The sequence below is a fragment of the Atlantibacter hermannii genome, assembly GCF_009907385.1.
GTDB classification, from domain to species: Bacteria; Pseudomonadota; Gammaproteobacteria; order Enterobacterales; family Enterobacteriaceae; genus Atlantibacter; species Atlantibacter hermannii_A.
The window spans coordinates 57,672-114,017 of the sequence record NZ_JAAATR010000024.1 but is presented as its reverse complement, the minus strand read 5'-3'; the positions used below and the strand labels follow the sequence as shown (position 1 = coordinate 114,017).

The following is a 56,346-nucleotide window of genomic DNA, read 5'->3' as shown; positions in this document are numbered from 1 at the left end:
CAGCGTACCCCGCCGCGCGTCGAACAACCGTACCAGCAAACCCAGCCGGTGCGCGCCGCCACAGTCCAGGAGCAGCCGGTACGCAGCACGCAAACGCAGAAGCCTGCCGCGCCGCAGACCAACCGGACAACGGCCAGCCAGCAGCCTTACCAGGATCTACTGCAAACGCCGCCGCACACCGCGCAGCGTGAGCCCGCGCAGCCGAAGGCCACCGCCCAGGCCGCGCCGGTCACCCGCGACACCACGCCGGAAAAACCGGCCGCCGAGAAAAAAGATGAACGCCGCTGGATGGTGCAGTGCGGTTCATTTAAAGGCGCCGAGCAGGCGGAAACCGTGCGGGCGCAGCTGGCATTTGAGGGCTTTGATTCACGCATTACCGCCAATAATGGCTGGAACCGCGTGGTGATCGGCCCGGTGAAAGGCAAAGACAACGCCGACGGCACCCTTACCCGCCTGAAGCTCGCCGGTCACACTAACTGCATTCGTCTCGCCGCTGGGGGTTGAAACCCCCAAAACACCCCCCATCTATAATTGCATTCTGCCCCGCGCCTGGCGCGGGGCCTGTATTCAGCTATCGAAAAGGGGTCTGTCAGTGACAACAATAGTAAGCGTACGCCGCAACGGACAGGTGGTGATTGGTGGCGATGGACAGGCCACACTGGGCAATACCGTCATGAAAGGCAACGTCAAAAAAGTGCGTCGTCTTTACAATGATAAAGTCATCGCAGGTTTCGCGGGCGGTACGGCGGACGCCTTCACGCTGTTTGAACTCTTCGAACGCAAACTGGAAATGCATCAGGGCCATCTGGTGAAAGCGGCGGTTGAGCTTGCCAAAGACTGGCGTACCGACCGTATGCTGCGCCGTCTGGAAGCGCTGCTGGCGGTGGCGGATGAAACCGCATCCCTGATCATCACCGGTAACGGCGATGTGATCCAGCCGGAAAACGACCTGATCGCGATTGGTTCCGGCGGCCCGTATGCCCAGGCCGCAGCGCGCGCGCTGCTGGAAAACACCGAACTGAACGCCCGTGAAATTGTTGAGAAGTCGCTGGGGATTGCAGGTGATATTTGCATCTACACCAACCACTTCCTGACCATCGAAGAACTCTCCTCTAAAGCGTAAGGATTTCCCATGTCTGAAATGACCCCACGCGAAATTGTCAGCGAACTCGACAAACACATTATCGGCCAGGACGCGGCGAAGCGTTCTGTCGCCATCGCGCTGCGTAACCGCTGGCGCCGTATGCAGCTTGATGAAGAGCTGCGTCATGAAGTCACGCCGAAAAACATTCTGATGATCGGCCCGACCGGCGTGGGTAAAACCGAAATCGCCCGTCGTCTGGCTAAACTGGCCCATGCGCCGTTCATCAAAGTCGAAGCCACGAAATTCACCGAAGTGGGTTATGTGGGTAAAGAAGTGGATTCCATTATCCGCGATCTGACCGATGCCGCGATTAAAATGGTGCGCATGCAGTCCATCGAAAAGAACCGCTATCGCGCCGAAGAGATGGCGGAAGAGCGCATTCTGGACGTGCTGATCCCGCCGGCTAAAAACAACTGGGGCCAGGCGGAGCAGGCGCAGGAGCCTTCCGCGGCGCGTCAGTCCTTCCGCAAGAAGCTGCGCGAAGGCCAGCTGGATGATAAAGAGATCGAAATCAATCTCGCCGCTGCGCCGATGGGCGTAGAAATCATGGCGCCTCCGGGTATGGAAGAGATGACTAACCAGTTGCAGTCCATGTTCCAGAACCTGGGCGGGCAAAAGCAGAAGCCGCGTAAGCTGAAAATCAAAGACGCGATGAAGCTGCTGGTGGAAGAAGAAGCCGCCAAGCTGGTGAACCCGGAAGAACTGAAGCAAGACGCGATTGACGCGGTTGAACAGCACGGCATCGTGTTTATCGATGAGATCGATAAAATCTGTAAGCGCGGTAACGTGTCGGGTCCGGACGTATCCCGTGAAGGCGTACAGCGCGACCTGCTGCCGCTGGTGGAAGGCTGTACGGTATCCACCAAACACGGCATGGTCAAAACTGACCATATCCTGTTTATCGCCTCCGGCGCGTTCCAGGTGGCCAGCCCGTCTGACCTGATCCCGGAATTGCAGGGCCGTCTGCCGATCCGCGTTGAGCTTCAGGCGCTGACGGCAGAGGACTTTGAACGTATCCTGACCGAGCCGAACGCGTCTGTCACCGTTCAGTACAAAGCGCTGATGGCGACCGAAGGCGTGAATATCGACTTCACTGACGATGGCATCAAACGCATCGCTCAGGCGGCGTGGCAGGTTAACGAAAGCACTGAAAACATCGGCGCGCGTCGTCTGCATACCGTGCTGGAACGTCTGATGGAAGAGATCTCCTACGACGCCAGCGATCTCAACGGCCAGACCATCATCATTGATGCGGAATACGTTGGTAAGCATCTGGATGAGCTGGTTGCGGATGAAGATTTGAGCCGCTTCATTCTGTAATTGCCTGTTTGTTGGCGTTATACCCAAAAAGAGGTGGCTCACACGTCTCGCTTAACAGAGTTCGGCGACACCTCTGCAACTTAGCGGTTGTTGTGGTTATAATCGCGCTCAGTGCAATTTCATCATTTACGATGGGGGCAATTCGCCCCCATTTTTTATTGGTTCGCTTACTATGACTGACTCACAATCACTGAGCCGTACGCAAGCCTGGCTGGAAAGCCTGCGCCCACGTACCCTTCCCCTCGCGTTCGCCTCCATTGTGGTCGGTAGCGCGCTCGCCTGGTGGCAGGGCGTCTTCGATCCGGTCGTCGCTTTCCTTGCGTTACTCACGGCGGGCCTGCTGCAAATCCTGTCCAATCTCGCCAATGACTATGGCGATGCGGTAAAAGGCAGCGATAAGCCGGACCGTATCGGGCCGCTGCGCGGGATGCAAAAGGGCGTAATTACCCAGGCTCAGATGAAACGTGCGTTAATCATCACCGTGGCGCTGATCTGCCTGTCCGGCCTGGCGCTGGTATGGGTCGCCTGCCGCACCTTCAGCGACTTTTTAGGATTTTTGCTGCTGGGGTTACTGTCGATTATCGCCGCCATCACCTATACGGTGGGCACCCGCCCTTACGGCTATCTCGGCCTTGGGGATATTTCGGTACTGATTTTCTTTGGCTGGCTGAGCGTGATGGGCACCTGGTATCTGCAGGCGCATACCCTGATCCCGGCGATTTTCCTGCCCGCCACCGCCTGTGGCCTGCTGGCGACCGCCGTGTTGAACATCAACAACCTGCGCGATATCGACAGCGACCGTATCAACGGTAAAAACACCCTGGCGGTACGGCTTGGCCCGGCGCGCGCCCGGCGCTATCACGCATTTTTGCTGATCGGCACGCTGGTGTGCCTGGCGCTGTTTAACCTGTTTTCACTGCAAAGCCCGTGGGGCTGGCTGTTTATTCTGGCGGCGCCGATGCTGGTCAGACAGGCGCAATACGTGGTACGGGAGCGCGATCCGCTGGCGATGCGTCCGATGCTGGAACGTACCGTCAAGGGCGCGCTACTCACTAACCTGTTGTTTGCAATAGGTGTTATTTTGAGTCAGGCTCATTTTTAACTGACAAATATCAATTAACAATTGATGATTTTGCCAACAATCGCCTGAAAGCGATATACTGAAAATTCTCGCAGCAACGAAACCTTAAGCCTATGAAATACGATACTTCTGAGCTTTGTGACATTTATCATGAAGAAGTCAATGTGGTGGAGCCGCTGTTCTCCAACTTCGGCGGGCGCTCATCTTTTGGCGGACAGATCATTACCGTGAAATGTTTCGAGGACAACGGGTTGCTGTACGAGCTACTCGAGCAAAATGGCCGCGGACGCATTTTACTGGTGGACGGCGGCGGTTCCGTTCGTCGCGCGTTGCTTGACGCCGAACTGGCGCGTCTGGCGGTGCAAAACGAATGGGAAGGCATAGTCATCTACGGTGCGGTGCGCCAGGTGGACGATCTGGAAGAGCTGGACCTCGGCATTCAGGCCCTGGCCGCCATTCCGGTTGGCGCGTCCGGCGAAGGCATTGGTGAAAGCGATGTGCGCGTCAATTTCGGCGGTGTGACCTTCTTCTCCGGCGACCATTTGTATGCCGATAACACCGGTATGATCCTTTCCGAAGACCCGCTCGATATCGAATAATCCTCGTTCAGGCCATCCCGTAACGGATGGCCTGATTGTTTTCAGTTACCAGCCCGGCACCGCCCCGCCGTTAAAGATTTTCTCCGCCGCCTGCGCCACTTCCGGCGACTGATACGACTGAATAAATTTCTTCACGTTTTCCGCGTCTTTATTGTCTTCACGCGTCACGATGATGTTTACATACGGCGAGTTTTTGTCTTCGATAAACACGCTGTCATGCACCGGCGACAGGTTCAGCTGCTGGATGTAGGTGGTGCTGATGATCGCCACGTCGACTTTCGGATCGTCCAGCACGCGCGGCAGCTGCGCGCCTTCCAGCTCCATGATTTTCAGATGGCGCGGGTTATCGGTAATATCCAGCGCCGTCGGCAGCAGGCCGGTATCCGGCTTGAGGGTAATCAACTTCTCTTTCTGTAACAGCAGCAGCGCGCGGCCCAGGTTAGTCGGGTCGTTAGGGATCGCAACGGTTGCGCCATCTTTTAATTCATCAACCGATTTAATCTGGCGGGAATAACCGGCCATCGGGAAGACAAAGGTATTGCCGACCGCCACCAGTTTATAGTTGTGCGCGTTGTTGTCCTGTTCGAGGAAGGGACGATGCTGAAACACGTTAGCATCCAGTTCGCCCTGGTTGGTGGCATCGTTCGGCAGCAGCGACCCGCTGAAGCCCACCAGCTCCACATCCAGATCGTATTTCTCTTTCGCGACCTTTTTAGCCACTTCCGCCACATCCTGTTCCGCGCCGTTAATGACGCCCACTTTGATGTGTTTAGCGCTATCGCTTTGTTGGTCGCATCCCGCCAGCAGCAGGCCGGTCAGCAGTACCGTAGCGGCCATCCGGCCACGAGACATCCCCAGTTTCATTTTTGTTATCCTTGTTTACGCATCAATTCCGCCAGAAAACGACTATAGCGAGATTAGCGAAGCGGGATAAAAAACGAAAAGGAATGGGCAAGAAGAAAAAAGCATAAGCGGGATGACGCCACAAAAAAGGCACCGAAACGGTGCCTTTTATGCGGGAGAGGTAATTACACTTCTTCCATGCGGCCCAGCAACGCCTGCAAACGTTCCTGCCACACGTGCTGTTGTTCTTTAAGCTGGTGGTTTTCGCGCTCCAGCTCTTCACGGCTGCCCTGCGCGTGTTGCACTTCCTGCGCCAGGCTGTTGTTCTTTTCTTTCAGCTCTTCGATTTCCATCTGTAACAGGGTGATGGTATCAACAGCCTGCTGTACTTTCGCTTCCAGTTTCTCAAACACTTCAAATGACATCGTCATACCTCTCCAGAATTGCAAGGCGTTGATAGAATGCTATCCCTACCGTCTCCGGTGACGCCTTATTAATACGTGCGCACCACATGAGTCCGATTGTATGGAGCGTTGCCGCCAGTGTCCAGCAGCACACCATGCTGTTTGCGAAATGCAACACTTTTCAGTCTATGCCGAACGGGTTCTGACGCTCTCTCCGGCAAATGTTAACAAATGACACCAAATCGCGATGCAGAATTTCGTGCGCGCCCCCAGCAAAATTCGCGCGAAAACGCGCGTTTTATTGACGCGCTACACACATTTTAATTTCGATATTTCTCGTTTTTGCTCGTTAACGATAAATTAACACCATGTCTACAGGACATAACGGGTGATATCGCACCCGAAATAACAATAATCATCACTTTTACCTTCAGGACCCGATTATGAGTCAAACATCAACCTTAAAAGGCCAGTGCATCGCCGAGTTCCTCGGTACCGGGTTGTTGATTTTCTTTGGTGTGGGCTGCGTCGCCGCGTTAAAAGTGGCGGGTGCCAGCTTCGGCCAGTGGGAAATCAGCGTGATTTGGGGATTAGGGGTAGCCATGGCTATCTACCTGACCGCGGGCGTATCCGGCGCTCACCTCAACCCAGCCGTCACGCTTGCGCTGTGGCTATTTGCTTGCTTTGATAAACGTAAAGTCGTCCCCTACATTGTGTCTCAATTTGCAGGCGCCTTTTGCGCCGCCGCGTTGGTTTACGGGCTTTATTACAATCTTTTCTACGATTACGAACAGACTCACAATATGGTGCGCGGCAGCGTTGAAAGCCTTGACCTGGCAGGCGTGTTCTCAACCTATCCTAACCCGCACATCAACTTCTTCCAGGCCTTTGCCGTCGAAATGGTGATCACGGCGATTCTGATGGGACTGATCCTGGCGCTCACGGATGACGGTAACGGCATTCCGCGCGGCCCGCTCGGCCCGTTGTTGATCGGCCTGCTAATCGCCGTGATCGGTGCGTCCATGGGCCCGCTGACCGGCTTCGCGATGAACCCGGCGCGTGATATCGGTCCGAAAGCCTTCGCCTGGCTCGCCGGCTGGGGCAACGTCGCCTTTACCGGCGCGAAAGATATTCCTTACTTCCTGGTGCCGCTGCTCGGCCCGGTGGCAGGTGCAGCATTAGGGGCCTTCGGTTATCGTAAACTGATTGGCCGCCACTTACCTTGCGATGTCTGCGCTGTGGAAGATGATAAAGAATCGGCAACCTCCAGCGCGCAACAAAAAGCTACGCTGTAATAAGACTGAAGGGACAAGAAACATGACTGAGAAAAAATATATCGTTGCGCTCGACCAGGGCACCACCAGCTCTCGCGCCGTGGTAATGGATCACAGCGCGAACATCGTGAGCGTGTCACAGCGTGAATTTCAGCAGATCTACCCGAAAGCTGGCTGGGTTGAACATGACCCGATGGAAATTTGGGCTACCCAAAGCTCGGTGTTAGTCGAAGTGCTGGCGAAAGCCGATATCAGCTCTGATGAAATCGCCGGCATTGGTATTACCAACCAGCGTGAAACCGCCATTGTCTGGGAGCGCGAAACCGGCAAGCCGATTTATAACGCCATCGTCTGGCAGTGCCGTCGTACTGCGGACATCTGCGAGCAGCTCAAGCGCGACGGCATGGAAGACTACATCCGTAAAAACACCGGCCTGGTGGTGGACCCGTACTTCTCCGGCACCAAAGTGAAGTGGATCCTCGATCACGTTGAAGGCTCCCGCGAACGCGCCCGCCGCGGCGAGTTGCTGTTCGGCACCGTGGATACCTGGCTTATCTGGAAAATGACCCAGGGACGCGTTCACGTCACCGATTACACCAACGCCTCCCGTACCATGCTGTTCAACATTCACAGCCTGGACTGGGACGACCGCATGCTGGAAGTGCTGGATATCCCGCGCGCCATGCTGCCGGAAGTGCGTAAATCTTCCGAAGTTTACGGCCAGACCAATATCGGCGGTAAAGGCGGCACCCGTATTCCTATCGCCGGTATCGCGGGCGACCAGCAGGCAGCGCTGTTCGGCCAGCTGTGCGTTAAAGAAGGCATGGCGAAAAACACCTACGGCACCGGCTGCTTTATGCTGATGAATACCGGCGAAAAAGCCGTGGCATCGGAAAACGGCCTGCTGACCACTATCGCCTGCGGTCCGAGCGGCGAAGTGAACTATGCGCTGGAAGGCGCGGTGTTTATGGCGGGAGCATCCATCCAGTGGCTGCGCGACGAGATGAAACTGATCAACGACGCGTTCGACTCTGAATACTTCGCCAACAAAGTGAAGGACACCAATGGCGTCTACGTGGTTCCGGCATTCACCGGGCTTGGCGCGCCGTACTGGGACCCGTATGCCCGTGGCGCGATCTTCGGCCTGACGCGCGGCGTCAATTCCTGCCATATCATCCGCGCAACCCTGGAATCTATCGCCTTCCAGACCCGCGACGTACTGGAAGCGATGCAGGCGGACTCCGGCATTCGTCTGCACGCCCTGCGCGTGGACGGCGGCGCGGTCGCCAACAACTTCCTGATGCAGTTCCAGTCCGACATTCTGGGCACCCGCGTTGAGCGCCCGGAAGTGCGTGAAGTCACCGCGCTGGGCGCGGCGTACCTCGCCGGTCTGGCGGTCGGTTTCTGGCAGAATCTGGACGAATTGCAGGAAAAAGCGGTCATTGAACGCGAATTCCGTCCGGGCATCGAAACCACCGAGCGTAACTACCGTTATGCAGGCTGGAAGAAAGCCGTCAAACGCGCGCTGGCGTGGGAAGAGCACGACTAATCAACACCTCAGGGACGCCGCTGGCGTCCCTTTTTCTTTCCCTTCCGCGTGCAAATTTCAGCCTTATCCCCCCTGTGCTACACTCCGCAACAATTTCTTTTGTGAATGAGTGAGCTATGAGACGAGAACTTGCCATCGAATTTTCCCGCGTCACCGAAGCCGCCGCCCTGGCGGGTTACAAATGGTTAGGCCGTGGAGATAAAAACACCGCTGACGGCGCGGCGGTCCACGCCATGCGCATTATGCTCAACCAGGTCAATATCGACGGGCAGATTGTTATCGGCGAAGGAGAAATCGACGAAGCGCCAATGCTGTATATCGGCGAGCGCGTGGGCACCGGCCAGGGCGACGCGGTGGACATCGCAGTCGACCCGATTGAAGGCACGCGCATGACGGCAATGGGCCAGGCCAACGCGCTGGCGGTACTGGCGGTGGGCGATAAAGGCACGTTCCTCAACGCCCCGGATATGTACATGGAAAAGCTGATTGTCGGCCCGGGCGCGAAAGGCGTTATCGACCTCAACCTGCCACTCGCCGCTAACCTGCAAAACATCGCCCAGGCGCTGAATAAGCCGCTCAGCGAGCTCACCGTCACCATTCTGGCGAAGCCGCGTCACGATGAAACAATCGCTGAAATGCAGCAGCTTGGCGTGCGCGTTTTCGCTATCCCGGACGGCGACGTAGCGGCCTCGATTTTAACCTGTATGCCCGATAGCGAAGTGGACGCGCTGTACGGCATCGGCGGCGCGCCGGAAGGCGTGGTTTCCGCAGCGGTGATCCGCGCGCTGGATGGCGATATGCATGGCCGCCTGCTGGCGCGTCATCAGGTGAAAGGCGACAGCGAAGAGAATCGCCGCATCGGCGAACAGGAGCTTAAGCGCTGTAAAGCGATGGGTATTGAAGCCAACAGCGTATTGCGCCTTGACGATATGGCGCGCAGCGATAATGTGATTTTCTCGGCGACCGGCATCACTAAAGGCGATTTGCTGGACGGCATCAGCCGCAAAGGGAATATCGCCACCACGGAAACGCTGCTGATCCGCGGCAAATCACGCACCATTCGCCGCATTAAATCCATTCATTATCTCGATCGCAAAGACGCCAACGTACAGGCGCATATACTGTAATCGTTTGTCTGAATGAGCTTTCCGGCCCGTCAGGGCTGGAAATCTGCGGCTTATCTCAGCAAGATTAACGGGTATTCATCGGTGGAGTAAATCATGGCGGAATGGGTAAAAGGCAAAGTCACACAGGTACAACACTGGACGGACGCACTGTTTAGTCTCACCATCGACGCGCCGGTCGCCCCGTTTACGGCCGGGCAGTTCGCCAAGCTGGGGCTGGAGATCGACGGCGAACGGGTGCAACGCGCCTACTCTTACGTGAATGCGCCCGATAACCCGGCGCTGGAGTTTTATCTGGTCAACGTGCCGGAAGGCAAACTCAGCCCGCATCTGCACGTCATGCAGCCTGGCGATGAAATCAATATCGTCAGCGACGCGGCGGGATTTTTCGTGCTGGAAGAAGTGCCGGACTGCGACACGCTGTGGATGCTGGCCACCGGCACCGCCATCGGCCCTTATCTGTCGATTCTCCAGTACGGCAAAGATCTGGAGCGCTTTAACCACATCGTTCTGGTCCATGCCGCGCGTTACGCCGCCGATTTAAGTTATCTGCCGCTGATGCAGGAGCTTGAGCGGCGTTATGAAGGGAAACTGCGGATCCAGACCGTGGTCAGCCGGGAAACCGTTGCAGGCTCGCTGACCGGGCGCGTTCCGGCGCTGATCGATAGCGGTGAACTGGAAAACGCGGTGGGCCTGACGATGCGGCCTGAAAATAGCCACGTGATGCTGTGTGGTAACCCGCAGATGGTGCGGGATACCCAGCAGTTGCTGAAAGAGACCCGGCAAATGACCAAACACCTGCGTCGCCGCCCGGGTCATATGACGGCGGAGCACTACTGGTAACTCAGCGGTACTTCACATCCAGGGTGTCTTTACCGTATTTATTCTCGCCGGGGGTACCGATAAAGGCCCCCAGGTCGAGCAGCAGCATCACCAGGATCAGCGTGGGAACAAAGCGCCCCACTACCCACTGCCACATGCCGCCCAGCACCGCCCAGTTCCCGGCCAGCAGCATCCACGCCGCAATCATCAATAATGCCCAGAGACCGGATTTACCGCGATCGTGCAGGCGTTTCACCACCACGGCGGAGGTCGGCCATAGCAGGCACACCAGCACAAACGCCCCGGTTTGCGCGTCCAGAATGCCGTTAGCGACCAGGATAAACAGCAGCGCCATCGCCACTATCCATAAACCAATCCAAATCCAGAAATCGCGACGCCCGATGCGCCCCTTAAATGAGAACAGCCATTGCTGTAGGGTCATAAATTATCCTTATCATCATCATGCCGCGTAGTTTACCCTGAACCCGGTCAATTTTGACAAGCCGCCTCGTTATCGTTTTAATCGCTGTAACCAGTTATCGGGAGTCAGGTTTGATAAAGTCACTGTTCGCCATTCTTTTACTCTGCTTGCCGCTGGCGGCAGGCCTTGCCGCGCCGGAAAACGACGAGGCAACTCAGCCGGGAAAAGCGCCCTATCTGCTGCCTGGCGCGCCCTCTTTCGACCTGACGATTTCCCAGTTCCGCGAAAAATTTAATCAGGATAGCGCCCCGCTGGCGCTCAGCGAGTTCCGCGCCATTACCTCAAGCCAGGATAAAGACGCGATTACCCGCGCCGCCACCAAGATCAATGAGAATCTGTACGCCTCCAGCGCCCTGGAGCGCGGGACGCTGAAGATAAAATCCATGCAAATCACCTGGCTGCCGATCCAGGGGCCAGAACAAAAAGCCGCTAAAGCCAAAGCGCTGGAGTACATGGCGGCGGTGATGCGCGTTTTTACTCCTTTGAGTAAAGCGCAAAGTCAGAAAAAGATAACCACGCTGCTGACTGCCGCGAAAAACAAACGTTACTCTCAGCAGACCGAAGGGTCCATCCGCTATGTGGTGGCAGATAACGGCGAAAAAGGGCTAACTTTCGCCATTGAACCGATTAAGCTGGCGCTATCTGAAAACCTGGAAGGAAACAATAAATGACAAAAAGCAAAGCCATTCCAGGCGTGAATCTCTATACTGTTTGACAGACCGCGCTGCCGGAATGGCAGCAATCTTCCTTAATTCGCTTGACCGCGTGGAGAATTGAAATGCGACATCCATTAGTGATGGGTAACTGGAAACTGAACGGCAGCCGCCATATGGTAAACGAGCTGATCGCCAACCTGCGTAAAGAGCTTTCTGGCGTGGACGGCTGCGGTGTGGCGATTGCCCCGCCGGCAATCTATCTGGATCAGGCTAAACATGCCGTATCCGGCAGCCAGATCGCCCTCGGCGCGCAAAACGTTGACGTTAACCTGTCTGGCGCATTCACCGGCGAAACCTCTGCCGAAATGCTCAAAGACATCGGCGCAAAATACATCATCATCGGTCACTCTGAGCGTCGTACTTATCACGCTGAATCCGACGAATTCATCGCTAAAAAATTCGCCGTGCTGAAAGAGCAGGGCCTGATCCCGGTTCTGTGCATCGGTGAAACCGAAGCGGAAAACGAAGCGGGCAAAACTGAAGAAGTTTGCGCACGTCAGATCGACGCGGTGCTGAAAACCCAGGGCGCGAGCGCGTTCGAAGGCGTGGTTATCGCGTATGAGCCCGTGTGGGCTATTGGTACCGGCAAATCTGCAACCCCGGCGCAGGCGCAGGCGGTTCATAAATTCATCCGTGACCATATCGCGAAAGTTGATGCTGATATCGCTAACCAGGTGATCATTCAGTACGGCGGTTCCGTTAACGCGGCGAACGCGGCAGAGCTGTTCACCCAGCCGGACATCGACGGCGCGCTGGTAGGCGGCGCATCCCTGAAAGCGGACGCGTTTGCGGTCATCGTCAAAGCGGCGGCTGAAGCGAAAAAAGCGTAATTACGCTGCCATAAAAAACCCTGCATCGGCAGGGTTTTTTTGTTTTATAGCTGGTGCAACAGCCGGAACCAGGCGTAATCCAGCGGCAGTAAAATCAGGAACGTCACCACCGCCAGCGCCAGACACAGCGTGATCCCCGCCCTGGCAGGCACTTTGCCCAGCGCCATCGCTACCACGATGGGCGACGCCTGATACGGCAGCAGCGGCGTCGAATAGCCCAACACCTGAATCATAATCACCGACAGCAGCGGGAACCCCGTGGCCTGCGAGAAACTCTGCGCCAGGGTGGTAAACAGCGCCGGAACGCCGTTAGCGGTCATAATGAAGTTCAGCGCCGAGGTGATACCGGTCAGCGCCACAAAACTGGTAAAGGGCCTTTCCGGGTCAAGCGGCATGATCTTCAGTAAGGATTCGCCTACTACGCGCCCTAACCCCGTTTCCGTCACGGTGATCGCCAGCCCGAGGATCCCGGCGACATAAATACAGGTGCGGAAGTTCACCCCGCTGGCAAACTCATCGCCATTGATAAAGCCCACGCGCGGCAGCAGCGTAATCACCGCCGCCGCCAGCCCGGTCCAGGCCGGACCCACGCCGTGCCAGCTTTCGGTCACCCACAGCGTCAGCACCACCAGCAGCATCCAGGCCAGGCGTTTTTCCGCGCCGCTCATCGGCCCCATCGGCGCGAGGGTTTTCGGCGGCGTCGGCTTGCCGGGGAATATCCAGCAAATCAGCACGATCAGCAGGAAGCCCTTCAGCAGGCCAAGCACCGGCGTATGCAGCAGCAGATAGGGCAGATAATTTAAATGAATGCCGTATGAGCCTTCCGCCGCGCCGCTCATGACCAGATTCGGCACGTTAGCAGGCAGGATAGTGGCGGAAAGCTGGAAAGTGCCGAAACCGACCGCCAGCGCCAGCCCGTACCAGCTGCGGGTGCCATCTTCGATACCAAAGCGTTTCGCCATTGCCGCCACGATGGGCATCAACAGCGCGATGCGGCCCATGTTCGACGGCATCACAAACGCCAGCGCATAGCTGAGCAGCACGACGCTTGCCATCATCAGCCACCAGGAGTCGTTAAGCCGCGCCGACAGCGCCCTCGCCACTCTGTCAGCCAGGCCAGTTTTGCGGATCGCCACGCCCAGCACAAAGCCGCTGAACACCAGCCAGAACGCCGACGAGGCGAAGCCGCCGAACAGCGTGTCTGGCGGGGCGATTTTCGCCACCATCGCCACCGTGAAAAACAGCAATGCGGTAATAAACTCCGGCAACAGCGAGGTGGCCCAGAGCACAATAGTGACGCCAATCACCAGCGAAGGAAGGAATAGCGGGTGGGAAAGCCAGAGCGACATACCTGTCTCCTGTCGTATTTTGCAGCAAGTCTACGGTCACGTCGGCGTTAAGTAAATCGCACCGCCCCCACCAGAACCGGCAGGTCAATGATAATGAATCTCACCAAAATAGTCAGAAAGCACATAGTAGCGGCAATATTCAAAAGGCCGCTCCTGGCCCGCCAGAAAAGTTTGCCGCGCCACGGAGAGCAGCGGTTTATTTTCCGGGATTTGCAATTTCTCGCACAAGTCGGGGGTGGGAAGAATGGCGTCGACTTTTTCCGTCGCCGAATCGCTGCTGACATTCAGCAAACTGTAGAGCGACTTATTGGCCAGATCGTCCGCCGTGAGGCTGAGTCCCGGAAAGAATGACAGATCCAGATAGATTTTCTCGTGATTGAACGGGCGCTGGTTCAGATAACGAATACGGGAAATAAACAGGAAGTGGTGGTGCGAAGGCAGGCTCAGGCCATCCGCCAGCGCATCCCTGGCGCGACGCGGGCCAATATCAAGAATGCGGTTTTCGATTGCCACGCTGGCATCGCGTAAATCGCTGGTAATGCCGCGAAACGTATGACCGTAGCTGACGCCTTCCGGTACTGCGCTGACGACCGAACCGCTGCCCCGCTGAGAGGCGATCACCCCGGCATTGATCAGTTCGCTCCAGGCCTGTTTTACCACGATGAGCGAGACGTTATAGGTGCGGGCAATTTCTTTCTGGGTTGGAAGCTGGCTGCCTAACGGCCAGGTTCCATCCTGAATATGCTGGCAGATGATGTAGAACAGCTGCTTGTAGAGCGGTGTGAAACTTGCCTTATCGACCTGCAACCTGTTTACCTCGAATTTCCGCCAGCAGGGGGACGGTTAACGCGTCCCCGGCAAGGTAAACGCGTGGTTATCCTGCAATCTGCCTGGCAAGCTCAGCCAAATCGAAATGGTTCATTCGATTGACGGTCGTTAAATAGTCGTCAGGGAAGGCATTCGCGCCATGGAATGCGCCAGAAAGTGCCCCAACCATGGTGGCAACGGTATCGGTGTCATTGCCGATATTAACGGCGGAAATGATAGCATCAACCGCAGAATGGGGACAACACGCGAACAGGCCAAAGGCGGCGGGCACCGCTTCGCTGACGTGCAGGCCGGTACCGATAATATCGCTGATCTCCACAATCGCGGTTTCCCAACTTGCATGGCGCTTACCGATGGCGACCGCCAGCTCGATACGCCGCGCCACCGACGGACCGGCGACCCTCATTGCCCCCTGTTCCTGGGCCAGGTAATAGCCGCGATCGGCACCGTAAATACCCGCCGCAATAATGCTGTCAGCACTGGTGGTTTCTCGCAGCGCTTCGCTGGTTGCCGCCGCCATCGCCGCAGCGCCGGACATTGCCAGCACGTTGTTATGAGTGAAACGGGTAATCTTCAGCGCTGCATCGATCGCGTGCTCCAGATCGCCAGGATGTAGCACCGCCGCAGGCCAGATTTTCATCGCCGCGCCGTTGGTGGCTTCGGCATTGCCTTTGTTGACGATCTGCACTGACTGCTTTTCACCTTCCAGTTCGCCCTGCAACGAGGCACGATTATCGTTGAACAGCGCTTTCATGGCCGCCCGGGTCGTCGGACCGGTGAAATTAGCGTAAAACGGATAAGCCAGCCAGCGGGTAAAGGCCTCGCGCATGACGTCGTCGGTTACCTGGCGCTGGTGGCTCAACAATGCGTCCATAATGTATTTCGCCTGAATAAAATCATCAGTGCACATTCCCGCGTCGTTACAGCGGCCAAAGGTATCCGCTGGCGGTTTCTGGAACGTCGTTACCCAACCGCCGAAATAGTCTTTAATCTGCTGTTGGGTTCTGACCTCTGTCGCCGCGCCCATAGCATCAGCGGCGGCAGCGCCAATTAAACAGCCTAAAATTTTGTTGTGATCAACGTGCATGAACAACTCCTTTACGAATGAACAGGATCTGCGCCGCACGGATGCGCGGCGAGAAAATCGGTTAACTGGTGGGGGTACGGCAGCGCGGTCATTGCCCCTTTGGCAGTAACCACCAGCGCGCCGCAGGCATTAGCGCGGCAGATGGCTCCGGACAGCTCTGCCTTTCCCCAGCGTTCATACCGGGAAAGATGAAATAGCAGCCCGCCGACAAACGCGTCGCCCGCGCCAGTGGTGTCAATGACGGGAACCTGTGGTGCGGGAAAATGCTGCTCGCCCTGTGGGCAAATCAGATACGCGCCCGCCGCACCAAGGGAAATCACCGTGGTGTCGCAGCCCATGTCCCGCAGTAAATAGCGCGCGTCCTGCCAGTGAGCGACATTGCCCAGACGGCACAGCTCATCGGCGGAAACTTTGCAGATGCTGGCCAGCGCCACGGACTGCGCCATTAGCGCCGGGATCTCGCTGACGTCGCGCCACATACTCTCCCGCAGATTGACGTCAAACATCACCTGGCCGCCTGCGGCGCGTACGCGCCGCGCGCCTTCCAGGCAGGCTTCCCGGGCGGGCGAGTCCGTGAGTCCGATGGAACTGAAGTAGAACCATTCGCCGGGCTGGAAAACCGGTAAATCGGCCACGGAGACAAAGGTATCGGCGCTGGGCTTCACCAGATAGGTAAAGCTGCGCTCGCCGTCAGGCGTTAAATTCACGATCAGTACCGCGCTGGTAAGTTGTGCATCAAGCCGCAACTGCGTGACGTCCGCGCCCTCCTTGTTCAGTACCGCCTTGAGAAACCGCCCGGCGTCATCGTCGCCCAGGCGGCCAATGAAGCCGCAGTTTCCACCCTGGCGCGCGATACAGGCCGTCACATTCGCCGACGCGCCGCCGGGGCATTTCAGATAGGTGTTGTCGGTGTCCGGCACTAAATCCACCGAGGCATCGCCAATAACCCAAACTTTTTTAGCGGGTTGCATGTGCGCCTCCTTACACCGCGCGCTGGGTAAGTTCAGCGCGGATTTCCCGGTAATAGTCGTTATTGATGAGGTACTTTTTCATCAGCAAACCAATCACCAGATGGAACACCGCCGGGATCAGGGTCATCATCAGCGCGATGCCCACCAGCGCCCGGTCACTCTGCACCGCATCCGCCTGATAGCCGAAATAGCTCAGCAAGAAGCCGAGGATGCCGCCCGCGAGGCCCATACCAAATTTCTGGAAGAACAGGATGCCGCCAAACGCCAGGCCGGAGACCCGCAGGCCGTTCTTTTTCTCGCCGTAATCCACCGCTTCGGCAATCGACGACCAGAACACCGGCATTTGCATATCGCAGAAGAAGTTGATCAGGAAATAAAAAACAAAAGCGAGGATCAGGTTTTCATGCCCCACCACGAAATACATGGCGATACTCAGCGCGAAGGTGATCAGCTGGGTATAACGGAACATTTTGATTTTGTCGTAGAACTTAGTGACCCAGGTGGTGACGATCATCGCCAGTATCGAGGCCACAACACCTACAGTCAGGAACGGCGAAATCAGGCTGTCGCCGCCGCCGAGATAGTATTTTGCGTAGTAGGCCGCAACCGAACCGCGGATCACGTAGCCGCACATCAGCAGCAGAATAACCACGCCGAGGATAATCCACTGGTCGTTACGCAGCAGACAGGTGAACTGCGTTTTCAGCGACATGGACGGGATTTCCGGTTCGCTACGCTCACGGGTAGTGAAAAAGCAGAACACGAACAGCAGTGCGCCCATGATGCCCATCAGCCCCATCGAGAGCTGATAGCCCAGCGCCTTGTTACCCTGCCCCAACCATACCGCCAGCATCGGCACCACGATAGTCACCAGAAACGCGGCGATTTTGGTCATCACGAAGCGATAACCGTTAGCGCTGAGGCGTTCTACCGGATCGTCGGTGATCACCCCGATCAGCGAGATGTAGGGAATGGTGATGGCGGTATAGACCAGCGTCATCAGAATGTACGTAAAGTAGGCCCACGCCAGTTTGGCGGTGTAAGCCATATCGGGCGTGATAAACATTAAATAAACCGCAAAGCCGAATGGAATGGCGAACCAGATCATCCATGGGCGGTAGCGGCCCCAGCGGGTGGTAAATTTATCGGTCAGAATACCCATGGCCGGATCGATAATCGCGTCGATCATGCGCACGACAACAAACAGCACGCCGACATCCGCCGCCCGCAGGCCGTAGATGTCGGTATAGAAGTAGGCGAGCAGGAGCTGCATGGCGATGATGACGACATTAATCGCCATATCTCCTGCGCCAAAACCTATTTTTTCCACGATAGAAAGTTTCATGACGGTATCCCTGGTGAGCCCGGTCCGTAGACGCGCGGCTATGGGTTTTATTTAACTACCTGAAAGTGAAACGGTTAAAGTTGCCTGGTGATGGGCAGCGCGCCGTTTATTTGCGGCACACTGTCAGTGTAGGGATCAACCAAAAGATATAAAGGTATACCTTTATATCTTTTGATCGGTTTCACAATAAATCTCCTCCAGGCTAATTTCTCCGGCCTGAGAATGCGATCGCGTTGGCAAAAAGGGTGAGCATGCCGCTTTATCCACGGCACGCGGAAAGCGCAGAAAAATTAATGTGAATTAAGCAGCGCGCAGTCGTGGTCCTGTAACTGTTCAGCATTGGCGAGATTGAGGTTAAGCAGATTGCGTTCGGTCGCCAGCAACACAAAGGAGCCGTCTGGCTGCTGGGCCATCGCCAGCGCGAAGCGCCCCATATGCGCACGCGCGCCGGGCACTTCCTGCGCCAGCATAATAAAAGGACTGCGCCGTGCCAGTTCCGCCTCGCTGACCCGGCGCACCAGATACGGCGTGTCGTCGATACCGCCGGGCAGCGGCAGCCAGCGGCTGCTGATCTGCGCCGCCTCCTGGTTAAGCTTTTTACGCACGTCCGGGCGCAGGCAGGAAATATGAATATGCAGGTGGTTCTGGGTGCGTCCCAGTTTCGAGTTTAAGGTCAGTGAGACCACGTTATTCGGCACCGGCTCGCCGTTTCGCTCGCTCATTACGCGCCGCGCCTGCCAGGCTTGCCAGAAGTAGTTTGGGGTTTTGGGATGCAGCAGCATCGGGCTTTCGATACCGTTAATGCGCCAGGTGGGCATCAGCAAGTACTGCAACGGGCCGTTACGATCTTTGAAAATCACAAATCCGGCATCCAGCTTCACTTCGGCACAGGGGGCGGGATTGTCGTGCCGCTGCTGATTGGGCACGCACTGATGAAATACGATATCGCGCAAGGCGTCAGGCTGGCCTTTAAAGTAAACCCACAGGCCGCCGACTATCGCGGCGATGATCAGCAGGAAACAGACCACAACGGCCAGCGCTTTTTTCATCTTCATGCCTTTTGCATTGGTGAAGATGAAGTCTGGCACAAAAACGGCCCCGAAGGGCCGCCTGATTTAGCGTTTGCTGATTTGATCGAAGGTGCCGCCGTTGGCGAAGTGCTCTTTCTGGGCTTTGGTCCAGCCGCCAAATACCTCGTCAATGGTGAACAGTTTCAGTTTCGGGAACTCACCTTCGTATTTCTTCGTCACCTGCTCATCACGCGGACGGTAGAAGTTTTTCGCAGCGATCTCCTGGCCTTCCGGCGTGTAGAGATATTTCAGATAGGCTTCGGCAACGGCCTGAGTACCCTTCTTCTCGACCACTTTGTCGACTACCGACACGGTCGGCTCCGCCAGAATAGATTCGCTCGGGGTAACGATCTCGAATTTGTCTTTGCCTAATTCATTGGTCGCCAGCAGCGCTTCGTTTTCCCAGGCAATCAGCACATCGCCGATGCCGCGTTCAACGAAGGTGTTGGTTGAACCACGCGCGCCGGAATCCAGCACTTCTACGTTTTTAAACAGCGCCTTGACGAACTCCTGGGCTTTAGCCTGATCGCCATTGTTCTGATGGAGCGCGTAGCCCCATGCCGCCAGATAGTTCCAGCGCGCGCCGCCGGAGCTTTTCGGGTTTGGCGTGATCACGGAAACGCCCGGCTTCACCAGATCGTTCCAGTCTTTAATTTGTTTCGGGTTGCCTTTGCGCACCAGGAAAACGATGGTGGAGGTGTAAGGCGCGGAGTTGTCCGGCAGGCGTTTGATCCAGTTTTTATCAATGCGGCCGCGCTCGGCAATGGCGTCCACGTCATAAGCCAGCGCCAGGGTCACTACATCCGCTTCAATACCGTTAATCACGGACGTCGCCTGTTTGCCGGAGCCGCCATGGGACTGACGGATCACTACATTATCGCCGGTCTCTTTTTTCCAGTGCTCGCTGAAGGCTTTGTTATATTGATCGTACAGCTCACGCGTCGGGTCATAAGACACATTAAGTAATTGAATATCCTTCGCCAGTACGCTGGTTGATGCCAGAAGCAACGTTAATCCCACGCCAAACTTATTCATCGCACGCTCTCTTCTAAATTGTGTGTATGAAAATAGCCTGCCAGAAATGCGTGAGATGATTAAAGAATAAAAAAAGATTGGCTATAACTTTGGGGAATATTATCAGCCAGTAAAAAGCCGGGCGAACCCGGCTTTTTGATTAATACAGTTTTTTGGCACAGTCGAGCCAGTCGCCTTTGAAGGTACGCTTCATATTTTCGATAGCGTCGATGATGTCGTGATGCACCATCTTCTCGTTCTGAATGCCCACGCAACGGCCGCCATGGCCCTGCAGCAGCAGTTCAATGGAGTATGCGCCCATGCGGGAAGCCAGAATACGGTCATAAGGCACCGGAGAACCGCCACGCTGGATGTGACCCAGTACCGTAGCGCGGGTTTCACGCTCGGTTTCCGCCTCAATGTAGCGCGCCAGCTCATCGATATCGCAGATGTGCTCGGTGATCGCCACGATGGCGTGTTTTTTACCCTTCGCGATACCGGCTTTGATTTCCGCCACCAGATCGTCGCGGTTGAACTCCACTTCCGGCAACACGATGAATTCACAACCGCCAGCAATCGCCGCCGCCAGGGTCAGGTCGCCGCAGTAACGGCCCATGACTTCGACGATAGAAATACGTTGGTGAGAAGTAGAGGTGTCACGCAGGCGGTCAATGGCTTCAACGACGGTGCTCAGCGCGGTAAAGTACCCGATGGTGTAGTCAGTACCGGCAACGTCGTTATCAATGGTGCCCGGCAGGCCGATGCACGGAAAGCCCATTTCGGTCAGGCGCTTCGCACCCATATAGGAGCCGTCGCCGCCGATAACAACCAGCGCGTCCAGACCGCGTTTTTTCATGTTCTCGATAGCCACCGCGCGGATGTGTTCTTCGCGGAACTCAGGAAAACGAGCAGAACCCAGGAATGTGCCGCCACGGTTAATCATGTCGGACACGCTGTAGCGGTCGAGCTGAATCATACGGTCTTCATACAGGCCGAGATAGCCGTCATAAATACCAAAAACTTCCAGACCTTCTGTCAGCGCGGCGCGCACCACGCCGCGAATGGCGGCGTTCATGCCTGGCGCATCACCGCCACTCGTCAATACCCCGATTTTCTTAATCATGACTACCTCTGAACGTAGAATACAATATTGAATCCTGTTGCCGGAAACGCCTGCATCATCAGGCGATGGACTAATGATGCAGATAGTATATCAATAGCTTCCAGCTGAATTGATTCAGGTCAGACCGAACGGCGGTAATTTATCCAAAAAAAGCCGTTTGGTTCACTTTTCCAGCCTCATTTAAAGCGGGAAATTTCCCTGTCTCCCCTGCGGCACAACAGAGCAGGGATCCTGATGAATAATCACGTCCGATCCCGGAAAACGCCCCAGGATCGCTTGCTCCACTTGCTCAGCCACAATATGCGCCTGAACCAGCGGTAAGTTGTCGTCCATTTCAAGATGAATTTGAATAAAGCGGGTCGGCCCTGACTGCCGCGTGCGAAGATCGTGGGCACCTCTGACGCCAGGCCACGATGAAACAATGTCGATGATGATTTGATGCTCATCATCCGGTAACGCGCGGTCCAGCAACGACTGGACGGCTTCATAGCCCATTCGTAATGCGCTATATAATATATAGATGCCAATACCCAGCGCAAACAAGGCATCAGCACGATGCCAGCCATACCAGGAAAGCGCAAGCGCCACCAGAATAGCGCTGTTCATCATAACATCAGATTGATAATGAAGCATATCTGCCCTTACCGCCTGGCTTTTGGTCTTACGCACCACCCAGCGCTGAAACGTCACCAGTATCAACGTGCTGATCAGGGCGATGAGGGTAACGCTGATACCAATCTGCGGCGATTCCATCGGCGCGGGATTCGCCAGCCGCTCGAAACCGGTCAGGAACAGAAACAGCGCCGATCCGGAGATAAACATGCTTTGCGCCAGCGCGGCAAGCGACTCGGCTTTGCCATGGCCGAACGCATGTTCGTCATCGGCAGGCTGTAAGGAGTAACGCACCACCAGAAGGTTGGTCAGCGAAGCGGCAATATCCACCAGCGAATCCACCAGCGCAGCGAGAATACTCACCGAGCCGGTCTTCCACCAGGCAAAGATTTTAACGAGCAGCAGCAACGACGCCATCACCGTGGCGGCAATGGCGGCGCGGCTGACCAGACGCCCATAAGATTGATTCATAAAGACTCCCGCGTATCGATTGGCAAAGTATAACGAATCACGCGCTAAACTCAGACTGGCGGGAGGCGAAAGCCGGGCAAAAAAAACCCCTCCGTTAAGGAGGGGAAGACAGGGATGGTGTCTATGGCAAGGAAAACAGGGTTGTTACTGGTTACTACGGGTACTGCTACTAAACACGTTGGCCGAGGAGGACCGTTGCATCTGCGAGACTTCTCGCAACTGAAGCATGCGATACTGGTGCTTCTCGTTTAAAACCGCTTGCTGTTCCGGCGTCAACAGCCGGTACATCTGGTTGCGCACTTTCGCCATCTCGACTTGGCGCGCCACCTGCTCTTGTGCCATCTTTTCGGCCTGAGCCCGCACAGCGGTTTCATCAAAATTTTCTGCGGTGACCAGGCGATGCATGGTCTCCATTTCGCTAACATTAACAGGCGGCTGTTCATGCTTCGCCTGCTGCATGAGGTCGCGCATCTGTTGACGTTGCTTTTCGGTTAATCGAATGCCGTCAAACATATGGCTCTGCACACTGTTTCGTTGCGCCAACCCTTCTGCGGGGTGCCAGTTATCGCCTGTAACGACTTCAGCAGCCTGGCTTGCGAACGTACTGATTGCCAGTGTTGAGGCCATGACGGCAGCGGTAACTTTGCGCATCACTGACTCCTGGAAACTTGGGTGCTGCGATTCAACGAGGACCAGTTTACGATTCAGGCTGCAAACATGCGTCAGGGGGTGTAAAACAACGTAAAGTCATGGATTACCGGGCCTTGATGACGTAATTTTTGCCTCGGAGGTATTAACAATGAATAAAATTCTGTTAGTTGATGATGATCGTGAACTTACTTCTCTCTTGAAAGAGCTTCTCGACATGGAAGGTTTTAATGTGCTGGTCGCCCACGATGGCGAGCAGGCGCTTAATCTTCTGGATGACAGCATCGACCTGCTTTTGCTCGACGTGATGATGCCAAAGAAAAATGGTATCGATACGCTTAAAGAGCTACGTCAGACTCACCAGACACCGGTAATCATGCTGACCGCGCGCGGTAGCGAACTGGATCGCGTTTTAGGCCTTGAACTGGGCGCGGATGACTATTTACCCAAACCGTTCAACGACCGTGAACTGGTGGCGCGTATTCGCGCTATTCTGCGCCGTTCCCACTGGAGCGAGCAGCAGCAAAACAGCGACAACGGCTCGCCGAATCTTGAAGTCGATGCCCTGAGCCTCAACCCAGGCCGCCAGGAAGCCAGCTTCGACGGCACCGCGCTGGAGCTGACCGGCACTGAGTTTACGCTGCTGTATCTGCTGGCCCAGCATTTAGGCCAGGTGGTCTCCAGAGAGCATCTCAGCCAGGAAGTGTTAGGCAAGCGCCTGACGCCGTTCGATCGCGCCATTGATATGCATATTTCCAACCTGCGCCGCAAACTGCCGGATCGTAAAGACGGACATCCGTGGTTCAAAACCTTACGTGGACGGGGTTACCTGATGGTATCCGCTTCATGATTGGTAGCCTGACCGCGCGAATATTTGCGATTTTTTGGCTGACCCTGGCCCTGGTTTTGATGCTGGTATTGATGTTGCCGAAGCTCGATTCGCGTCAAATGACCGAGCTGCTGGAAAGCGAACAACGTCAGGGCGTGATGATAGAACAGCATGTTGAAGCGGAACTGGCTAACGATCCGCCCAACGATTTGATGTGGTGGCGCAGGCTGTTTCGCGCCATTGACAAATGGGCACCGCCGGGACAACGCCTGGTGCTGGTCACCAGTGAAGGACGCGTGATCGGCGCAGAACGTAGTGAAATGCAGATCATTCGCAACTTTATCGGCCAGGCAGATAACTCCGATCATCCACAAAAGAAAAAGTACGGTCGTCTGGAAATGGTCGGCCCCTTTTCGGTGCGTGACGGTGAAGACAACTATCAGCTTTACCTGATCCGCCCGGCCAGCAACTCGCAGTCCGATTTCATTAACCTGCTGTTTGACCGCCCGCTACTGCTGCTTATCGTAACGATGCTGGTCAGTTCGCCATTGTTGTTATGGCTCGCCTGGAGCCTGGCGAAACCGGCGCGTAAGCTGAAAAACGCCGCTGACGAAGTGGCGCAGGGTAATTTGCGCCAGCATCCGGAGCTGGAAGCCGGACCGCAGGAGTTTCTCGCGGCGGGAGCCAGTTTTAACCAGATGGTGACGGCGCTGGAACGCATGATGACCACCCAGCAGCGGCTGCTGTCTGATATCTCCCATGAGTTACGCACGCCGCTTACGCGTCTCCAGCTCGGTACCGCCCTGCTGCGTCGCCGGGCTGGCGAAAGCAAAGAGCTGGAGCGCATTGAAACTGAAGCCCACCGGCTGGACAGCATGATCAACGATCTGCTGGTGATGTCTCGCAATCAGCAAAAAAATGCCCTGGTCAGCGAGACCATGAAGGCTAACCAGCTGTGGCGCGAAGTGCTGGATAACGCCGCGTTTGAAGCCGAGCAGATGGGTAAATCTTTCGAAGTAGCCTATCCGCCGGGGCCGTGGTTGCTGTACGGCAACCCGAATGCGCTGGAAAGCGCGCTGGAAAACATTGTTCGTAATGCCCTGCGCTATTCGCATACCCAAATTTGCGTCAGCTTCTCGGTGGATAAAGAAGGCATTACCGTCACCGTGGACGACGACGGTCCCGGCGTCAGCCCGGAAGATCGGGAGCAGATTTTCCGGCCTTTCTACCGCACCGATGAGGCGCGCGACCGGGAATCCGGCGGCACCGGCCTTGGTCTGGCAATCGTCGAAACGGCTATTCAGCAGCACCGCGGCTGGGTTAAAGCCGACGACAGCCCGCTGGGCGGCCTGCGTCTGGTGCTCTGGTTACCGCTGTATCGCCGCACCTGATAACCGCGTCTCTCTGCATAACGGAGAGACGCGTTTTTCTCCCCGCCCACATCTGCTATCCTGCGCCCCTTGCTGATGGGGGCCTTATGCTAAATATCGTACTTTTCGAACCTGAAATTCCGCCGAACACGGGCAACATTATCCGCCTGTGCGCCAACACCGGTTTTAAACTGCATATCATCGAGCCGATGGGGTTTACCTGGGATGATAAGCGCCTGCGCCGGGCTGGACTGGATTACCACGAGTTCGCCGCCGTAACCCGTCACGCCAGTTATGAGGCCTTTCTGGACGCGCAAAAGCCGGAGCGCCTGTTTGCGTTAACCACCAAAGGGACGCCCGCCCACAGCGCGGTGAGCTATGCCGCTGGCGATTATTTAGTGTTTGGCCCGGAGACGCGCGGATTGCCCGCGAGCGTGCTGGATGCCCTACCCGCGCAGCAAAAAATTCGTATTCCGATGATGCCGGACAGCCGCAGTATGAACTTATCTAACGCGGTGTCGGTGGTGGTGTATGAAGCGTGGCGCCAGCTTGATTACGCAGGCGCCGTACTGCGCAGTTAAATCCCGTCGCCGTATTCGAAGCCGTTATTTACGCCGTTGAAATGCTGATCCATATCCATGGCGGGTTTATCGCTTTCCGGCTTGCCGACGATGCGCGCCGGAACGCCTGCGGCGGTGGTATGCGGGGGAACCGGCTGTAATACCACCGAGCCCGCGCCAATTTTCGCGCCGCGCCCGACTTCGATATTGCCGAGAATTTTCGCCCCCGCGCCAATCATCACCCCTTCACGAATTTTCGGATGGCGATCGCCGCTGGTTTTACCGGTACCGCCCAGGGTCACCGATTGCAGGATGGAAACGTCATTTTCCACCACGGCGGTTTCGCCAATCACAATGCCGGTGGCGTGGTCGAGCATAATGCCGCGGCCAATTTTCGCCGCCGGGTGAATGTCTACCTGAAAAGAAACCGACACCTGGTTTTGCAGGAAAATCGCCAGCGCGCGCCGGCCCTGATTCCACAGCCAGTGGCCGATGCGGTGCGCCTGTAGCGCGTGGAATCCCTTCAGATACAGCAACGGCGTGGAGTATTTATCGACCGCCGGGTCGCGGGTGCGCACGGCCTGAATATCGCAGGCGGCGGATTCAATCATCTGCGGGTCGGCGGCATAAGCTTCTTCCACCACTTCGCGAATAGCGATGGCGGGCATAATCGGCGACGCCAGTTTGTTCGCCAGCATATAGCTCAGCGCGCTGCCGAGATTTTCATGTTTTAGCAACGTAGCATGGTAAAAACTGGCAAGCATTGGCTCGCAGTCGGCGAGCGCCCTCGCTTCGGCTTTAATGTTATTCCATACCAAATCCAGTTCTTCACACGGCATTGCTCTCTCCAGAAAAACAAGCAGCGCCCGGTAAACGATCTTACCGGTGCGCAATAAAGGTAACAGGGGGCTCCATTAATGACTGCTTTTCTCGTCCTTGCGTGCTCGCCCGAGCAATGTTAATGCTGCCTCGCGCGCATTTTTTCCGCAATACAATACTTGATAAATTTCCTCGGTTATTGGCATTTCCACACCAAAGCGCGCCGCCAGTTCACGCACTTCTTTGGTGTTGCGATAACCTTCCACCACCTGACCGATGGTCTGCTGGGCGGTCGTGACGTCCATGCCTTGTCCAAGCATCATGCCGAAACGGCGGTTGCGGGACTGATTATCGGTACAGGTCAGTACCAGGTCGCCCAGGCCCGCCATGCCCATAAAGGTAGTGGGATCGGCACCCAATGCGGCCCCAAGACGCGTCATCTCGGTGAGCCCGCGGGTGATTAACGCGGTACGCGCATTCGCGCCAAAACCGATACCGTCAGACATCCCGGCGCCAATCGCGATCACGTTTTTCACCGCGCCGCCCAACTGGACGCCGATGAAATCCGGATTGCTGTAAACGCGGAAGCTTTTGCCGCAGTGCAGCAGTTGCTGGAGATCGTCAGTAAAGGTGTCGTCGGTAGACGCCAGCGAAATCGCCGTCGGCAGGCCTGCCGCCAGTTCTTTGGCGAATGTCGGGCCGGAAATCACCGCCAGCGGGATATCCTCGCCCAGCGCTTCCCGGGCTACGTCCTGCAACAGACGCCCGGTTTCCGCTTCCAGCCCTTTAGTCGCCCAGACCACGCGCGCGTCGTCACGCATCAGCGGTTTAATCTGGCGCAGCACTTCGCCAAACACATGGCTCGGCACCACCACCAGAATATTGCGGCTGGCCGCCAGCGCGGTAGCAAGGTCGCTTTCAGGATGGAGCGAATCGGGGAAAGGCACATCCGGGAGAAACGCGGCGTTGCAGCGGTCTGCTTTTAACGTCGCGATATGGTTGGGATCGTGGCCCCAGAGCACCACCTGGTGGCCGTTTCTCGCCAGGGTGATAGCGAGAGCGGTGCCGTAAGATCCGGCACCGATGACTGTCATTGAAGCAGTAGTGTTATTCATCAGGCATCCTGATGGTCTTGCGCACCTTCGCCGGACTGCTGTTGCAGATAGTTCATGAACAATGCGTCGAAGTTAACCGGCGCAAGGTTCAGCTGCGGGAACGTGCCGCGGGAAACCAGGCTAGTGATACATTCACGCGCATACGGGAACAGGATGTTCGGGCAGTATGCGCCCAGGCAATGCGCCAGCTGCGTGCCTTCGATGCCGCCGACGGAGAAAATGCCCGCCTGCTGTACTTCGCACAGGAATGCGGTGTCGTTTTCCAGCGTTGCGGTGACGGTCACGCGCAGAACCACTTCATAAACGTCGTCCGCTAACTGGTTGGATGCGGTATCCAGGTCCAGTTTGACTTCCGGCTGCCAGTCTTTCTGAAACACATGCGGCGCATTCGGTGCTTCAAAAGAGATATCCTTGGTGTAAACGCGTTGGATCTGAAAGGTCATTTCAGTGTTGTTTTGTTCTGACATGTGTAAACCCTTTATTGTTTGTCCTTCAAAGTGCCTTACGGCGAAGCAGCGCTAGCGCAACAGGGGATCAAGTCCCCCACGCGCATCCAGCGCATACAAGTCGTCACAACCGCCAATGTGCTGTGCATCAATAAAAATTTGCGGCACCGTGGTGCGGCCACTGCGCTTAATCATCTCTTCCCGTTTAGCAGCATCCCCGTCAATGGGTAGCTCTTCAAACGCGACGCCTTTGCTTGCCAGCAACGCTTTTGCGCGATGGCAGTATGGGCAGGTCACTTTGGTATAGATTTCGATATTGGCCATGGCGATACCTTAGCGTGAGTTATTTTCCGCGCACCAGTGGAAGGTTTTCACCACTCCAGCCTGCTACACCGTCTTTCAGCACAAAAACGCGCTCGAAACCGGCTTTCATCAGCGCGTTAGCGGATTCCTGGGCTGACATACCGTTGCCATCAACCACAATAATCGGCTGCGCTTTATGTTTATCCAGCTCGCCCGTGTTATTGGCTTTGATTTCATTGGGCAGCACGTTCAGGGCGCTGGCGATATGGCCTTTGCGGAAATCGTCACGCTGACGGATATCCACCACCACGGCGTCTTCTTTGTTGATTAAACGCGTCGCTTCACCACGCGAAATCACCTTCACTTTAGAAGTAAGGCTTTTGAATGTGGTAAAGAGCACCGCCCCCAGTAACGCGACCCAGGCGATACTAAGTATGGGGTGACGGCCAACGAATTGCATAATTTCTTGCATGGGGGGTAAAGGCTCCCGACTAAGTGAAAAAAACCAGGTGAGGAGTATACCTTTGCATCGGTCCAATTACAGCCAGCGCGAGACAGGTAATGCATATTCTGCGGGCTGTTACGGAAAAAATGGCGGAAAGCGCCAGAGGGCACAGACTACCCGCCCGCTTTTTTTGATCTTCTGCGGCTATTCGTGCCAATAAGTTGTAGTAAAATTACGCAAATTTTTTATCTTTGAGCAATGAGGTTATCGCAATGTCGGTTTCTAAAAAACCTATGGTCCTGATGATTCTGGACGGCTACGGCTACCGTGAAGACCAACAGGACAACGCTATTTTCAGCGCCAAAACCCCGGTAATGGACAGCCTGTGGGCAAAACGTCCGCATACGCTGATTGACGCGTCCGGTCTGGAAGTAGGGCTGCCGGACCGCCAGATGGGCAACTCCGAAGTGGGTCATGTTAACCTGGGCGCAGGCCGTATCGTGTATCAGGATCTGACCCGTCTGGACGTTGAAATTAAAGAACGGACTTTCTTCGCTAACCCGGTACTGACCAGCGCGGTAGATACCGCGGTTGCTTCTGGTAAAGCCGTACACATCATGGGCCTGCTCTCCGCAGGCGGCGTGCACAGCCATGAAGACCATATCCTGGCGATGGTGGAACTGGCGGCAGAACGCGGCGCGGAAAAAATCTATCTGCACGCCTTCCTGGATGGCCGCGATACGCCGCCGCGCAGCGCCGAGTCCAGCCTGAAACGTTTTGAAGAAACTTTCGCCGCGCTGGGCAAAGGCCGCATTGCGACGATGGTTGGCCGTTACTATGCCATGGACCGCGATAACCGTTGGGACCGCGTGGAGTTGGCTTACGATCTGATGACGTTGTCGCAGGGCGAATACCAGGCAGACAGCGCCGTTGCCGCGCTGGAAGCCGCCTACGCGCGCGATGAGAATGACGAATTCGTTAAACCAACCGTCATCCGCGCCGAAGGCCAGCCTGACGCCGCAATGGAAGACGGCGACGCACTGATTTTCATGAACTTCCGCGCTGATCGCGCTCGTCAGATTACCCGCGCCTTCGTTAACGCTGATTTCGACGGTTTCGCCCGTAAGAAAGTGGTGAAGTTCTCTAACTTCGTGATGCTGACCGAATACGCCGCCAACATCAATACCGCCTGCGCTTACCCGCCAGGCTCGCTGGTGAACACCTTCGGCGAGTGGATGGCGAAAAACGACAAAACCCAGCTGCGTATTTCTGAAACCGAAAAGTACGCCCACGTGACGTTCTTCTTTAACGGCGGCGTGGAAGACTCCTTTGCGGGCGAAGATCGCATTCTGATCAATTCTCCGAAAGTGGCGACGTACGACCTGCAGCCGGAAATGAGCTCTGCAGAATTAACTGAAAAATTAATTGCCGCGATCCGCAGCGGGAAATACGACGCCATCATTTGTAACTATCCGAACGGCGACATGGTCGGACACACCGGCGTATTTGACGCGGCGGTAAAAGCGGTAGAAGCATTGGACAACTGCATCGCGCAAGTGACTGAAGTTGTTGAGTCCGTTGGCGGCCAGCTGCTGATTACCGCTGACCACGGCAATGCCGAGCAGATGCGCGACCCGTCTACCGGCCAGGCGCATACCGCGCATACCAACCTGCCGGTTCCGTTGATTTATGTGGGCGAAAAGCAGGTTAAAGCGGTAGAAGGCGGCAAATTGTCTGATATCGCGCCGACGATGCTCTCGCTAATGGGCATGGACATCCCGCAAGAGATGACTGGTAAGCCGCTGTTCATCGTGGAATAATCCCTCCCCATGAGGGGAAAGGCGAACTTTTCAATACGGGGCATAAAACCGCAGCGGTTTTACTTAATGCCCCTGCTATACGCCAGCGTGCTTAGCGCTGGCGTATTGTTATACCCAATTTCCGCCACGGCGGATGAGCGCGATCAGCTCAAATCTATTCAACAGGATATCGCCGCCAAAGAGCGCGCGGTACGCCAGCAGCAACAGCAACGCACCGCCCTTCTGGCGCAGTTAAAAGCTCAGGAACAGGCCATCGCCGCCGCCACCCGCGCGTTGCGCGAAACGGAAAACAGCCTTGCGCAACTGAATCGCCAGATTAGCGCGATGAATGCTTCCATCGCCAAACTGGAAAAACAGAAAGCCTCCCAGGAGCGCAACCTCGCCGCCCAGCTCGACGCCTCGTTCCGCCAGGGCCAGCACACTGGCATCCAGTTGATCCTCAGCGGTGAAGAGAGCCAGCGCGGTCAGCGGTTGCAAGCCTATTTCGGCTATCTGAACCAGGCGCGCCAGGAAACCATCGCTCAGTTGCGCCAGACCCGCGAAGAAGTGGCATCGCAAAAAGCCGAGCTGGAAGAAAAGCAGAGCGAGCAGCAGACGCTGCTGTACGAACAGCAGGCGCAGCAGGCAAAGCTGGAGCAGGCGCGCAACGAGCGTAAAAAGACGATTAGCGGCCTGGAGTCTTCTATCCAGCAGGGTCAGAATCAGCTCAGCGAGATGCGCCAGAACGAATCGCGTCTGCGCAATAGCATCGCCCGCGCGGAAGCGGCGGCGAAAGCGCGTGCCGAGCGGGAAGCCCGTGAAGCCGAGCAGGTACGCAATAAACAGCAGGAAGCCAGCCGTAAAGGCACCACCTATAAACCGACCGAAAGCGAACAGTCTCTGATGTCCCGTACCGGCGGGCTGGGCTCGCCGCGCGGCCAGGCGTACTGGCCGGTGCGTGGTTCTTTACTGCATCGCTATGGCGAACAGTTGCAAGGTGAACTACGTTGGAAGGGGATGGTTATCGGCGCGTCGGAAGGCACGGAAGTTAAAGCCATTGCCGACGGACGAGTTATTCTCGCCGACTGGTTACAGGGCTACGGCCTTGTGGTGGTGGTTGAACACGGTAAAGGCGATATGAGCCTGTACGGTTACAACCAAAGCGCGCTGGTCAGCGTCGGCACTCAGGTGCGCGCCGGTCAGCCTATCGCGCTGGTTGGCAACAGCGGCGGCCAGGGCCGCCCTTCACTCTATTTCGAAATTCGTCGGCAGGGACAAGCCATTAACCCACAACCGTGGTTGGGAAGATAAGTTTTGCTTCAATTTCGACGATTACTGCTTTCACTTGCCGCCAGTCTGGCGGTATTCACTCCGGCCATGGCGGGCAAACTGGCGATAGTGATTGATGACTTTGGTTATCGCCCACAAACCGAAAACCAGATCCTGGCTATGCCCCCCGCGATTTCCGTCGCCGTTCTGCCGAATGCGCCGCACGCCCGGGAAATGGCTGTCAAAGCCCACAACAGCGGCCATGAAGTATTAATCCATCTACCGATGGCGCCGCTCAGCAAACAGCCGCTGGAAAAAGACACGCTGCGCCCGGAAATGAGCAGTGATGAAATTGAGCGCATCATCCGTGATGCGGTGAGTAAAGTGCCGCATGCGGTGGGCCTGAATAACCACATGGGCAGCGCCATGACTTCCAGCCTGTTCGGCATGCAAAAAGTGATGCAGGCGCTCGGGCGTTATAATCTCTATTTTCTCGACAGCATGACCATTGGCAACAGCCAGGCGATGCGTGCGGCGGCAGGCACTAGCGTGAAAGTGATTAAGCGCAAAGTGTTTCTCGACGACACCCAAAACGAAGCCGATATTCGCGCGCAGTTTAACCGTGCGGTTGCGCTGGCGCGGCGCAACGGCTCTGCCATTGCTATCGGGCACCCTCATCCTTCCACCGTGCGCGTGTTGCAGCAGATGGTGTATAGCCTGCCTGCGGATATCACGCTGGTACGGCCGGGCAGCCTGCTGAATGAGCCGCAAACCGATACCTCGACGCCGAACCTGACGCCGCCGCCATCGAACACGCCGCGTAATCCGTTCCAGGGCGTGAAGTTCTGCAACAGCAAAAAACTGCCTGAACCGGTCTATGCGACGCGTTATTTCTCGGTGATTGGTGAAAGTATCAGCCAGAGCGGAATGGCGAAGTACATCGTCAATCAATGGCAGGGGTGGAAGACGCCAGCGATAAAATAACCCGCCCAGGCGGGTTATTTTTGCAGGGAGCGGGTCTGGCTATCGACATCCTGTTCAGACTTTAATTGCCTGGTATGGGGATGCTGATACCAGGATTTAAAATACTTAAGAAAACTGTAAAGCGTGGCATAGAGCCCGGTAACCGCGCCGACACGCCCCTGCCGCCAGGCACCGCTAAATAAATACCATTTAAAGAAGGCGCCAATCGCGCTAATGATGCCACGCATAATTGAAGGCTGGACGGGAGAATATTTTACCAGCCGGGTGGTATAGCTATTCAGCTTATTAAAGACTTCATGGAGAGTATAAAACGTGTCATGCCGAACATGCCCCGGCATCTTTTCACTTTGAATATTCCCCTCAACTTTATCATCCACCGGGCGCAGATTAAAACGCGCATTCTGGCGATTGAACAATCGTACCGGGTAGTCTGGCGATGAAACCGGATAAAGCGTGTTGACTTGTTCGCCTAAGACATACCAGTAGCGCGGCAAACGCCAGGCTTTATTTTTAGCGGGCTCTTCGCCCGCTTTCAGAGCCAGAATGAAATTGACGGTTTGCTCATCCAGAATTTCATCGCTGTCCATGCACAGCACCCAATCATTCCCGGCGCGCTCAATCGCGACATTCATCTGCATTCCATGCATTGAATAGGGGTGATAAAAAGGCGTAATGCCGAATTCACGGCAAATTTCCAGCGTCTCATCTGTGCTGCCGGAATCCACCACGACCATTTCATCCGCCACGGCAATAAGGGGCGGCAAAACTTCACGTAATAAGCGCGCGGAATTATGCGTCAATAAACAAACTGAGAGTGTAAACATCATTCTGACTCTGTCTGATGGAACCCTGTTAACCATAGAGGATCAAGCAAAAATAAAAGGCGATTTTTGCCTGATTTTTAAAAGGTTTTTCGACAAAAAGAATATTACAGAAATTGGCATAAGAAAAAAGCGCCCGTAGGCGCTTTATTTTTAATCCCAGCTAAGAATAACTTTGCCGGACTGGCCTGAACGCATGGCGTCAAAGCCTTTCTGGAAATCATCAATAGTAAAGCGGTGGGTGATGATAGGGGACAGGTCAAGCCCGGACTGGATCAGCGCAGCCATCTTATACCAGGTCTCGAACATTTCGCGGCCATAGATGCCTTTAATGAACAGACCTTTGAAGATCACTTTGTTCCAGTCGATGGACATATCTGAAGGTGGTATACCCAGCATGGCGATGCGTCCGCCGTGGTTCATGGTATCCAGCATGGCGCGGAACGCCGGCGGCGCGCCGGACATTTCCAGGCCCACGTCGAACCCTTCGGTCATTCCCAGCTCGTTCATCACGTCATGCAGGTTCTCTCTGGACACGTTCACCGCGCGGGTGACGCCCATTTTGCGAGCCAGCTCAAGACGATATTCGTTAACGTCCGTGATCACCACGTGGCGCGCGCCAACGTGTTTCGCCACTGCCGCCGCCATAATGCCGATGGGGCCAGCGCCGGATACCAGCACGTCTTCGCCAACCAGATCGAACGACAGCGCAGTGTGCACCGCATTGCCGAACGGGTCGAAAATAGACGCTAATTCATCCGGAATGTTGTCGGGGATTTTAAACGCGTTAAACGCAGGCAGTACCAGATACTCGGCGAAACAGCCCTGACGGTTGACGCCCACGCCGATGGTGTTGCGGCACAAGTGAGTGCGGCCGCCACGGCAGTTGCGGCAATGCCCGCAGGTAATGTGCCCTTCGCCGGAAACGCGGTCGCCAATCTTAAAGCCTTTCACTTCCTGGCCGATGCCAACCACTTCACCCACGTATTCGTGACCGACAATCATCGGTACGGGAATGGTTTTTTGCGACCACTCGTCCCAGTTATAAATATGCACATCGGTACCGCAGATAGCCGTTTTGCGGATTTTGATTAACAGATCGTTATGACCCACTTCCGGCTCGGGGGCATCGTTAACCATCCAGATGCCTTCTTCCGCTTTCAGCTTCGATAATGCTTTCATGTCTTATCCTCAGGCAATCACGCCTAACTGTTTACCGATACGAATAAAGGCGTCGATCGCCCGCTCAATCTGCTCGGTGCTGTGCGCGGCAGACATTTGAGTACGGATACGCGCCTGCCCTTTCGGCACCACCGGGTAGAAGAAACCGGTGACGTAAATCCCCTCTTTTTGCAGTTCACGGGCAAAATTCTGCGCCACAACCGCATCGCCCAGCATCACCGGAATGATGGCGTGGTCAGCACCCGCCAGGGTGAAACCGGCCGCGGTCATTTTTTCGCGGAACAGGCGCGCGTTGGCCCACAGCTTGTCGCGCAGCGCATCGCCTTCGGCCAGCATTTCCAGCACTTTGATAGAGGCGGAAACAATCGCCGGGGCCAGAGAGTTGGAGAACAGATACGGACGGGAACGCTGGCGCAGCCACTCAACGACTTCTTTACGCGCTGCGGTATAACCGCCAGACGCGCCGCCCAGCGCCTTGCCGAGCGTACCGGTGATGATGTCGACCCGGCCCATCACGTCACAGTATTCATGGGTGCCGCGACCGTGTGCGCCGACAAAGCCCACCGCGTGAGAATCGTCGACCATTACCAGCGCATCATATTTATCCGCCAGATCGCATACGCCTTTCAGGTTGGCGATCACGCCATCCATTGAGAACACGCCGTCGGTGGCGATCAGCACGTGACGCGCACCGGCTTCACGCGCTTCTTTCAGACGCGCTTCCAGCTCCTGCATATCGTTATTGGCATAGCGGAAACGCTTTGCTTTACACAGACGCACGCCGTCAATGATCGATGCATGGTTCAGCGCATCGGAGATAATGGCGTCTTCTGCGCCCAGCAGGGTTTCGAATAACCCGCCGTTAGCGTCGAAGCAGGAAGAGTAGAGAATGGCGTCTTCCATGCCGAGGAAGTCAGCCAGCTTTTGCTCCAGCTGCTTGTGCGTGTCCTGGGTGCCGCAGATAAAGCGCACCGAAGCCATGCCGAAACCGTGGCTGTCCATGCCCTGTTTGGCGGCAGCGATCAGTTCGGGATGGTTAGCAAGACCGAGGTAGTTATTGGCGCAGAAGTTGATAACGTGGCTACCGTCGGCGACGGTGATATCGGCCTGCTGAGCCGATGTGATGATACGCTCTTCTTTATACAACCCTTCCGCACGTGCGGTTTCCAGGTCGGCATTCAACTGTTGGTAAAAATCCCCTCGCATTGCAATTCTCCAGGCTGGGCAAATTTCGGCACATATTACCCAAACTAATCATTTGATACGAGATGACGATTGGCTGAATGCGCGTTTTGCAGCATAAATCACGTCTGTGAAACAAACTTCGCAGACGGCCTGGAGGTCTGAGGCTGAAGGGCAGCCGATGTGGTGGTATGATTACCCATATTCGCGCCTGAGATAGTCTCATGGCCCTACTTTTTTAAAGGTTATACGTATGATCATTGTTACCGGCGGCGCTGGATTTATCGGCAGCAACATTGTTAAAGCGTTGAACGACAAGGGCATCACCGACATTCTGGTGGTCGATAACCTTAAAGATGGCACCAAATTCGTTAATCTGGTTGACCTGACTATCTCTGATTACATGGATAAAGAGGACTTCCTTATCCAGATTATGGCGGGTGAAGAGTTTGGCGATATCGAGGCCATTTTCCACGAAGGCGCATGCTCTTCCACCACCGAGTGGGACGGCAAGTACATGATGGATAACAATTATCAGTACTCCAAAGAGGTGCTGCATTACTGCCTGGAGCGTGAAATCCCGTTCCTGTATGCCTCTTCTGCCGCCACCTACGGCGGACGCACCTCTGACTTTATCGAGTCCCGCGAATATGAGAAACCGCTGAATGTTTACGGTTACTCCAAATTCCTGTTCGACGAATATGTGCGCCAGATCCTGCCGGAAGCCAACTCACAAATCGTCGGGTTCCGCTATTTCAACGTCTACGGACCGCGTGAAGGCCATAAAGGCAGCATGGCGAGCGTGGCGTTTCATCTGAACACCCAACTGAACAACGGCGAGAGCCCGAAACTGTTTGAAGGCAGCGACGGGTTCAAGCGTGATTTCGTCTACGTAGGCGACGTGGCGGCGGTCAACCTGTGGTTCTGGGAAAACGGCGTATCCGGGATTTTCAACCTCGGCACTGGCCGTGCGGAATCCTTCCAGGCCGTGGCCGATGCCGCGCTGGCATACCATCAGAAAGGCAGCCTCGAATACATCCCATTCCCGGAAAAACTGAAAGGCCGCTACCAGGCGTTTACACAGGCAGACCTGACCAACCTGCGCGCCGCTGGCTACGATAAGCCGTTCAAGACCGTCGCCGAAGGCGTGGCGGAATATATGGCCTGGCTGAACCGCGACGCGTAAGTTGCCCGTATGAAAATATTGGTGATCGGTCCGTCCTGGGTGGGCGACATGATGATGTCGCAAAGTCTCTATCGCACGCTCAAGGCGCGCTATCCCGAGGCGATTATCGACGTGATGGCACCTGCGTGGTGCCGTCCGCTGTTATCGCGGATGCCGGAAGTCAACGAGGCGATCCCGATGCCGCTTGGCCATGGGGCGCTGGAAATTGGCGAACGCCGCAAACTTGGCCTTAGCCTGCGCGATCGCCGCTATGACCGCGCCTACGTGCTGCCAAACTCGTTTAAATCCGCCTTAGTGCCCTTCTTCGCCAATATCCCTCAGCGCACCGGCTGGCGCGGCGAGATGCGTTACGGCCTGCTGAACGATGCGCGCGTGCTGGATAAAGCCGCCTGGCCGCTGATGGTCGAACGCTATGTAGCGCTGGCCTATGACAAAGGCGTAATGCAGTCGGCGCGTGATTTGCCACAACCGCTGTTGTGGCCGCGTTTGCAGGTGAGCGAAGCGGAAAAACAGCAGATGTGCGCCACGTTCAGGCTCTCCGATGAACGGCCCGTGATGGGCTTTTGCCCCGGCGCGGAATTCGGCCCGGCGAAGCGCTGGCCGCATTATCACTACGCCGCGCTGGCGGAAAAACTGATCGCCCAGGGCTATCAAATCGCGCTGTTCGGTTCCGCAAAAGATCACGATGCAGGCAACCAGATCATCGCTGCGCTGCCGGAAGAGCAGCAGCCGTGGTGCCGCAATCTGGCCGGGGAAACCGCGCTGGAGCAAGCGGTGGTGCTGATTGCCGCCTGTGAGGCCGTGGTATCCAACGATTCGGGTTTGATGCACATCGCCGCCGCGTTGGATCGCCCGCTGGTGGCGCTGTATGGCCCGAGCAGCCCCGACTTCACGCCGCCGCTGTCCCATAAAGCGCGCGTGATCCGTCTGATTACCGGTTACCACAAGGTACGTAAGGGCGAGGGTGAACAAGGCTATCATCAAAGTCTCATCGATATTACCCCTGAGCGGGTAAACGATGAGTTATCCAGCCTGTTGGCTAATCAGGAAAATTAACCATGCGGGTGTTGATTGTTAAAACCTCTTCGATGGGGGATGTGCTGCATACTCTCCCGGCCCTGACCGACGCCATGCAGGCCATCCCGGGGATCCGGTTCGACTGGGTCGTTGAGGAGGGATTCGTTCAGATCCCTGGTTGGCATCCCGCTGTCGATCGCGTCATTCCCGTGGCGATCCGCCGCTGGCGTAAAGCCTGGTTCTCATCCGATATCCGGGCAGAAAGAGAGACGTTTCGCAAACTCCTTACCGCCGTGCGCTATGACGCAGTGATTGACGCCCAGGGCCTGGTAAAAAGCGCTGCGCTGGTGACTCGTCTGGCGCAGGGTATTAAGCATGGAATGGACTGGAACAGCGCGCGCGAACCCCTGGCGTCGCTGTTTTATAACCGCCGTCACGCTGTCGCTAAACAGCAGCACGCCGTTGAGCGTACCCGGGAATTGTTTGCGAAGAGTCTGGGCTATACCCGCCCCGCGCAAACCGGCGACTACGCCATTGCCCAACATTTTCTCGCCGATCCGCAAAATCAGCCGCCGTATCTGGTGTTTCTTCACGCGACAACCCGCGATGATAAACACTGGCCGGAAGCCCACTGGCGCGAGTTAATCAATCTGATGGCGGGAACCGGGCTTAACATCAAATTGCCCTGGGGCGCGCCGCACGAAGAAGCCCGCGCCTTGCGTCTCGCGGAAGGCTTCGACAATGTTGAAGTCTTGCCGCGACTCAGTCTTGAGCAAGTGGCTAACGTTCTGGCGGGCGCCAGCGGCGTGGTGTCCGTGGATACCGGCTTAAGCCATCTTACGGCGGCGCTGGATCGGCCAAATATCACCCTGTACGGGCCTACCGATCCGGGTTTGATCGGCGGTTATGGTAAAAACCAGTTTATCTGCCGGCCTGTAGATTCCAGCTCGCTGGCCGCGCTGGCCGCCGCTGATGTCTTTGCAAAATTGCGTCCATTAATCGATGGGGTTGCGCCCGCGTCTGAGAACTCACATGTCTGAATTTTTTACGCCTGACAAACCGCCCGGACGGGTTTTACTCATCAAGCTCCGTCACCATGGCGATGTGTTACTGACCTCTCCCTGCTTTACGGTGTTTAAGCATGCGTACCCGGACGCAGAGATTGACGCCCTGGTGTATGATGACACCCAGTCAATGCTGACCAGCCATCCCTGTATTAGCCAGGTTCACACCATCGGCAGAAACTGGCGTAAGCAGAATGTGTTTGCCCAGTTACGGCTCTATTACGCCTTGTATAAAACCCTCAAGGCGCGCCGCTACGATGTGCTAATCAATCTCACCGAACACTGGCATGGCGCACGGCTGGCCCGTTTGCTGAAGCCACGCGTTTCGGTAGGTTTTCGCCCTGATAAGCGCGGCGGCTTTGCCCGTAAACGCTGGATTAAATCCTTTACCACGTTATACCCGGCGATTCAGGACAACACCCGCCATATGGTGGAGGTTAATCTGGATGCGCTCAGGCGCATTGGGATCCATCCGGCCTCAGTTGAAGATAAAAGAACCCTGTTTATCCCTGGCGACGAGGCGGAGCAATTTATTGCCCAGCGGCTGGCGGATTTAGGCGTTGCGCCTGGCAGTTATATCCTGGTACACCCCACGTCGCGCTGGATGTTTAAATCCTGGAGTATCGAAAGGCTGGCAGAAACCATTGATACGCTGGCGCAGCGTGGTTTGCCGATTATTCTTTCCGCTGCACCTTCTCGCGAAGAAACCGACTATATGGATAAGCTGCGCGCCGCCCTTACCCAGCCGGTCTGTGACCTTAGCGGCCAGTTGAACCTGAAACAGCTGGGCGCGTTAATGAGAAACGCCCGGGTTTATTTTGGAGTGGACTCGATGCCGATGCATCTGGCCAGCGCCGTCGGCACGCCAACCGTCGCGATTTTCGGCCCCACAGGATCGATCAAATGGGCGCCCTGGGGCGTACCCCATCGCGTAATACGCGGCGGTTTTACCTGTGAACCGTGCGGTAAAGACGGCTGCGGCGGCAGCCAGATATCCGACTGCATCATGTCGATTACCCCGCAACAGGTGTTAAGCGCCATTGATACCATGCTGCTGGAAAACCCCTCATGAAACTCGCCATTGTTCGCCAGACGTACAACCCTAACGGCGGGGCCGAGCGTTTTGTATCCAGAGCGCTAAACGTGCTGGCGCAGGACAGCGAACTGGACGTCACGCTGATTGCCCGCCAGTGGGAAAATGCCGCTGGCTGGCATACCCTGACCGTTAATCCGCCGTTTCGCAACCGGCAGGCCAGAGAAGCCGGGTTCGCGAAAGAAGCTGCGCGTCATTTTTCCGCATTCGATCTGGTGCAATCTCATGAACGCATTCCCGGCGCATCGGTTTTCCGCGCGGGAGACGGCGTACATGCGACATGGCTTGAGCAGTACAGCCGGATCCTGTCGCCCATAAAACGCTGGGCGCAATCATTCAGTGCTTATCACCGCTACATTTTGCAGGCTGAACGCGACATGTTTACTCATCCGGCGTTGCGTAACGTGATTTGTAACTCGGCGATGGTGCGGGACGACATTGCCCGACGCTTTGGTCTGGGGCCGGAAAAGCTCACGGTGATTTATAACGGCGTCGATACCTCGGTCTTTCATCCCTCGGTACGCGAAAATAACTTGCGGGATAAGCTGGGTATTCCGCAAAACGCGCCGGTGTTGGCGTATGTGGGTTCCGGTTTTACCCGCAAAGGCGTCGCGGTCGCGTTGAATGCGGTGGCTGCCCATCCTGACGTCTGGCTATTGATTGCTGGACGGGATAAACAGGCCCGTAAATTTGTCGCCCAGGCTGAACGGCTGGGTATTGCCGGACGCGTGAAGTTCCTCGGTCCCGTGGATAATATCCTCCAGGTCTACGGCACGGCTGATGCTTTGATCCTACCGACGCTGTACGACCCTTTTCCCAATGTATGCGTTGAAGCGCTGGCCTGCGGGCTGCCGCTGATGACCAGTCATCAGTGCGGCGCAGCGGAATGGATAAAAGAAGGTGAAAACGGCTGGGTTCGCGATGCCCTGGATGTGACAGGCTATCAGCAAGCCATTAGCCAATGGCTTGCCGGACGAATGGCAGGGTTGGACTACGCGGCCAACGCACGCCGGACCGCCGAGCCTTATACGCTTGAGCGCATGGCATCAGAACTCCAGTCGCTTTATCGCAGCTTGCTGGGCCGTTAACGCCCGGCTTGTTCCACCGCGCGGGTAAACACCCGCTCCATATCACGCAGCATACATTCGCGGGTAAAATGGTTGTTCAGATAATCATAACCCTGCTGCGCCAGGCGCTCACGCAGAGCCTCATCCTGCCAGAGCGTCAAAATCGCGTTTTTCAGGGCAACCGCATCCTGCTGGGCCACCAGCAAACCGGTTTTCCCGTCGATCACCGCATCACCTGTTCCTCCCGCGTCGGTGGCGATGGTGGCGATGCATGATGCCAACGACTGCAACACGCCCTGCGGCACGCCTTCCATATCATGGGAGGGACTGAGCGCGATATCAAAGGCCGGGAACCATGCCTGCGGATCGCTGCGATGCCCTGCCATCACGACGCGGTCCTGAAGGCCCAGGGTCAGGATTTCCTGTTCCAGCGTGGCGCGATGCGGCCCTTCGCCGACGATGGCGAGTTTAATCTCGGGCTTATCAATTGCCGCCAGCGCTTTCAATAAAACGCTATGCCCCTTATTGGGCCGCAGATGTGAAACGACGCCCAGCCAGAAGTCGTGCTGGCTGAGGCCGCAGTGCGCGCGCGCTGCCTGTTTATCACCCGGCCTAAACCGTGCGGTATCAACACCGCTCGGGACAGACGTGCTGTGATTCAACGGAACGCCAATCTCGACCAGTTGATGGCGCAGCGCCTCACCCGTAGTGACCACATGGGCGCAGGCTTTCGCAAAGAGCCAACGCGTGGTGCGATTATTGCGCGGCTTGCCGGAAGCGTGACGCGTACGCACCAGCGGCGGCGGGTTTTTAAGCGTCAGGGCAGCCAGTGCCACTAACCAGGTATCGGCAGAGTTATGGCTGTTCACGACATCAACATCGTGACTGGCCAGCCAGCGGCGAAGGAGTAACAAATTGCTCAAATTTTTACGCCGTAACGGTAGATTCACCACGGTTAAGCCCGCCTCCCGCGCCAGGGTATTTAACGGTGCTTCATCAGGGCACAGGATCGTTACGGTGTGGCCGCGCTGTAGCATGCCCAGGGACTCATTGATGATACGCAGCGGCTGACCGCCTTTACCGCCGTCCGCTTCGGTGTGAACAATATGCATAAGATTCCTGTTCATGATAATTCGCCAACGTTTTGTGAATTATACCGATGAGATAAGCCGCGTTAATAAATTTTATCCTTCTGTAGCGGGGGTAACTATGGTAATTTGCCTCGCGTTTTTGCGGTTATTCCAGGGGAAAAATTGATATTTCTCATGCAAAATGAGGGAAATGTTCCCCTTACCCTTAGCTTTTAACTTGCTGTTATAACTATGCTTAAATCCCGTAACGTCTTCACTGGATCGCTGGTGGTTTTCATATTAGCGCTCTGTTTTGTTTGGCCTATTCCCAACGGCTCTTTGCCTTTCCATCGCAACGGGTTGATTTATCCGGTGATTGTGTTTGCGCTCGGTCTTTTCTTTACGTCTCCCACGGCGCGCCAGCATCTGAATACGCAGCAAGTTAAGCCCATTGTGCTGTTTCTTTGGGCGTTAACTTTTTTCATTTTACTTAACGGCCTGATCGTTGCGCCTGATATCAAAGAAATGGTCAGCACCTGGGACGGCCAGTGGGTGCGCCCGGTATTGCTGTTCTGCGCAGGCATCGTACTGGTTGCCGCTATCCAGGCACAGTTTGCCTCTTTTGACGCCAACAAACTGTTTACGCTGATCATCCTGTTTTTTTGGGGCGTAATTTGCATTCATTTGCTGGATACCGTGTGGCTTTACTGGCGTGACGGCATTATTCACTGGGGTGAAACGCGCATTGTGTTTAACCGCACCCGAATGAGCTTCCAGATCAATATGATTACCGGCTTTCTGATCGCGGAACTGCTTGCCCGTGCGTTGATTCACAAACGCTTCTTGCTGCTTAAAACCTCGTTCCTGATTGTGATGCTGGTAGCGAACCTGATTTGTACCGCGCTGGTCGATACGCGCTGGGGCACCATTGGCCTGGTAGGCAGTTTATTTTCAACCTTTTTGCTGCTGAGCCTGCACAAAATGCGTCGCGGCAACATTATGAAAATTGGCGCGATTTTTATCGCTCTCGCTTTAGCCGCAGCGGCTGTCGCCTATACCTCATGGAAAACCGACCCCCGCTGGCAGGCGCTGGAAAGTGATGCCGTCGCTGGCTGGAACGCGCCCTTTACCAGCTTCTGTTACAACAAAACTGACGGGTCGATCCCACGCAATGAAGACGGCTTGCCGATCAACCATTCCAACGGTTGCCGCGCCAGCTTCTTCCATCAGGGCTGGAAGCTGGTGGGTGAGCACCCCTTCGGCATCGGGCCGCGTAAAGAAGCGTTCCGTGAAATTCTGCGTAATGACCTGAACGATCCGCGCATCAATATTCCTCACAGCCATTACGGTTTAATCGAGTTTGGCTTGCAGAACGGGATTGCCGGCATCGCCGGGTGGCTGGTACTGCTGCTGATGTGCTGGTACACCGGCTGGAAGCAGTATCGTCATGGAAACATGATGGCAGGCCTGTTCCTGTTGCTGTTTACTATCGGCTTCTTCTCTCGCACCCTGGTCGATCACAATTTAAAAGACCATTACCTCGAACAATACATGTTGCTGACTGGCCTGCTGGTTGGGATTTGCGCGACGCGCAACCGGGAGATCTCACCGCCCCCGCAACGTTAAGACTCATACGCCAGTGGTTTTCTTTATTAACTCATAGATAATAGAGCCCCACTGGCGTCTGCACGGGTCTGGCGAACGTTTTTCCCCGTTCGTTGTTGAAATGCCATTCCGCCGGACCCATTCACACAGCGAATCCCCGGCAATCACGGAGCAAGCATGTCTGATAGCCCACAACTGAGTTTGATCATCGCGGTTTATAACGGTGAAAAGTTTCTCAGTACGTTCTTTGAGAGCATCAAAAACCAGCATCTCAGCCACGTCGAGCTGATTGTGGTTAATGATGGTTCGACCGATGGCTCGGCGGACATTATTGAACGTTACGCTCAGCAATTTAGCGAGTTTACCGTTCTGAACCAGGAAAACGGCGGCGTCTCCGCCGCGCGAAATACCGGTCTGGCAGTAGCGCGCGGCCAATACGTGGCATTCCCGGATATCGATGACGTAATCTATCCCGGCATGTATAACCGCCTGCTGGAAATTGCGCTGCAAAACGATCTGGACGTCGCGACCTGTAACGGGACCTATATTTATGATGACGGGCGTCCGGCGAAAAAAATATTCCCTTCAGACAGACTGTCATCAACGGGCGTATTAGAAGGCCCGGTCTGGCTGGAAATGGCACTGCGCTCGCGTAAATTTCTGCACGTCACCTGGCTGAATATTTATCGCCATGACTTTATTAAACAACATGGTTTTCGTTTTGAGCCTGGCCTGCGCCACCAGGATATCCCCTGGACTACCGAACTGCTGTTAACAGCGAAGCGGGTACAATATGTGGATGAGGCGCTGTACGATTATCTGATTCATTCGGCTTCGGTGTCGCATACGCCGGGTACCGATGACACCCGGATGCGCTCCTCACGCCATTACATGAAAATCCTTGAGATGCTTAACGACATTAACCGTCGTTATCCTGAGCAGGTGAAGCGCGTTCCCTCCTGCCACTGGCAAATCGCTAAAGAAGGCCTCGGTATTTTACACAGTATCAATAACATCGAGGATCCGGCGAAAAAACGCGAGATCACCCAGGAGCTGTTCGATCGCGGCATCTGGTCGATGATCTGGAAAAATGCCCGTGGGTTTAAACTGCGCTGGCGTTTAGGCCGCCGTTATTTCCGTCTTAAAAAAATAATCAGCTAACGAAGACTATGAGTAAATTAAAACTGCATGCGGTTTCGCGCGCTGACTTTATCGCGAAAAATTATCCTGATTTCCAGGCACTGCTGGATGCGCGCGTTAATCCGGATACCATTCCCGAGCGCTTTTACTGCGGCGGACGAGGCGGGTGGACCTTCCAGACGACCCTGACGCTTAAACACTTTTATGGCGATGACATCGAGTGTTCCTTTGGTTCTGAGTGCCGTTCCGACGCCATCAACCTGATGCATAACGATGATTTCGGATCGCGGGTTAAACCCTGGAAAGGCGTGACCGTTGTGGCACGCGCTGACCGTCCGCCAATTATTGGCGCGGATTACGTAGTGGAACAAAATCCGGAAGTCGCTGGTTTAAAAAATCGCCTGTTCGTGCCGTACTGGCCGCAACCGGGCGTCCAGCCGCGCGAGCGTGCCGACAGCACGATTGATACCGTGGCCTACTTTGGCCGTGTCGACAGCTTCCCGCCAGAATTCCGTTCCGACGCGTTTATTAAACGCCTTGCGGATCAAGGCATCACGTTACGTATCTCATTTGATAACTGGACCGATTACCGCAATGTGGATGTCTGCCTGAGTTTTCGTAAATCTCACGACCATAAGCTGGCGCGCAAACCCGCCAGTAAACTCATTAACGGCTGGCTGGGTAAAACCGTGATGATTTGCGATGACGAGCCCTCTTTCCGCGCTATTCGCGAAAGCGAGCTTGATTATCTGATTGCCAAAACGCCTGACGAGGCGTTCGACGCCATCATGCGCCTGAAGAACGATCCCGTTCTGTATCAGCAGATGCAGGAACAGGGAAGAAAAAGACTGGCGTTTTATTCACGCCGTGCCGTCGCGGCACGTTGGTATGAGTTATTTGAAGGGATCTGGCGTAAAGGATTACACAATAAACCGGAGTTTGTCCGCGCGCTGCATTTCAGCATTGGCAAGGTCATCCGTCCACTGACCAAGAAGTTTTAACTGAAGGTTTTTTGTATGTCCACGTCCACTCTTGTAGCGCCCGCGTCTTTCGGGCGTAATCTGGCACGCACGCTGGTTCTGGCACTGATTTTTATGGTGCTGTTCTCGTTTTCTGAGATCAGTATCCTGCTGAAGGATAAAGTATATAGTCCAAAAGCAGATGATATGGCGCTATACGCTATTATCGCGCTGCTGGCAGCCATCAGCTCCCGCTATTTCCTGACGCGGTTGCTGTTAGCGATAACGTTCTTCATTCAGGTTTCCGAAGCCGCTTATTATACCTTTTACGGGCAATTTTATGGCCCCAGCGAAGTCTGGCTGGCGCTGGTCGAAACCAGGGATATTGCCAGCGGCATCGGTGACAGCCTGGGCGTGTTGGGGATTTACATCGCGATTGTAATCGTGGCTATCCTCTTTTCGCTGGCCTTCGCGCGCCGTCTGGCGCCGCAGTGGAAAAAATGGCTGGCTGTCCCCTCGTTGCTGATTATCGTCGTGATGTTTGCCGGGCAGTTCTACAAGGCAATCGATGGGCAGATGTATAAATTCAACCCGGATTTACGCCACAGCCTGCTGCGTAACGGGCTGTCTGCCGTGAGCTTCAGCGCCATTCGCCTGATCCCGGAAGCGATTTCCGGCGAAAACCAAACGCTGGCTCATTACGAGCCTTATAAAGTGACGCCGATACCGGGCAACCAGGCTGGAAAATATTCCATTATTCTGGCGATTGGCGAAAGCCTTAACCCGCATCATGTCAGCGCCCTGGGCTATCAGCGTGATACTACGCCAGCGCTGAATGCGCTGATGAAGCAGTACCAGGGTAGCGCAAACCTTATTATCTCTAACGCCGTATCAACTCGCGTGGCGATTCCGATGTTGGTTAACAACCTGCGCGAACCGGATAACTACTACGCTTATAAATCTAAAGCCACCAATCTGTTCGCCAACGCCAAAAAACAGGGTTACCAGACCGCATTTATTTCTGCGCAAGGACTGGAAGGGCTAAGCAACTGGATTGGCATTCATAATATCGACCTGTGGGAAGATACTCAGATTCGCCCGGCGCCGGAAGTCGGCGCGGACCGGGTTCTGACGCCTTCCGTTGATAAAGCCAAACTGGACTGGAATCAACCTTTCCTGATGGTGCTTAACAGCCGCGCGCCACACATTCCTTATGAACGCAATCTGCCGCCGGGATTTGCAAAATTCTCGACGCCGCAGGCGGCCAACGATGTGGAGCAGAAGAAAAACGAGTACGACGACGCGGTACGTTATTACGACCAGGAGCTGGCTTCTGCGATCCGTACTGCAATGGCAAAATCAAAACTGCCGGTTCTGGTGTTTATTACTTCCGACCACGGTGAACGCGTCGGTGACGGCGGTCTGTTCGGCCACTCGATTGTCGAGATGCCTATTGCTCAGGTTCCGTTTATCTATTTCAGCAACGACGCAAATTATCGTCTCGGCGATATCAGCCCAAATCTGCCTCGCAACCATTACCAGTTGGCGACGCTAATTAACAAAATGCTCGGTTTTTCAGTGGAGAACCCCAACCAAAAAGATGATTCCTATTTCATCACCGGCGGGGATATTCGCGGCCTGTCCGGGCGGGTGACGTACCATCTTAGTACGCTACCCGCACAATAATTCTCTTCATTGGCCTTTCTGCGGGCAGGCTGGCTGCCCGCAGATTGAGTAAATCTTCTTGCCGCCCTTTCCCTGAAAGGGTAAAACGCCCCGTAGTAAGCCAAAACAATAGCTTTAACCGGCTTAAATGCTTAGAATTTGCCCGCCGATTAAGAAAATAACGGATATTCGCTTGGAATCGTTGTATACCGCTTTACTGTATCTTATTCAGCCCTTCATCTGGGTACGGTTGCTGCTTCGCAGCCGTAAGGCTCCCGCGTACCGTAAACGCTGGGGTGAACGCTATGGTTATTGCCGGAATAAGGTGGCGCCTGACGGTATATTGCTGCACTCAGTTTCGGTGGGCGAGACGCTGGCGGCTATTCCGCTGGTACGCGCTCTGCGCCATCGCTACCCGACGCTGCCGATCACCGTCACAACCATGACGCCAACCGGTTCGGAACGCGTGCAGTCCGCCTTCGGCAAAGATGTTCATCACGTCTACTTGCCTTATGATTTGCCCTGCGCCATGAATCGCTTTCTGGATAACGTTCGCCCCAAGCTGGTGATCGTGATGGAAACCGAGCTGTGGCCAAACATGATTGCCGCGCTACATCAGCGCAAAATCCCGTTGGCAATCGCCAACGCCCGGCTGTCTGAGCGTTCCGCAAACGGTTATAAAAAGCTGCGCGGTTTCATGCGCCGCTTGCTGAATAAAATCACGCTGATCGCCGCGCAGAATGAAGAAGACGGTAATCGCTTCCTGGAGCTGGGCCTGAAGCGCAACCAGCTCGCCATTACCGGCAGCCTGAAATTCGATATTTCCGTCACGCCTGAACTGGCGGCCCGCGCTGTGACGCTGCGTCGCCAGTGGGCACCACGCCGTAAAGTGTGGATCGCCACCAGCACCCACGATGGCGAAGAAGCAATTATCCTTGAGGCACACAAAGCGCTGCTTAAAACCTTTCCTGATTTATTGTTGATTCTGGTGCCGCGTCATCCGGAGCGCTTTAAAGATGCCCGGGACCTGGTACATAAAGCGGGCTTCAGCTTTACTCTGCGCAGCACCGGTGAAATCCCGTCGAGCAGCACCCAGGTGGTGATTGGCGACACCATGGGCGAACTGATGCTGCTGTACGGTATTGCCGATCTCGCCTTTGTCGGCGGCAGTCTGGTAGAGCGCGGCGGTCATAACCCGCTGGAGCCTGCGGCACATGCGATCCCGGTGCTGATGGGCCCGCATATTTTCAACTTCAAAGACATTTGCGGACGTCTGCTGGAAGCGGGTGGCTTGATTATTGTTAATGACGCCCCGGCGCTGGTAAAAGAGATCTCAACTCTGCTGACCGATGAAGACTATCGGTTGTGGTATGGCCGTCATGCCGTAGAAGTGCTGCATCAGAACCAGGGGGCGCTGACCCGTCTGCTGCAACTGCTGCAACCCTATCTGCCGCAGCGGAGCCATTGATGCCTGCGCGCCTGTCGGTCGTCATGATTGCAAAAAATGCCGGAGACGTTTTGCCAGAATGCCTGGCCTCGGTGGCGTTTGCTGATGAACTCATCCTGCTTGATTCCGGCAGTACCGATAATACGCTGGATATCGCCCATGAAGCTGGCGCGACTGTTGTCACCGCCACCGACTGGCCGGGCTACGGCATCCAGCGCCAGCGCGCTCAGGCGCTGGCGACAGGCGATTATATTTTGATGATCGATACCGATGAGCGCGTCACGCCGGAACTGAAACAGGCCATTCTGGCGGTACTGGAAAATCCGCAGCCAGACGCGGTATACAGCATTGCGCGCCGTAATTACTTCCTGGGCCGCTTTATGCGTCACAGCGGCTGGTATCCTGACCGCGTCACCCGCCTCTATCCACGCGAACGTTACCGCTATAATGATCATCTGGTCCATGAGTCGCTGGATGCGCCTGCCGCACGCGTTATCGCGTTAAAAGGTGATTTACTGCACCTGACCTGCCGCGATTTTGCCGGCTTCCAGCAAAAGCAGCTTAACTATGCGAATGCCTGGGCCCGGGAGCGCCACCAGAAAGGCAAGCGCTGCTCTATCGCCGGGATTATGGGCCATACGCTGGGCGCGTTTATTAAGACGCTGATTATTCGCGGCGGCGTGCTGGACGGCAAACAGGGATGGTTACTGGCGGTGGTCAATGCCCAGTACACCTTCAATAAATACACCGAGCTGTGGGCGCTGAATCACGGCTACACACAAAAGACCGCTATATGAGCACAAAAGCGATTTATCCCGGCACCTTTGACCCGATCACTAACGGCCATATCGATATCATTACCCGTGCTGCGGGCATGTTCGACAAACTGATTATCGCTATCGCCGCCAGTCCGAGTAAGAAACCGATGTTTACGCTTGATGAGCGTGTGGCGCTGGCGAAAGAGGCGACTGCCCACCTTGCTAACATCGAAGTGGTAGGGTTTAGCGATTTGATGGCGAATTTCGCCCGGGCGCAGCAGGCCAATGTGCTGGTACGCGGGTTACGCGCCGTGGCGGATTTTGAGTATGAAATGCAGCTCGCGCACATGAATCGTCATTTAATGCCCGAGCTGGAAAGCGTGTTTTTGATGCCATCAAAAGAGTGGTCGTTCATCTCTTCCACGCTGGTAAAAGAAGTGGCGCGCCACCATGGAGATGTCACGCATTTTTTACCGGAGAAAGTGTGCCAGGCGCTGCTCAGTAAACTGGCGGCCGGGCACTGATCGCGCATTACTTCTGGCAGCGTCGGCACCAGTACGTGCGGCGTTGCCCGTGCTTACCTGCCTGAATCGGCGTTCCACACACCCGGCACGGCTCGCCTTCCCTTCCGTAAACCTGTAACTCCTGGGCAAAATACCCCGGCTTCCCGTCGCTTTGTAAAAAATCGCGCAGCGTGGTGCCGCCCTGCTCGATCGAACGCAACAGCACCGCTTTTATCGCGGTTGCCAGCAACGCACACTCTTCTTTTGAGAGCGCCTGCGCCAGCTTATCGGGATGGATCCCGGCGGCAAACAGCGATTCGCTGGCGTAAATATTCCCGACGCCCACCACCAGTTTGTTATCCATCAGCCAGGGCTTGATGGCGACTTTTTTCCGGGCGCATTTTTGATGCAGGTATTCGCCATTGAACTCATCGCTCAGCGGCTCCGGGCCAAGGTGCGCTAAAACGTTATGCCCTTCCAGAGAGGGCGTCCAGAGCCATGCGCCGAAGCGACGCGGGTCGGTATAACGCAGCACTTTCCCGTTGCTCATCACCAGATCGACATGGTCATGTTTTTCAGCGGGCATGTCATGCGGCAGTACCCGCAGGCTACCGGACATACCAAGGTGAACGATGATCCAGCCATCCGGTAATTCAATCAGCAGGTACTTGGCGCGCCGCTGGACGCTGATAACCGGTTTATCGCTGAGCGCATGGATTTCATCAGAAACCGGCCAGCGCAGGCGGCCATTACGCACAACGGCATGAAGGATGGTTTCGCCGACCAGATGCGGTTCGATCCCGCGACGGCTGGTTTCCACCTCAGGTAACTCAGGCATCGTTGCTCCTTTTCACGGTGACAGAAAGCAAAAAACCCGGCATAAGCCGGGTTTTCATACAAATCACTAAAATTATTTAATTTTAGCTTCTTTGTATACAACGTGCTGACGGACAACTGGATCGAACTTTTTCAGTTCGAGTTTTTCCGGCTTAGTACGTTTGTTCTTCGTAGTGGTATAGAAGTGACCAGTACCAGCAGAAGAAACCAGCTTGATTTTCTCACGAATACCTTTAGCCATGATTTATTTCCTCTAAGTACTTAGTACTTTTCGCCACGGGCACGCAGTTCAGACAGAACTGTATCGATGCCTTTTTTATCGATTACACGCATACCTTTAGCAGATACACGCAGGGTGACAAAACGCTTCTCGCTCTCAACCCAGAAACGGTGAGAGTGCAGGTTCGGCAGGAAACGGCGTTTAGTCGCGTTCAGTGCGTGGGAACGGTTGTTACCGGTCACCGGACGCTTGCCAGTAACTTGGCAGACTCGGGACATGTCTATTCTCCAAAAATCAAATTAGCTCGAGCTTCGTATGGGGTATTGGCGCCTCGTCAGGCTTTACAGCCCGGTTATCGCAGTTCTAAGCGAACCCACGATTGCCAGGCCCAAATGCCAAACCCGAGATTCTCAAAGGTGGCGTAGTATACGCTGTGTAAGCCGGGTGCTCAAGTCCCGAACAGACAAAGATCCCTTTGGATCGCTGAAACTTATCTAAATCCAGCCCCGTTCGGCAAACGAAACGTACTCCCCACGGCCAATGACCAGATGATCGAGCACACGAATATCCATGAAATCACAGCATTTTATGATGCGCTCAGTAATCGATTTATCCGCGAGACTGGGCTCGGAATGGCCTGACGGATGATTATGGGCAAGGATCACCGCGGCGGCGTTCACCTTCATCGCTTCCCGCACAATTTCACGCGGATGCACTTCAACATAGCTAAGCGTGCCGGAAAACATTCGGGTATGTTTGATCACGCGATGCTGGTTATCCATAAAGATCACCATAAATATTTCACGCTCTTCATCCGTGAGCTGTCCCTGCAAAAACTCGCGCGTCATATCCGGGCTCAACAGCGGTTTTTCTTCCTCTATCCATGACTCAGAATAGCGTCGCCCCAGCTCAGCAATAGCGCGCAATTGCGTGTACGTCGCCTCGCCAACCCCGCCTATCGTTTTAAAGCAGTCAAGCGGGGCTGACAATAAGCCGCGCAGCGTGCCGAAGTGGTTGTACAATTTTTCAGCCAGCTCCATCACCGTCGTACCCCGCTTGCCGGTGCGCAGGAAAATCGCCAGTAATTCAACGTCTGTCAGGGATTTTGCGCCGGAGCGCTGTAGCTTTTCGCGTGGGCCATCCCAGGGCTTTTTCTTTCTTCTGCTCATTATCCCTCCTTGTCGTAGCGGGGATCATGGCACAGTTTTTACGCGTCCTCGACGCGACGGTGACGAGGTTGCGCGACATCTCGCAAACTCATTTTTACTCAACGTCCGCCCTTTTCGGGAATGTGATAAAATAGCCGCTTTCCGATACGGCGACAGGAACAGGTTATGACGGGTATTGCCGGTAAAAAAATTGTTCTCGGGGTAAGCGGCGGCATCGCTGCTTATAAAACACCAGACCTGGTGCGGCGTCTGCGCGAGCGCGGCGCGGATGTCCGGGTGGCCATGACGGAGGCGGCTAAAGCCTTTATCACCCCCATGAGTCTGCAAGCCGTATCGGGTTACCCTGTTTCAGACAGTTTGCTGGACCCGGCGGCAGAAGCGGCCATGGGTCACATCGAACTGGGTAAATGGGCGGATTTAGTGATGCTCGTCCCGGCGACGGCGGATTTAATCGCTCGTGTCGCGGCGGGTATGGCGAATGATTTAGTCACCACCATCTGCCTCGCTACCCCTGCGCCCATCGCCGTCGTCCCGGCAATGAACCAGCAGATGTATCGTAATCTCGCCACCCAGCATAATCTCAACGTGCTCGCCGAGCGCGGGATGATGATTTGGGGGCCGGATAGCGGCAGCCAGGCGTGCGGCGACGTGGGGCCGGGGCGTATGCTCGATCCGCTGGTGCTGGTGGATATGGCGGTTGCCCATTTTTCGCCTGTCAACGATCTGCAACATTTGAACATCATGATAACCGCCGGCCCCACCCGCGAGCCGCTCGACCCGGTGCGTTACATCACTAATCACAGCTCAGGCAAGATGGGTTTCGCCATTGCAACGGCGGCGGCGGCGCGCGGTGCCCACGTCACCCTTGTGAGCGGGCCGGTCTCTCTGCCGACCCCTGCGGGCGTTGAGCGTATCGACGTGACGACTGCCCTGGAAATGGAAGCCGCCGTACAGGCGCGCGCCCAACAACAGCAAATTTTTATTGGCTGCGCCGCGGTGGCGGACTACCGCGCTGCCGCCGTTGCCGATGAAAAAATCAAAAAACAGGGCGATGAACTGGTCATCAGAATGGTGAAAAACCCGGATATCGTTGCTGGCGTCGCTGCGCTGAAAAACCCACGTCCTTATGTCGTCGGGTTTGCCGCCGAAACGAATAATGTGGAAGAATATGCGCGGCAAAAACGTGTCCGTAAAAACCTCGATTTGATTTGCGCCAATGATGTCTCGCAAGCCGGTCAGGGGTTTAATAGCGACAGTAATGCTTTACACCTTTACTGGCAGGATGGAGAACTCGCTTTACCGCTTGAGCGAAAAGCGCTCCTTGGCCACCGTTTACTGGACGAGATAGTGACCCGTTATGATGAAAAAAATCGACGTTAAGATCCTTGACCCGCGCGTGGGCAAAGAGTTTCCGCTGCCGACTTATGCCACTTCCGGCTCTGCGGGCCTGGATCTGCGCGCCTGCCTTGACGCCGCCGTGGAGCTGGCGCCAGGCGCTACCACGCTGCTACCGACCGGGCTGGCTATCCATATTGCCGATCCTTCGCTGGCGGCGGTGATCCTGCCGCGCTCCGGCCTCGGGCATAAGCATGGCGTGGTGTTAGGTAACCTGGTGGGATTAATTGATTCTGATTATCAGGGCCAGTTGATGATCTCGGTCTGGAACCGTGGACAGGATAGTTTTACCATCGAGCCGGGCGAACGTGTCGCACAGATGGTCTTCGTCCCCGTCGTTCAGGCGGAATTTAATTTGGTGGAAGATTTTGACGCCACCCTTCGTGGTGAAGGCGGCTTCGGCCATTCCGGGCGGCGTTAATTCGCCCCTATCGTTACGCGTCCCATTAATAACAAACAAAACCGCAGGCAATAGCTTGCGGTAATAATGTGGATGCCGCCTGACAATTGCGTTATTTCAGGGGTATTTGAGATCATGGCAGAAAAACAAACCGCGAAACGGAATCGTCGCGAAGAAATACTTCAATCTCTGGCACAAATGCTTGAATCAAGCGATGGCAGTCAGCGCATTACCACAGCAAAACTGGCGGCCTCGGTTGGCGTTTCGGAAGCGGCGCTGTATCGCCATTTTCCCAGCAAAACGCGTATGTTCGATAGTCTTATCGAGTTTATCGAAGATAGCCTGATTACCCGGATTAACCTGATCCTCAAAGATGAGAAAGACACGACCTCGCGCCTGCGTCTTATCATGCTACTGATTCTGGGATTTGGTGAAAAAAACCCCGGCTTGACCCGCATTCTGACCGGCCATGCGTTAATGTTTGAACAGGATCGCCTGCAAGGGCGCATTAACCAACTGTTCGAGCGTATTGAAGCGCAGCTGCGTCAGGTTTTACGCGAGCGAAAAATGCGTGAAGGCGAAGGGTATGAAACGGACGAGACGCTGCTGGCTGGCCAGCTGCTGGCGTTTTGCGAAGGCATGCTGTCGCGGTTTGTGCGCAGTGAGTTTCGCTACAGCCCTACCGCGGATTTTGACGCGCGCTGGCCGCTGCTGGCTTCACAGCTTCAATAAAAAAGGCCGGAGTTCCGGCCTTTTTACTTATTTAAATTCCATATTCTTCGCGATACGCCTGCACCGCAGCCAGATGGTCAGCCATTTCCGGGCGCTCTTCCAGATACGCAATCAGATCTTTCAGCGTGATGATAGAAATCACCTGGCAACCGTAGTCGCGCTCCACTTCCTGAATCGCTGAAATGTCCGCGCGCCCACGCTCCTGGCGATCGAGGGAAATCAGCACACCCGCAAGCGTAGCGCCGTGCGCCTGAATAATTTCCATAGATTCGCGGATCGCCGTACCGGCGGTAATCACATCATCCACCAGCATAATACGGCCTTCCAGCGGGCTTCCTACGAGCGTGCCGCCTTCACCATGATCTTTAGCTTCTTTACGGTTAAAGCAGTACGGCACATCCCGGTCATGGTGCTCGGCAAGCGCGACCGCCGTGGTGGTGGCAATCGGAATGCCTTTATAAGCTGGCCCAAACAGCAAATCAAAATCGATGCCGGAATCCACCAGCGCCTCGGCATAAAAGCGCCCCAACAACGCCAGATCACGACCGGTATTGAACAGCCCGGCATTGAAGAAATAGGGGCTTTTACGCCCGGACTTCAGCGTAAACTCGCCGAACTTCAATACCTGTTTGTTGAGCGCAAATTCAATAAACTGGCGTTGATACGGTTTCATGGATTTGCTCCTTCTAAAGCTTGCAAATGAGTTGTACGAATAAATGGCAAAAAAAAGGCGACTCACTGGTCGCCTTACGATTAATTTTCTAACGCCGCCTTCTGCGACGCGACAATCGATTCGATTCCCCCGCGGGCTAACGCCAGCAGCTCAAGCAGCTCTTCATGAGTAAAGGGTTCGCCTTCTGCGGTGCCCTGGACTTCAATGATGCGGCCATCTTCGGTCATCACCACATTCATATCGGTTTCCGCCGCGGAGTCTTCTACGTATTCCAGATCGCAAACCGCTTCACCGGCAACAATCCCAACGGATACAGCGGCAACCATGCCTTTCAGCGGATTGCGCTTCAGTTTGCCGTTCGCCACCAGCGCATTCAGCGCGTCCGCCAGCGCCACGCAGGCACCGGTAATCGATGCGGTGCGCGTACCGCCATCAGCCTGGATCACATCGCAATCCAGGGTAATGGTAAATTCGCCCAGCGCTTTGAGATCGACGGCGGCACGCAGAGAACGGGCAA

At 55.5% G+C, this 56,346-nt stretch carries 60 protein-coding genes (2 of these 60 running past the window's edge); 32 read left to right on the top strand and 28 right to left on the bottom strand.

All coding sequences use genetic code 11. The features are described from left to right. The 5 genes from ftsN to rraA form a co-directional block, all read left to right on the top strand. On the top strand, positions 1-504 hold the 3' end of the coding sequence (gene ftsN, locus GV764_RS07410; RefSeq protein ID WP_161659584.1) for a cell division protein FtsN. 504 nt of this gene lie to the left of the window's left edge; only the last 504 of its 1,008 coding nucleotides appear in the window; the start codon falls outside the window, past its left edge; its stop codon occupies positions 502-504. Between the two features lie 88 nt (positions 505-592). Then, positions 593-1,123, top strand: coding sequence for an ATP-dependent protease subunit HslV (gene hslV / locus GV764_RS07405; RefSeq protein ID WP_002436777.1), 531 nt, complete (start codon positions 593-595; stop codon positions 1,121-1,123). 9 nt (positions 1,124-1,132) lie between these two features. After that, entirely contained in the window at positions 1,133-2,464 is a 1,332-nt protein-coding gene (hslU, locus tag GV764_RS07400; RefSeq protein WP_161659583.1) for an HslU--HslV peptidase ATPase subunit, read from the top strand. Positions 2,465-2,636: 172 nt separating this feature from the next. After that, a complete protein-coding gene (gene menA, locus GV764_RS07395; protein WP_161659582.1) occupies positions 2,637-3,566 on the top strand; it encodes a 1,4-dihydroxy-2-naphthoate polyprenyltransferase in 930 nt (309 codons plus the stop codon). A 92-nt stretch (positions 3,567-3,658) separates the two neighbouring features. Further along, positions 3,659-4,144, top strand: a complete 486-nt coding sequence (rraA, locus tag GV764_RS07390) for a ribonuclease E activity regulator RraA (protein ID WP_161659581.1) — start codon at positions 3,659-3,661, stop codon at positions 4,142-4,144. A gap of 45 nt (positions 4,145-4,189) precedes the next feature. Here the strand turns inward: rraA and nlpA are convergent, their stop codons facing one another. Together nlpA and zapB are read right to left on the bottom strand one after the other, a co-directional pair. Next, the gene (nlpA, locus tag GV764_RS07385) at positions 4,190-5,008 is read right to left on the bottom strand and encodes a lipoprotein NlpA (protein WP_161659580.1); all 819 of its coding nucleotides are present in this window, start codon (positions 5,006-5,008) and stop codon (positions 4,190-4,192) included. Between the two features lie 164 nt (positions 5,009-5,172). Continuing rightward, positions 5,173-5,418, bottom strand: coding sequence for a septal ring assembly protein ZapB (gene zapB, locus GV764_RS07380; protein ID WP_125294945.1), 246 nt, complete (start codon positions 5,416-5,418; stop codon positions 5,173-5,175). Positions 5,419-5,834: 416 nt separating this feature from the next. On the opposite strand from zapB, the gene GV764_RS07375 reads away from it, so the two are divergent. From GV764_RS07375 to fpr, 4 genes are all read left to right on the top strand, one after another. Continuing rightward, positions 5,835-6,686 carry an MIP/aquaporin family protein gene (locus GV764_RS07375; protein WP_161659579.1) on the top strand — a complete coding sequence of 284 codons (852 nt, stop codon included), beginning with the start codon at positions 5,835-5,837 and terminating at the stop codon, positions 6,684-6,686. 22 nt (positions 6,687-6,708) lie between these two features. After that, complete coding sequence (gene glpK, locus GV764_RS07370) at positions 6,709-8,214, top strand: glycerol kinase GlpK (RefSeq protein ID WP_161659578.1); 1,506 nt, start codon at positions 6,709-6,711, stop codon at positions 8,212-8,214. 116 nt (positions 8,215-8,330) lie between these two features. Further along, entirely contained in the window at positions 8,331-9,341 is a 1,011-nt protein-coding gene (gene glpX, locus GV764_RS07365) for a class II fructose-bisphosphatase (protein ID WP_161659577.1), read from the top strand. A 93-nt stretch (positions 9,342-9,434) separates the two neighbouring features. After that, positions 9,435-10,181: a ferredoxin--NADP(+) reductase gene (gene fpr, locus GV764_RS07360; protein WP_161659576.1), complete on the top strand. Its 747-nt coding sequence runs from the start codon at positions 9,435-9,437 to the stop codon at positions 10,179-10,181. A gap of 1 nt (position 10,182) precedes the next feature. Here fpr and GV764_RS07355 read toward each other — a convergent pair whose 3' ends face one another. Further along, positions 10,183-10,602: a DUF805 domain-containing protein gene (locus GV764_RS07355; RefSeq protein ID WP_161659575.1), complete on the bottom strand. Its 420-nt coding sequence runs from the start codon at positions 10,600-10,602 to the stop codon at positions 10,183-10,185. 113 nt (positions 10,603-10,715) lie between these two features. Between GV764_RS07355 and GV764_RS07350 the strand changes: the two genes are divergently transcribed. Both GV764_RS07350 and tpiA read left to right on the top strand, forming a co-directional pair. Next, a complete protein-coding gene (locus tag GV764_RS07350) occupies positions 10,716-11,312 on the top strand; it encodes a DUF1454 family protein (RefSeq protein ID WP_161659614.1) in 597 nt (198 codons plus the stop codon). A gap of 107 nt (positions 11,313-11,419) precedes the next feature. Beyond that, complete coding sequence (gene tpiA / locus GV764_RS07345) at positions 11,420-12,187, top strand: triose-phosphate isomerase (protein WP_161659574.1); 768 nt, start codon at positions 11,420-11,422, stop codon at positions 12,185-12,187. Positions 12,188-12,231: 44 nt separating this feature from the next. Here the strand turns inward: tpiA and GV764_RS07340 are convergent, their stop codons facing one another. From GV764_RS07340 to cpxP, 10 genes are all read right to left on the bottom strand, one after another. Beyond that, positions 12,232-13,536 carry an SLC13 family permease gene (locus tag GV764_RS07340; protein WP_161659573.1) on the bottom strand — a complete coding sequence of 435 codons (1,305 nt, stop codon included), beginning with the start codon at positions 13,534-13,536 and terminating at the stop codon, positions 12,232-12,234. An 84-nt stretch (positions 13,537-13,620) separates the two neighbouring features. Continuing rightward, positions 13,621-14,343, bottom strand: coding sequence for a GntR family transcriptional regulator (locus tag GV764_RS07335; RefSeq protein ID WP_161659572.1), 723 nt, complete (start codon positions 14,341-14,343; stop codon positions 13,621-13,623). A 67-nt stretch (positions 14,344-14,410) separates the two neighbouring features. Further along, positions 14,411-15,451, bottom strand: a complete 1,041-nt coding sequence (locus GV764_RS07330) for an ADP-ribosylglycohydrolase family protein (protein ID WP_161659571.1) — start codon at positions 15,449-15,451, stop codon at positions 14,411-14,413. 11 nt (positions 15,452-15,462) lie between these two features. Next, on the bottom strand, positions 15,463-16,422 hold the full coding sequence (locus tag GV764_RS07325) for an aminoimidazole riboside kinase (RefSeq protein WP_161659570.1): 960 nt from the start codon (positions 16,420-16,422) through the stop codon (positions 15,463-15,465). A 10-nt stretch (positions 16,423-16,432) separates the two neighbouring features. Next, complete coding sequence (locus tag GV764_RS07320) at positions 16,433-17,767, bottom strand: MFS transporter (protein WP_161659569.1); 1,335 nt, start codon at positions 17,765-17,767, stop codon at positions 16,433-16,435. Between the two features lie 290 nt (positions 17,768-18,057). Next, positions 18,058-18,822, bottom strand: coding sequence for a CDP-diacylglycerol diphosphatase (locus GV764_RS07315; protein WP_476561213.1), 765 nt, complete (start codon positions 18,820-18,822; stop codon positions 18,058-18,060). Between the two features lie 60 nt (positions 18,823-18,882). Beyond that, complete coding sequence (locus GV764_RS07310; protein ID WP_161659568.1) at positions 18,883-19,872, bottom strand: sulfate ABC transporter substrate-binding protein; 990 nt, start codon at positions 19,870-19,872, stop codon at positions 18,883-18,885. A gap of 139 nt (positions 19,873-20,011) precedes the next feature. Further along, positions 20,012-20,974: a 6-phosphofructokinase gene (gene pfkA, locus GV764_RS07305; protein WP_161659567.1), complete on the bottom strand. Its 963-nt coding sequence runs from the start codon at positions 20,972-20,974 to the stop codon at positions 20,012-20,014. A gap of 180 nt (positions 20,975-21,154) precedes the next feature. Then, positions 21,155-22,057 carry a CDF family cation-efflux transporter FieF gene (gene fieF / locus GV764_RS07300; RefSeq protein ID WP_161659566.1) on the bottom strand — a complete coding sequence of 301 codons (903 nt, stop codon included), beginning with the start codon at positions 22,055-22,057 and terminating at the stop codon, positions 21,155-21,157. Positions 22,058-22,201: 144 nt separating this feature from the next. Continuing rightward, a complete protein-coding gene (gene cpxP / locus GV764_RS07295; protein WP_125294968.1) occupies positions 22,202-22,708 on the bottom strand; it encodes a cell-envelope stress modulator CpxP in 507 nt (168 codons plus the stop codon). A 148-nt stretch (positions 22,709-22,856) separates the two neighbouring features. On the opposite strand from cpxP, the gene cpxR reads away from it, so the two are divergent. The 3 genes from cpxR to trmL all read left to right on the top strand — a co-directional run bounded on the left by cpxR (position 22,857) and on the right by trmL (position 25,485). After that, positions 22,857-23,555, top strand: a complete 699-nt coding sequence (cpxR, locus tag GV764_RS07290; RefSeq protein ID WP_002436737.1) for an envelope stress response regulator transcription factor CpxR — start codon at positions 22,857-22,859, stop codon at positions 23,553-23,555. After that, complete coding sequence (gene cpxA / locus GV764_RS07285; protein WP_161659565.1) at positions 23,552-24,925, top strand: envelope stress sensor histidine kinase CpxA; 1,374 nt, start codon at positions 23,552-23,554, stop codon at positions 24,923-24,925. The genes cpxR and cpxA overlap by 4 nt, the downstream gene beginning before the upstream one ends. A gap of 86 nt (positions 24,926-25,011) precedes the next feature. Further along, a complete protein-coding gene (gene trmL / locus GV764_RS07280; protein WP_125294974.1) occupies positions 25,012-25,485 on the top strand; it encodes a tRNA (uridine(34)/cytosine(34)/5-carboxymethylaminomethyluridine(34)-2'-O)-methyltransferase TrmL in 474 nt (157 codons plus the stop codon). Here trmL and cysE read toward each other — a convergent pair. From cysE to GV764_RS07255, 5 genes are all read right to left on the bottom strand, one after another. Further along, on the bottom strand, positions 25,482-26,303 hold the full coding sequence (cysE, locus tag GV764_RS07275) for a serine O-acetyltransferase (RefSeq protein ID WP_125294975.1): 822 nt from the start codon (positions 26,301-26,303) through the stop codon (positions 25,482-25,484). The two genes, trmL and cysE, sit on opposite strands and share 4 nt — an antisense overlap. A 75-nt stretch (positions 26,304-26,378) precedes the next feature. Continuing rightward, entirely contained in the window at positions 26,379-27,398 is a 1,020-nt protein-coding gene (gene gpsA, locus GV764_RS07270; RefSeq protein WP_161659564.1) for an NAD(P)H-dependent glycerol-3-phosphate dehydrogenase, read from the bottom strand. Further along, on the bottom strand, positions 27,398-27,865 hold the full coding sequence (gene secB / locus GV764_RS07265) for a protein-export chaperone SecB (RefSeq protein WP_002436726.1): 468 nt from the start codon (positions 27,863-27,865) through the stop codon (positions 27,398-27,400). Before secB ends, gpsA begins: the two co-directional genes overlap by 1 nt. A gap of 51 nt (positions 27,866-27,916) precedes the next feature. Next, on the bottom strand, positions 27,917-28,168 hold the full coding sequence (gene grxC / locus GV764_RS07260; RefSeq protein ID WP_125294979.1) for a glutaredoxin 3: 252 nt from the start codon (positions 28,166-28,168) through the stop codon (positions 27,917-27,919). 19 nt (positions 28,169-28,187) lie between these two features. After that, a complete protein-coding gene (locus GV764_RS07255) occupies positions 28,188-28,619 on the bottom strand; it encodes a rhodanese-like domain-containing protein (protein WP_161659563.1) in 432 nt (143 codons plus the stop codon). A gap of 245 nt (positions 28,620-28,864) precedes the next feature. On the opposite strand from GV764_RS07255, the gene gpmM reads away from it, so the two are divergent. From gpmM to GV764_RS07240, 3 genes are read left to right on the top strand one after another with little or no spacing between them, the layout of a single operon-like run. Continuing rightward, entirely contained in the window at positions 28,865-30,412 is a 1,548-nt protein-coding gene (gene gpmM / locus GV764_RS07250) for a 2,3-bisphosphoglycerate-independent phosphoglycerate mutase (RefSeq protein ID WP_161659562.1), read from the top strand. A 9-nt stretch (positions 30,413-30,421) separates the two neighbouring features. Further along, positions 30,422-31,702, top strand: coding sequence for a murein hydrolase activator EnvC (envC, locus tag GV764_RS07245; protein WP_161659561.1), 1,281 nt, complete (start codon positions 30,422-30,424; stop codon positions 31,700-31,702). 3 nt (positions 31,703-31,705) lie between these two features. Next, a complete protein-coding gene (locus tag GV764_RS07240; protein WP_161659560.1) occupies positions 31,706-32,644 on the top strand; it encodes a divergent polysaccharide deacetylase family protein in 939 nt (312 codons plus the stop codon). 14 nt (positions 32,645-32,658) lie between these two features. Here GV764_RS07240 and GV764_RS07235 read toward each other — a convergent pair whose 3' ends face one another. The 3 genes from GV764_RS07235 to kbl all read right to left on the bottom strand — a co-directional run bounded on the left by GV764_RS07235 (position 32,659) and on the right by kbl (position 35,853). Next, positions 32,659-33,468, bottom strand: coding sequence for a glycosyltransferase family 2 protein (locus tag GV764_RS07235; protein ID WP_161659612.1), 810 nt, complete (start codon positions 33,466-33,468; stop codon positions 32,659-32,661). 150 nt (positions 33,469-33,618) lie between these two features. Beyond that, entirely contained in the window at positions 33,619-34,647 is a 1,029-nt protein-coding gene (gene tdh, locus GV764_RS07230) for an L-threonine 3-dehydrogenase (RefSeq protein WP_161659559.1), read from the bottom strand. Positions 34,648-34,656: 9 nt separating this feature from the next. Then, a complete protein-coding gene (gene kbl / locus GV764_RS07225) occupies positions 34,657-35,853 on the bottom strand; it encodes a glycine C-acetyltransferase (RefSeq protein ID WP_161659558.1) in 1,197 nt (398 codons plus the stop codon). 229 nt (positions 35,854-36,082) lie between these two features. Between kbl and rfaD the strand changes: the two genes are divergently transcribed. From rfaD to GV764_RS07200, 5 genes are read left to right on the top strand one after another with little or no spacing between them, the layout of a single operon-like run. After that, entirely contained in the window at positions 36,083-37,015 is a 933-nt protein-coding gene (gene rfaD / locus GV764_RS07220; RefSeq protein ID WP_161659557.1) for an ADP-glyceromanno-heptose 6-epimerase, read from the top strand. A gap of 9 nt (positions 37,016-37,024) precedes the next feature. Further along, a complete protein-coding gene (gene rfaF, locus GV764_RS07215) occupies positions 37,025-38,071 on the top strand; it encodes an ADP-heptose--LPS heptosyltransferase RfaF (RefSeq protein ID WP_161659556.1) in 1,047 nt (348 codons plus the stop codon). 2 nt (positions 38,072-38,073) lie between these two features. Further along, entirely contained in the window at positions 38,074-39,072 is a 999-nt protein-coding gene (rfaC, locus tag GV764_RS07210) for a lipopolysaccharide heptosyltransferase RfaC (RefSeq protein WP_161659555.1), read from the top strand. Beyond that, positions 39,065-40,168, top strand: a complete 1,104-nt coding sequence (gene rfaQ / locus GV764_RS07205; RefSeq protein ID WP_161659554.1) for a putative lipopolysaccharide heptosyltransferase III — start codon at positions 39,065-39,067, stop codon at positions 40,166-40,168. The genes rfaC and rfaQ overlap by 8 nt, the downstream gene beginning before the upstream one ends. Beyond that, complete coding sequence (locus GV764_RS07200; RefSeq protein ID WP_161659553.1) at positions 40,165-41,277, top strand: glycosyltransferase family 4 protein; 1,113 nt, start codon at positions 40,165-40,167, stop codon at positions 41,275-41,277. The genes rfaQ and GV764_RS07200 overlap by 4 nt, the downstream gene beginning before the upstream one ends. Here the strand turns inward: GV764_RS07200 and GV764_RS07195 are convergent. Next, positions 41,274-42,368 (bottom strand): glycosyltransferase family 4 protein, encoded by a 1,095-nt coding sequence (locus GV764_RS07195; RefSeq protein ID WP_161659552.1) that lies wholly within the window; start codon positions 42,366-42,368, stop codon positions 41,274-41,276. The genes GV764_RS07200 and GV764_RS07195 overlap by 4 nt on opposite strands. A 210-nt stretch (positions 42,369-42,578) precedes the next feature. Here GV764_RS07195 and GV764_RS07190 point away from each other — a divergent pair, with 210 nt between their 5' ends. From GV764_RS07190 to coaD, 7 genes are all read left to right on the top strand, one after another. After that, positions 42,579-43,952 (top strand): O-antigen ligase family protein, encoded by a 1,374-nt coding sequence (locus tag GV764_RS07190; RefSeq protein WP_201743094.1) that lies wholly within the window; start codon positions 42,579-42,581, stop codon positions 43,950-43,952. A 156-nt stretch (positions 43,953-44,108) separates the two neighbouring features. Beyond that, positions 44,109-45,092 carry a glycosyltransferase gene (locus GV764_RS07185; protein WP_161659551.1) on the top strand — a complete coding sequence of 328 codons (984 nt, stop codon included), beginning with the start codon at positions 44,109-44,111 and terminating at the stop codon, positions 45,090-45,092. An 8-nt stretch (positions 45,093-45,100) separates the two neighbouring features. Beyond that, a complete protein-coding gene (locus tag GV764_RS07180) occupies positions 45,101-46,072 on the top strand; it encodes a glycosyltransferase (protein ID WP_161659550.1) in 972 nt (323 codons plus the stop codon). 15 nt (positions 46,073-46,087) lie between these two features. Beyond that, positions 46,088-47,716 carry a sulfatase-like hydrolase/transferase gene (locus GV764_RS07175; protein ID WP_161659549.1) on the top strand — a complete coding sequence of 543 codons (1,629 nt, stop codon included), beginning with the start codon at positions 46,088-46,090 and terminating at the stop codon, positions 47,714-47,716. Between the two features lie 172 nt (positions 47,717-47,888). Beyond that, a complete protein-coding gene (gene waaA / locus GV764_RS07170; protein ID WP_161659548.1) occupies positions 47,889-49,163 on the top strand; it encodes a lipid IV(A) 3-deoxy-D-manno-octulosonic acid transferase in 1,275 nt (424 codons plus the stop codon). Beyond that, positions 49,163-49,939 (top strand): glycosyltransferase family 2 protein, encoded by a 777-nt coding sequence (locus GV764_RS07165; protein ID WP_161659547.1) that lies wholly within the window; start codon positions 49,163-49,165, stop codon positions 49,937-49,939. The genes waaA and GV764_RS07165 overlap by 1 nt, the downstream gene beginning before the upstream one ends. After that, positions 49,936-50,424, top strand: a complete 489-nt coding sequence (gene coaD / locus GV764_RS07160) for a pantetheine-phosphate adenylyltransferase (protein ID WP_125295004.1) — start codon at positions 49,936-49,938, stop codon at positions 50,422-50,424. Before GV764_RS07165 ends, coaD begins: the two co-directional genes overlap by 4 nt. A 7-nt stretch (positions 50,425-50,431) precedes the next feature. Here coaD and mutM read toward each other — a convergent pair whose 3' ends face one another. The 4 genes from mutM to radC all read right to left on the bottom strand — a co-directional run bounded on the left by mutM (position 50,432) and on the right by radC (position 52,629). Further along, positions 50,432-51,241, bottom strand: coding sequence for a bifunctional DNA-formamidopyrimidine glycosylase/DNA-(apurinic or apyrimidinic site) lyase (gene mutM / locus GV764_RS07155; RefSeq protein ID WP_161659546.1), 810 nt, complete (start codon positions 51,239-51,241; stop codon positions 50,432-50,434). A gap of 72 nt (positions 51,242-51,313) precedes the next feature. After that, complete coding sequence (gene rpmG / locus GV764_RS07150; RefSeq protein ID WP_002436700.1) at positions 51,314-51,481, bottom strand: 50S ribosomal protein L33; 168 nt, start codon at positions 51,479-51,481, stop codon at positions 51,314-51,316. Between the two features lie 20 nt (positions 51,482-51,501). Next, complete coding sequence (rpmB, locus tag GV764_RS07145; protein ID WP_002436699.1) at positions 51,502-51,738, bottom strand: 50S ribosomal protein L28; 237 nt, start codon at positions 51,736-51,738, stop codon at positions 51,502-51,504. 216 nt (positions 51,739-51,954) lie between these two features. Further along, positions 51,955-52,629 (bottom strand): RadC family protein, encoded by a 675-nt coding sequence (radC, locus tag GV764_RS07140; RefSeq protein WP_161659545.1) that lies wholly within the window; start codon positions 52,627-52,629, stop codon positions 51,955-51,957. Between the two features lie 165 nt (positions 52,630-52,794). Between radC and coaBC the strand changes: the two genes are divergently transcribed. The 3 genes from coaBC to slmA all read left to right on the top strand — a co-directional run bounded on the left by coaBC (position 52,795) and on the right by slmA (position 55,156). Further along, on the top strand, positions 52,795-54,009 hold the full coding sequence (gene coaBC, locus GV764_RS07135) for a bifunctional phosphopantothenoylcysteine decarboxylase/phosphopantothenate--cysteine ligase CoaBC (RefSeq protein ID WP_161659544.1): 1,215 nt from the start codon (positions 52,795-52,797) through the stop codon (positions 54,007-54,009). Next, complete coding sequence (gene dut, locus GV764_RS07130; protein ID WP_161659543.1) at positions 53,987-54,445, top strand: dUTP diphosphatase; 459 nt, start codon at positions 53,987-53,989, stop codon at positions 54,443-54,445. Before coaBC ends, dut begins: the two co-directional genes overlap by 23 nt. A gap of 114 nt (positions 54,446-54,559) precedes the next feature. Further along, a complete protein-coding gene (gene slmA / locus GV764_RS07125) occupies positions 54,560-55,156 on the top strand; it encodes a nucleoid occlusion factor SlmA (RefSeq protein WP_125295009.1) in 597 nt (198 codons plus the stop codon). 31 nt (positions 55,157-55,187) lie between these two features. On the opposite strand, the gene pyrE is transcribed toward slmA, so the two are convergent. Together pyrE and rph are read right to left on the bottom strand one after the other, a co-directional pair. Continuing rightward, on the bottom strand, positions 55,188-55,829 hold the full coding sequence (gene pyrE, locus GV764_RS07120; RefSeq protein WP_002436694.1) for an orotate phosphoribosyltransferase: 642 nt from the start codon (positions 55,827-55,829) through the stop codon (positions 55,188-55,190). A gap of 80 nt (positions 55,830-55,909) precedes the next feature. After that, a protein-coding gene (rph, locus tag GV764_RS07115) for a ribonuclease PH (protein ID WP_125295010.1) crosses the window boundary here: on the bottom strand, positions 55,910-56,346 show its 3' portion. Its footprint extends 280 nt past the window's final position; 437 of the gene's 717 nt are visible here — the last part of the coding sequence; the start codon falls outside the window, past its right edge — the gene reads right to left on this strand; the stop codon is at positions 55,910-55,912.

Coding starts and splice junctions, on each gene's coding strand:
- GV764_RS07180 (WP_161659550.1), top strand. CDS start 45,101: ATGAGTAAATTAAAACTGCATGCGGTTTCGCGCGCTGACTTTATCGCG.
- secB (WP_002436726.1), bottom strand. CDS start 27,865: ATGTCAGAACAAAACAACACTGAAATGACCTTTCAGATCCAACGCGTT.
- GV764_RS07315 (WP_476561213.1), bottom strand. CDS start 18,822: ATGAAGATGAAAAAAGCGCTGGCCGTTGTGGTCTGTTTCCTGCTGATC.
- cysE (WP_125294975.1), bottom strand. CDS start 26,303: ATGCCGTGTGAAGAACTGGATTTGGTATGGAATAACATTAAAGCCGAA.
- GV764_RS07310 (WP_161659568.1), bottom strand. CDS start 19,872: ATGAATAAGTTTGGCGTGGGATTAACGTTGCTTCTGGCATCAACCAGC.
- tdh (WP_161659559.1), bottom strand. CDS start 34,647: ATGAAAGCATTATCGAAGCTGAAAGCGGAAGAAGGCATCTGGATGGTT.
- dut (WP_161659543.1), top strand. CDS start 53,987: ATGATGAAAAAAATCGACGTTAAGATCCTTGACCCGCGCGTGGGCAAA.
- cpxP (WP_125294968.1), bottom strand. CDS start 22,708: ATGCGCAAAGTTACCGCTGCCGTCATGGCCTCAACACTGGCAATCAGT.
- grxC (WP_125294979.1), bottom strand. CDS start 28,168: ATGGCCAATATCGAAATCTATACCAAAGTGACCTGCCCATACTGCCAT.
- rfaC (WP_161659555.1), top strand. CDS start 38,074: ATGCGGGTGTTGATTGTTAAAACCTCTTCGATGGGGGATGTGCTGCAT.
- GV764_RS07185 (WP_161659551.1), top strand. CDS start 44,109: ATGTCTGATAGCCCACAACTGAGTTTGATCATCGCGGTTTATAACGGT.
- coaD (WP_125295004.1), top strand. CDS start 49,936: ATGAGCACAAAAGCGATTTATCCCGGCACCTTTGACCCGATCACTAAC.
- coaBC (WP_161659544.1), top strand. CDS start 52,795: ATGACGGGTATTGCCGGTAAAAAAATTGTTCTCGGGGTAAGCGGCGGC.
- GV764_RS07195 (WP_161659552.1), bottom strand. CDS start 42,368: ATGCATATTGTTCACACCGAAGCGGACGGCGGTAAAGGCGGTCAGCCG.
- cpxA (WP_161659565.1), top strand. CDS start 23,552: ATGATTGGTAGCCTGACCGCGCGAATATTTGCGATTTTTTGGCTGACC.
- rpmG (WP_002436700.1), bottom strand. CDS start 51,481: ATGGCTAAAGGTATTCGTGAGAAAATCAAGCTGGTTTCTTCTGCTGGT.
- GV764_RS07375 (WP_161659579.1), top strand. CDS start 5,835: ATGAGTCAAACATCAACCTTAAAAGGCCAGTGCATCGCCGAGTTCCTC.
- gpmM (WP_161659562.1), top strand. CDS start 28,865: ATGTCGGTTTCTAAAAAACCTATGGTCCTGATGATTCTGGACGGCTAC.
- GV764_RS07165 (WP_161659547.1), top strand. CDS start 49,163: ATGCCTGCGCGCCTGTCGGTCGTCATGATTGCAAAAAATGCCGGAGAC.
- GV764_RS07320 (WP_161659569.1), bottom strand. CDS start 17,767: ATGAAACTTTCTATCGTGGAAAAAATAGGTTTTGGCGCAGGAGATATG.
- pyrE (WP_002436694.1), bottom strand. CDS start 55,829: ATGAAACCGTATCAACGCCAGTTTATTGAATTTGCGCTCAACAAACAG.
- nlpA (WP_161659580.1), bottom strand. CDS start 5,008: ATGAAACTGGGGATGTCTCGTGGCCGGATGGCCGCTACGGTACTGCTG.
- GV764_RS07340 (WP_161659573.1), bottom strand. CDS start 13,536: ATGTCGCTCTGGCTTTCCCACCCGCTATTCCTTCCTTCGCTGGTGATT.
- rfaD (WP_161659557.1), top strand. CDS start 36,083: ATGATCATTGTTACCGGCGGCGCTGGATTTATCGGCAGCAACATTGTT.
- trmL (WP_125294974.1), top strand. CDS start 25,012: ATGCTAAATATCGTACTTTTCGAACCTGAAATTCCGCCGAACACGGGC.
- GV764_RS07235 (WP_161659612.1), bottom strand. CDS start 33,468: ATGTTTACACTCTCAGTTTGTTTATTGACGCATAATTCCGCGCGCTTA.
- GV764_RS07355 (WP_161659575.1), bottom strand. CDS start 10,602: ATGACCCTACAGCAATGGCTGTTCTCATTTAAGGGGCGCATCGGGCGT.
- GV764_RS07175 (WP_161659549.1), top strand. CDS start 46,088: ATGTCCACGTCCACTCTTGTAGCGCCCGCGTCTTTCGGGCGTAATCTG.
- glpX (WP_161659577.1), top strand. CDS start 8,331: ATGAGACGAGAACTTGCCATCGAATTTTCCCGCGTCACCGAAGCCGCC.
- mutM (WP_161659546.1), bottom strand. CDS start 51,241: ATGCCTGAGTTACCTGAGGTGGAAACCAGCCGTCGCGGGATCGAACCG.
- hslU (WP_161659583.1), top strand. CDS start 1,133: ATGTCTGAAATGACCCCACGCGAAATTGTCAGCGAACTCGACAAACAC.
- cpxR (WP_002436737.1), top strand. CDS start 22,857: ATGAATAAAATTCTGTTAGTTGATGATGATCGTGAACTTACTTCTCTC.
- GV764_RS07190 (WP_201743094.1), top strand. CDS start 42,579: ATGCTTAAATCCCGTAACGTCTTCACTGGATCGCTGGTGGTTTTCATA.
- pfkA (WP_161659567.1), bottom strand. CDS start 20,974: ATGATTAAGAAAATCGGGGTATTGACGAGTGGCGGTGATGCGCCAGGC.
- radC (WP_161659545.1), bottom strand. CDS start 52,629: ATGAGCAGAAGAAAGAAAAAGCCCTGGGATGGCCCACGCGAAAAGCTA.
- glpK (WP_161659578.1), top strand. CDS start 6,709: ATGACTGAGAAAAAATATATCGTTGCGCTCGACCAGGGCACCACCAGC.
- GV764_RS07200 (WP_161659553.1), top strand. CDS start 40,165: ATGAAACTCGCCATTGTTCGCCAGACGTACAACCCTAACGGCGGGGCC.
- fpr (WP_161659576.1), top strand. CDS start 9,435: ATGGCGGAATGGGTAAAAGGCAAAGTCACACAGGTACAACACTGGACG.
- GV764_RS07325 (WP_161659570.1), bottom strand. CDS start 16,422: ATGCAACCCGCTAAAAAAGTTTGGGTTATTGGCGATGCCTCGGTGGAT.
- rfaQ (WP_161659554.1), top strand. CDS start 39,065: ATGTCTGAATTTTTTACGCCTGACAAACCGCCCGGACGGGTTTTACTC.
- zapB (WP_125294945.1), bottom strand. CDS start 5,418: ATGACGATGTCATTTGAAGTGTTTGAGAAACTGGAAGCGAAAGTACAG.
- GV764_RS07255 (WP_161659563.1), bottom strand. CDS start 28,619: ATGCAAGAAATTATGCAATTCGTTGGCCGTCACCCCATACTTAGTATC.
- kbl (WP_161659558.1), bottom strand. CDS start 35,853: ATGCGAGGGGATTTTTACCAACAGTTGAATGCCGACCTGGAAACCGCA.
- rfaF (WP_161659556.1), top strand. CDS start 37,025: ATGAAAATATTGGTGATCGGTCCGTCCTGGGTGGGCGACATGATGATG.
- rpmB (WP_002436699.1), bottom strand. CDS start 51,738: ATGTCCCGAGTCTGCCAAGTTACTGGCAAGCGTCCGGTGACCGGTAAC.
- slmA (WP_125295009.1), top strand. CDS start 54,560: ATGGCAGAAAAACAAACCGCGAAACGGAATCGTCGCGAAGAAATACTT.
- menA (WP_161659582.1), top strand. CDS start 2,637: ATGACTGACTCACAATCACTGAGCCGTACGCAAGCCTGGCTGGAAAGC.
- rraA (WP_161659581.1), top strand. CDS start 3,659: ATGAAATACGATACTTCTGAGCTTTGTGACATTTATCATGAAGAAGTC.
- fieF (WP_161659566.1), bottom strand. CDS start 22,057: ATGAATCAATCTTATGGGCGTCTGGTCAGCCGCGCCGCCATTGCCGCC.
- tpiA (WP_161659574.1), top strand. CDS start 11,420: ATGCGACATCCATTAGTGATGGGTAACTGGAAACTGAACGGCAGCCGC.
- GV764_RS07330 (WP_161659571.1), bottom strand. CDS start 15,451: ATGCACGTTGATCACAACAAAATTTTAGGCTGTTTAATTGGCGCTGCC.
- envC (WP_161659561.1), top strand. CDS start 30,422: ATGAGGGGAAAGGCGAACTTTTCAATACGGGGCATAAAACCGCAGCGG.
- gpsA (WP_161659564.1), bottom strand. CDS start 27,398: ATGAATAACACTACTGCTTCAATGACAGTCATCGGTGCCGGATCTTAC.